The organism is Winogradskyella sp. HaHa_3_26, assembly GCF_019278425.1.
Taxonomy (GTDB): domain Bacteria; phylum Bacteroidota; class Bacteroidia; order Flavobacteriales; family Flavobacteriaceae; genus Winogradskyella; species Winogradskyella undariae.
In genome coordinates this window covers 3,901,270-3,958,940 of record NZ_CP058981.1, presented here as the reverse complement: position 1 = coordinate 3,958,940, position 57,671 = coordinate 3,901,270, and the positions used below count along the sequence as shown (strand labels likewise).

The 57,671-nt window shown below is 31.8% G+C and carries 43 protein-coding genes and 1 pseudogene (2 of these 44 only partly in view); 27 read left to right on the top strand and 17 right to left on the bottom strand.

The features are described from left to right. The 3 genes from H0I32_RS17210 to H0I32_RS17200 all read right to left on the bottom strand — a co-directional run. Positions 1-484 carry the 5' portion of a hypothetical protein gene (locus H0I32_RS17210; RefSeq protein ID WP_179313246.1) on the bottom strand. Its footprint begins 26 nt before the window's first position, so only the first 484 of its 510 coding nucleotides appear in the window; the start codon lies at positions 482-484; the stop codon falls past the left edge of the window. A 489-nt stretch (positions 485-973) separates the two neighbouring features. Continuing rightward, positions 974-2,089 carry a DUF2891 domain-containing protein gene (locus H0I32_RS17205; RefSeq protein WP_179313247.1) on the bottom strand — a complete coding sequence of 372 codons (1,116 nt, stop codon included), beginning with the start codon at positions 2,087-2,089 and terminating at the stop codon, positions 974-976. Between the two features lie 91 nt (positions 2,090-2,180). Then, complete coding sequence (locus H0I32_RS17200) at positions 2,181-3,719, bottom strand: YifB family Mg chelatase-like AAA ATPase (RefSeq protein ID WP_179313248.1); 1,539 nt, start codon at positions 3,717-3,719, stop codon at positions 2,181-2,183. A 380-nt stretch (positions 3,720-4,099) separates the two neighbouring features. On the opposite strand from H0I32_RS17200, the gene H0I32_RS17195 reads away from it, so the two are divergent. Continuing rightward, a complete protein-coding gene (locus H0I32_RS17195) occupies positions 4,100-4,357 on the top strand; it encodes a hypothetical protein (RefSeq protein ID WP_179313249.1) in 258 nt (85 codons plus the stop codon). 121 nt (positions 4,358-4,478) lie between these two features. On the opposite strand, the gene H0I32_RS17190 is transcribed toward H0I32_RS17195, so the two are convergent. From H0I32_RS17190 to tilS, 9 genes are all read right to left on the bottom strand, one after another. Further along, positions 4,479-8,267 carry a T9SS type A sorting domain-containing protein gene (locus tag H0I32_RS17190; protein WP_179313250.1) on the bottom strand — a complete coding sequence of 1,263 codons (3,789 nt, stop codon included), beginning with the start codon at positions 8,265-8,267 and terminating at the stop codon, positions 4,479-4,481. A 238-nt stretch (positions 8,268-8,505) separates the two neighbouring features. Beyond that, a complete protein-coding gene (locus H0I32_RS17185) occupies positions 8,506-16,341 on the bottom strand; it encodes a T9SS-dependent choice-of-anchor J family protein (RefSeq protein ID WP_179313251.1) in 7,836 nt (2,611 codons plus the stop codon). Between the two features lie 223 nt (positions 16,342-16,564). After that, a complete protein-coding gene (locus tag H0I32_RS17180) occupies positions 16,565-20,638 on the bottom strand; it encodes a T9SS type A sorting domain-containing protein (RefSeq protein ID WP_179313252.1) in 4,074 nt (1,357 codons plus the stop codon). 13 nt (positions 20,639-20,651) lie between these two features. Then, the gene (locus tag H0I32_RS17175; RefSeq protein ID WP_179313253.1) at positions 20,652-21,515 is read right to left on the bottom strand and encodes a hypothetical protein; all 864 of its coding nucleotides are present in this window, start codon (positions 21,513-21,515) and stop codon (positions 20,652-20,654) included. A 181-nt stretch (positions 21,516-21,696) separates the two neighbouring features. After that, positions 21,697-22,656, bottom strand: coding sequence for a YheT family hydrolase (locus H0I32_RS17170; protein WP_179313254.1), 960 nt, complete (start codon positions 22,654-22,656; stop codon positions 21,697-21,699). Between the two features lie 187 nt (positions 22,657-22,843). Further along, entirely contained in the window at positions 22,844-24,730 is a 1,887-nt protein-coding gene (locus H0I32_RS17165) for a CocE/NonD family hydrolase (protein WP_179313255.1), read from the bottom strand. Between the two features lie 97 nt (positions 24,731-24,827). Then, positions 24,828-27,275, bottom strand: coding sequence for a T9SS type A sorting domain-containing protein (locus tag H0I32_RS17160; protein WP_179313256.1), 2,448 nt, complete (start codon positions 27,273-27,275; stop codon positions 24,828-24,830). An 83-nt stretch (positions 27,276-27,358) separates the two neighbouring features. After that, positions 27,359-28,984 (bottom strand): adenine deaminase, encoded by a 1,626-nt coding sequence (ade, locus tag H0I32_RS17155; protein WP_179313257.1) that lies wholly within the window; start codon positions 28,982-28,984, stop codon positions 27,359-27,361. A 75-nt stretch (positions 28,985-29,059) separates the two neighbouring features. Further along, positions 29,060-30,379, bottom strand: coding sequence for a tRNA lysidine(34) synthetase TilS (gene tilS / locus H0I32_RS17150; protein ID WP_179313258.1), 1,320 nt, complete (start codon positions 30,377-30,379; stop codon positions 29,060-29,062). Positions 30,380-30,531: 152 nt separating this feature from the next. Between tilS and H0I32_RS17145 the strand changes: the two genes are divergently transcribed. Continuing rightward, entirely contained in the window at positions 30,532-31,221 is a 690-nt protein-coding gene (locus H0I32_RS17145) for a hypothetical protein (RefSeq protein WP_179313259.1), read from the top strand. Between the two features lie 58 nt (positions 31,222-31,279). Here H0I32_RS17145 and H0I32_RS17140 read toward each other — a convergent pair whose 3' ends face one another. Beyond that, a complete protein-coding gene (locus H0I32_RS17140) occupies positions 31,280-32,572 on the bottom strand; it encodes an anthranilate synthase component I family protein (protein ID WP_179313260.1) in 1,293 nt (430 codons plus the stop codon). Positions 32,573-32,733: 161 nt separating this feature from the next. Between H0I32_RS17140 and H0I32_RS17135 the strand changes: the two genes are divergently transcribed. The 10 genes from H0I32_RS17135 (at position 32,734) to H0I32_RS17090 (ending at position 43,958) form a co-directional block, all read left to right on the top strand. Further along, complete coding sequence (locus H0I32_RS17135) at positions 32,734-33,531, top strand: Rossmann-like and DUF2520 domain-containing protein (protein ID WP_173588852.1); 798 nt, start codon at positions 32,734-32,736, stop codon at positions 33,529-33,531. Further along, a complete protein-coding gene (locus tag H0I32_RS17130) occupies positions 33,531-34,064 on the top strand; it encodes a KdsC family phosphatase (RefSeq protein WP_173588853.1) in 534 nt (177 codons plus the stop codon). The genes H0I32_RS17135 and H0I32_RS17130 overlap by 1 nt, the downstream gene beginning before the upstream one ends. Before the next feature lie 101 nt (positions 34,065-34,165). Continuing rightward, entirely contained in the window at positions 34,166-35,092 is a 927-nt protein-coding gene (locus H0I32_RS17125) for a geranylgeranylglycerol-phosphate geranylgeranyltransferase (RefSeq protein WP_179313261.1), read from the top strand. 2 nt (positions 35,093-35,094) lie between these two features. Next, a complete protein-coding gene (locus H0I32_RS17120; RefSeq protein ID WP_173588855.1) occupies positions 35,095-35,688 on the top strand; it encodes a Maf-like protein in 594 nt (197 codons plus the stop codon). An 82-nt stretch (positions 35,689-35,770) separates the two neighbouring features. Further along, positions 35,771-36,712, top strand: a complete 942-nt coding sequence (locus tag H0I32_RS17115; RefSeq protein ID WP_179313262.1) for a septum formation inhibitor Maf — start codon at positions 35,771-35,773, stop codon at positions 36,710-36,712. Between the two features lie 46 nt (positions 36,713-36,758). Then, positions 36,759-37,292, top strand: coding sequence for a mechanosensitive ion channel family protein (locus H0I32_RS17110; RefSeq protein WP_179313263.1), 534 nt, complete (start codon positions 36,759-36,761; stop codon positions 37,290-37,292). A 2-nt stretch (positions 37,293-37,294) separates the two neighbouring features. Continuing rightward, positions 37,295-38,374, top strand: a complete 1,080-nt coding sequence (gene corA, locus H0I32_RS17105; RefSeq protein ID WP_179313264.1) for a magnesium/cobalt transporter CorA — start codon at positions 37,295-37,297, stop codon at positions 38,372-38,374. A 128-nt stretch (positions 38,375-38,502) separates the two neighbouring features. Beyond that, a complete protein-coding gene (locus tag H0I32_RS17100) occupies positions 38,503-41,022 on the top strand; it encodes a PIG-L family deacetylase (protein ID WP_179313265.1) in 2,520 nt (839 codons plus the stop codon). 154 nt (positions 41,023-41,176) lie between these two features. Next, positions 41,177-42,994, top strand: coding sequence for a sodium:solute symporter (locus H0I32_RS17095; protein ID WP_179313266.1), 1,818 nt, complete (start codon positions 41,177-41,179; stop codon positions 42,992-42,994). Next, positions 42,984-43,958 (top strand): Gfo/Idh/MocA family protein, encoded by a 975-nt coding sequence (locus tag H0I32_RS17090; RefSeq protein WP_179313267.1) that lies wholly within the window; start codon positions 42,984-42,986, stop codon positions 43,956-43,958. The genes H0I32_RS17095 and H0I32_RS17090 overlap by 11 nt, the downstream gene beginning before the upstream one ends. Before the next feature lie 61 nt (positions 43,959-44,019). Here the strand turns inward: H0I32_RS17090 and H0I32_RS17085 are convergent, their stop codons facing one another. Then, positions 44,020-44,865 carry a DUF2911 domain-containing protein gene (locus H0I32_RS17085; protein ID WP_179313268.1) on the bottom strand — a complete coding sequence of 282 codons (846 nt, stop codon included), beginning with the start codon at positions 44,863-44,865 and terminating at the stop codon, positions 44,020-44,022. Positions 44,866-45,039: 174 nt separating this feature from the next. Between H0I32_RS17085 and H0I32_RS17080 the strand changes: the two genes are divergently transcribed. From H0I32_RS17080 to H0I32_RS17005, 15 genes and pseudogenes are all read left to right on the top strand, one after another. Continuing rightward, complete coding sequence (locus H0I32_RS17080; RefSeq protein WP_173588863.1) at positions 45,040-45,372, top strand: ArsR/SmtB family transcription factor; 333 nt, start codon at positions 45,040-45,042, stop codon at positions 45,370-45,372. A gap of 27 nt (positions 45,373-45,399) precedes the next feature. Next, a complete protein-coding gene (locus H0I32_RS17075) occupies positions 45,400-45,870 on the top strand; it encodes a DUF6428 family protein (protein ID WP_179313269.1) in 471 nt (156 codons plus the stop codon). 22 nt (positions 45,871-45,892) lie between these two features. Then, positions 45,893-46,504 (top strand): low molecular weight phosphatase family protein, encoded by a 612-nt coding sequence (locus H0I32_RS17070; RefSeq protein ID WP_173588865.1) that lies wholly within the window; start codon positions 45,893-45,895, stop codon positions 46,502-46,504. A gap of 8 nt (positions 46,505-46,512) precedes the next feature. After that, positions 46,513-47,565 carry an ACR3 family arsenite efflux transporter gene (arsB, locus tag H0I32_RS17065; RefSeq protein ID WP_173588866.1) on the top strand — a complete coding sequence of 351 codons (1,053 nt, stop codon included), beginning with the start codon at positions 46,513-46,515 and terminating at the stop codon, positions 47,563-47,565. A gap of 94 nt (positions 47,566-47,659) precedes the next feature. Beyond that, positions 47,660-48,316 (top strand): TetR family transcriptional regulator C-terminal domain-containing protein, encoded by a 657-nt coding sequence (locus tag H0I32_RS17060; RefSeq protein ID WP_179313270.1) that lies wholly within the window; start codon positions 47,660-47,662, stop codon positions 48,314-48,316. A 5-nt stretch (positions 48,317-48,321) separates the two neighbouring features. Then, positions 48,322-49,632 carry an ABC1 kinase family protein gene (locus H0I32_RS17055; RefSeq protein WP_173588868.1) on the top strand — a complete coding sequence of 437 codons (1,311 nt, stop codon included), beginning with the start codon at positions 48,322-48,324 and terminating at the stop codon, positions 49,630-49,632. Further along, the gene (locus H0I32_RS17050) at positions 49,633-50,250 is read left to right on the top strand and encodes a flavin reductase family protein (RefSeq protein ID WP_179313271.1); all 618 of its coding nucleotides are present in this window, start codon (positions 49,633-49,635) and stop codon (positions 50,248-50,250) included. Positions 50,251-50,271: 21 nt separating this feature from the next. Then, positions 50,272-51,690: an SDR family oxidoreductase gene (locus H0I32_RS17045; RefSeq protein WP_179313272.1), complete on the top strand. Its 1,419-nt coding sequence runs from the start codon at positions 50,272-50,274 to the stop codon at positions 51,688-51,690. Beyond that, positions 51,687-51,836: pseudogene (locus H0I32_RS18105) on the top strand (DUF2256 domain-containing protein). Before H0I32_RS17045 ends, H0I32_RS18105 begins: the two are co-directional and overlap by 4 nt. An 80-nt stretch (positions 51,837-51,916) precedes the next feature. Continuing rightward, positions 51,917-53,392 carry a cryptochrome/photolyase family protein gene (locus tag H0I32_RS17030; RefSeq protein WP_179313273.1) on the top strand — a complete coding sequence of 492 codons (1,476 nt, stop codon included), beginning with the start codon at positions 51,917-51,919 and terminating at the stop codon, positions 53,390-53,392. A 231-nt stretch (positions 53,393-53,623) separates the two neighbouring features. Next, positions 53,624-54,055: a hypothetical protein gene (locus tag H0I32_RS17025; protein WP_179313274.1), complete on the top strand. Its 432-nt coding sequence runs from the start codon at positions 53,624-53,626 to the stop codon at positions 54,053-54,055. Then, positions 54,052-54,324 (top strand): TIGR03643 family protein, encoded by a 273-nt coding sequence (locus H0I32_RS17020; protein WP_179313275.1) that lies wholly within the window; start codon positions 54,052-54,054, stop codon positions 54,322-54,324. The genes H0I32_RS17025 and H0I32_RS17020 overlap by 4 nt, the downstream gene beginning before the upstream one ends. A 55-nt stretch (positions 54,325-54,379) precedes the next feature. Next, the gene (gene folE, locus H0I32_RS17015; protein ID WP_179313276.1) at positions 54,380-55,072 is read left to right on the top strand and encodes a GTP cyclohydrolase I FolE; all 693 of its coding nucleotides are present in this window, start codon (positions 54,380-54,382) and stop codon (positions 55,070-55,072) included. A gap of 3 nt (positions 55,073-55,075) precedes the next feature. Further along, positions 55,076-55,306, top strand: coding sequence for a hypothetical protein (locus tag H0I32_RS17010; protein WP_173588876.1), 231 nt, complete (start codon positions 55,076-55,078; stop codon positions 55,304-55,306). Positions 55,307-55,314: 8 nt separating this feature from the next. Then, a complete protein-coding gene (locus H0I32_RS17005; RefSeq protein ID WP_179313277.1) occupies positions 55,315-56,001 on the top strand; it encodes an SDR family NAD(P)-dependent oxidoreductase in 687 nt (228 codons plus the stop codon). Between the two features lie 233 nt (positions 56,002-56,234). On the opposite strand, the gene H0I32_RS17000 is transcribed toward H0I32_RS17005, so the two are convergent. The 3 genes from H0I32_RS17000 to H0I32_RS16990 form a co-directional block, all read right to left on the bottom strand. After that, positions 56,235-56,570 (bottom strand): hypothetical protein, encoded by a 336-nt coding sequence (locus tag H0I32_RS17000; protein WP_179313278.1) that lies wholly within the window; start codon positions 56,568-56,570, stop codon positions 56,235-56,237. 7 nt (positions 56,571-56,577) lie between these two features. Next, complete coding sequence (locus H0I32_RS16995; RefSeq protein ID WP_179313279.1) at positions 56,578-57,390, bottom strand: sulfurtransferase; 813 nt, start codon at positions 57,388-57,390, stop codon at positions 56,578-56,580. A 116-nt stretch (positions 57,391-57,506) separates the two neighbouring features. After that, on the bottom strand, positions 57,507-57,671 hold the end of the coding sequence (locus tag H0I32_RS16990) for a dicarboxylate/amino acid:cation symporter (RefSeq protein ID WP_179313280.1). The gene runs 1,281 nt beyond the window's last position; 165 of the gene's 1,446 nt are visible here — the last part of the coding sequence; its start codon lies beyond the right edge, outside the window — the gene reads right to left on this strand; it ends in the stop codon at positions 57,507-57,509.

Sequence of the window (57,671 nt, the reverse complement as noted above, 5' to 3'; positions counted from 1 at the left end):
GATGACCCTCAGACCCCATATCTAAACCATCACTATCCTTTAAATCTTTACTTCCGCCTTTTAAAGAGAAGATACTACTTTCTGAAGTGTTCTCATAACCTGTTGGCACAAAAAACAATGTTGTTAAACCTTCTTCTTCATTGGTATCTGGATGCGCACCTAAATACAAACGTAATCCATCTAATGTATTTCCATTTTCTATGGCCTGCTGCTTTGCATAGGCTATATAATTTTCTATATCTTCTATTTTATACCAAGATGATCTGTTATCTCCTGTTTTAGAATCTTTAAACAAGGAATCGTTAATAATTTTGTAACGTTCATTATATTCTTGACTAAGCATCTTAATTTCATCTGGTGAAATAACACCTGATGGTGGCTTACTAGCAGTGTGTTTTTCTGTCTTATGATTGTTGCTGTTGTATAGAAATACAACCAAAGCACCAACAACAAAACCTATAATAAGTAATCCAATATTCTTCATAAGAATGTTTGTTTCAATTTAAAGTCGCTGAAAAGTATTAATTTAATTTTATAAAAAAATGTATTCACTCTTTTATATTCACTCTTTACTAATTTATTAATCCCTATTTAAGTTAAGTAACTTCAATTTCTAAATTTAAAATTAATATCATTTTTATATAAATTATCAATATCAAACATTCAAATCATTAAAAAGTCAACTCTATAAATCGCCTCAACTTTAAACAAAAAAACAAATTGAAAATCTCACAATTAAAACGATTATACTCGTTTATAAAATAGGATCTAATATTAAAACAAAATACACAAATCACAGTTGAAAAACACACTATTAATAAAATCAATTGAGGTTAACTAAAATTTTAATTATCAATACATTACAACAACCATGTAAACAATAAGATTAATACTAACTGTATTTAAGTAGAACTTAAAATTGACTTCTAATATCTACAATAATACACAAAAAAAACATAGCGAAATAAAAGTGCTATTTCTCTATAGAATTTAAAGCATAGATGGAGAAACTCCCTAACCAATGACCACCTTCGTAACTATCATCAACGATGCTTGGCAGCGAATAATTGATATGTTTATTGGCTAAATTTTGAAGATGTTTGTATTCTGGTAAATCTTGTGCAATGTAATTAAGATTCCAAGCTCTTGAAAAGTTTACACCATCGAGGTGCACTAATTTTCCATCCGACCGATCAGAAACTTCACCAACAGCAATATCAAAATCAGTTTGAATTAGTTCTGGAATAAAATCACTTATCCAAACCTTAAAATCCTCATTAGATAACACACGTTTCATCAATGCAGCTTCCTCTAAACAAGGCGATAAAAAATCAAAACCGCTTGGCTCCCATTCTATCGGACAGTCTTGATCATCATCATAAAAATCCTTTGCTCTATTCTCAATTAAGATTTGTAATTCTGAATTTTCAACTACCAAAGCATAATCATAAGCAAAACTTAACCCGAATGCCGTATTAGAATGCTCACCAACTCTAATTGGGTAATTTAACTTTGGTAAAAACTCTAAATATTTAGCTACGATTAAATTTGTTAACGGCTGAAGATTCTCTTCCAACTCCTGCCCTACCTCATTATCCCAAGTGTGTAACTCTTCTGCTAATTTTAATAACCAAGCCCAACCGTAAGTTCTTTCAAAAGATGAATTAAATTCACCATCAAAGTAAAGTAACTCTTGCGCTATGTTTTCTTTAGATATATTTTGAAGTAATTTTTGTTCGATTCCTGCTCTGTTTTCTAAATCTGGAAATTGTTTTAAAAGCGAAACCAAACTCCAATGCCCATGAACCGCAGAATGCCAATCGAAACACCCGTAAAAAGCAGGATGTAATTCCTTAGGTGTTTTTAAATCGGAAGCATTACCAATCGTCTGATTCAGCTTATTTGGATATTCTATATCCATACAATGTAATGGTAATTGCGCTAATCGGTTAGCTTGCTCAAGGTTTAAAACTGGCGTATCAACAACCTCAACTTCTGCAAAACTCTCCTTAACTACTACCTGCTCTTTTTCATTATTTCCACAACTAAACGCTAGCACTATAGCTATTAAAATGTATTGTTTTTTCATTTATATTTTCTAATTACTGTCATAAACTATTTAATTAAGTAAAATTACTTATAATTTTAAAAATCAACTAATTAAGTGTTATTATTTAAAATTAACCTAACCAACCTTCGCGATCTAAACTACGATATTGAATAGCTTCACTAATGTGTGCTCCTAAAACATTTTCAGAGCCTTCTAAATCTGCTATTGTCCTAGAAACCTTCAAGATTCTATCGTAAGCTCTAGCGGATAAATTTAAGCGTTCCATGGCAGATTTCAAAAGTAACATTGAAGCTTCGTCCAATTTACAATATTTTCGGATTTGCTTTGTGTTCATTTGCGCATTGTAATGGATGTTTTCTAATTCCTTAAAACGCTCCGTTTGGTTTTCTCTAGCTTTGGTGACACGCTTACGGATATCTACCGAAGACTCTCCATTTCTTTCATCAGCTAATTTTTCAAATGGTACAGGAGTCACCTCAATATGAATATCAATCCGATCTAAAAGCGGACCAGAAACCTTTCCTAAATAACGTTGCATTTCTGCGGGTGATGATGTTACAGGTGCATCAGGATCATTAAAATAACCACTCGGGCTTGGATTCATACTCGCTACTAACATAAAAGATGATGGATAAGTTACCGTGAACTTTGCTCTAGAGATCGTCACTTCTCGATCTTCTAAAGGCTGACGCATTACCTCTAAAACTTCACGTTTAAATTCGGGCAATTCATCTAAAAACAAAACTCCGTTATGCGATAATGATATTTCACCAGGTTGAGGGTAACTTCCGCCGCCGACGAGCGCTACATTTGATATCGTGTGATGGGGACTTCTAAAAGGACGCTGAGCCATTAATCCGGCATGTGACTTAACACGACCAACAACCGAATGTATTTTAGTTGTTTCTAAAGCTTCATGCAAAGTCATTGGTGGCAAAATACTAGGCAATCGTTTTGCTAGCATGGTTTTACCAGAACCTGGCGGACCAATTAAAATAATATTATGACCTCCTGCTGCTGCAATTTCCATACAGCGCTTTATAGATTCTTGTCCTTTTACATCTGCAAAATCAAATTCTGGAAAATCGAGATTTTTATAAAACTCTTCTCGTGTGTTAATTATAGTTTGCTCTAGCGGCTCACCTTTATCAAAGTAATTAATCACCTGAGTGATATTCTCAACACCGTAAACTTTAATATTGTCTACTATAGCAGCTTCTTTGCAATTTTGAATTGGTAATATAATTCCTTTAAATCCTTCCTCTCGTGCCTTAACCGCGATTGGCAGCGCACCTTTGAAAGGCTGTAAGCTTCCATCTAAGGATAGTTCTCCCATAATGATGTAATCCTCTAAGTTTTCCGCCTTAATTTGATTAGATGCTGCTAAAATTCCGATAGCTAAGGTTAAATCGTAAGCAGAACCTTCTTTACGCAAATCAGCAGGTGCCATATTAATGGTGATCTTTTTACCCGGAATTCGGTAACCATTATTCTGAAACGCAGCCGCAATACGATAATTACTTTCTTTAATCGCATTATCTGGAAGTCCTACTAAATGATAACCAACTCCTTTATCAATATTAACCTCAACTGTTATTGTAGAAGCCTCTACTCCAAAAACAGCACTTGCAAAAACTTTTTTAAGCATAAACGACTCATTTTATTAAAATTAAGAAAATCAATGAAATAAAAAAGCTTTTCAAAATTTAAATTAGAAAGCACTAATTTATTCTATTGAAGTTTTTTTTATTCAATTTTTCAAATTAAGCATCAAAATCATCATTATTTCTCTCCTAACTCCCTTAGAAATCATAAAATTAGGTGTTATTTTCAGATGAAATAATTAAAAAATAAAAATAAATTGTTTAAAAAGCAGAGTTATCAACATTAAGTGTAAGAAAAAACACTCATAAACAAACTATTTTATGTATTTCATCGAATTTTTAATACGTTTCATAGGAAAATATTAAATATCATATACTTTTGTAATCCCAAATTTACTGAACGATGAAAAAAAAATTAAAAACAATGTTAACTATCTGTATTACATCAGGTTTTGCACTCTTTTTAGGATGCTCAACTGAGTCTGATTTAGATGAAGAAGTCTGTGGATGTGAACGAGTCACTTACATTGAAGCTAAGTACCAACAGGAGAACACAGGAACCTGGTTGCTCAATTACACAGAAACTGAACGAGAGTCAGTTGATTGCCAAGAAGAGACTAATTATTCAGTACCTCTTGTAGGTATTGAAGCAAGAGAAGTCTATAGAGTAGAATGTAATTAATTTTACAAACTGAGGAAAACAGAAAAACCTTTCAAAACTGAATCTTGAAAGGTTTTTTATTTTTTATAAATGAGCTTTTTACACTCTAATAAGTATCACTACACACACACTACATCACATCTTAATTCTTAATAAATTTTTTGATTGATTTTGATTCGCCAGATTGTATTTCCAAGAAATAAACACCTTTAACTAAAGTTGTAACATCTAAGCTATAATCTATATTTAAAATATTAATATCACTCAACACTCTACCATTAACATCAACAATAGATAATCTATCAATAATTTGATTAGATTTAATTTCTAATTTATTGTTAGCAGGATTAGGAAACAAAAGAATAGATTGAGCATTATACTCATTAACACTTAAAGATTCTACAATTTCTGTATTTACTGTATTTGTTATTATTGCAGGATTAAAATCGAAAAATATATCTGCAGTTCCACTGATAACGTCTCCAATCTCAACACTATTTATTGGCTTTATTTTATAAGCAATATAGCCATGAGAATTAGGTTCATCATTAGTGCTATCTGCTAAGTTAATATTATCAAATATAAAACTCACATCTGTTTCGTTAGATATATCTACGCGACCAGAATGACTTAAACTTTCTAACTGCATAGTTGTCCAATCTAATTTATTATCTAAAACATTATCTACTCTTACATTAATAGCGCTTGCTGTACCTGTATTTTGAAAACGAATTAAATAATGTAAATATTTATCTGATTCTTCAATCGTAATTTCTTCTCCTTCTAAAACTGTAATGTCGTTTGGATCGTAAGATCCTATAACGGTTTGCTCTAAAGTGAACACATTATCTTCTTCTGTTTCGTCTCCTGAAACTGGGTTTATGACTGCTATCGCTTCAAGCACATCATCTATGTTTGTGGTTGGTGGAGCAAAAACGTTGAACTCTAAATCTATGGTTCTTGTTTCAAAAGGATTTAGGTCTGTAAAATCGAATGTTAATGTGTTTGTTGTTTGTGATGCTATAGTTTCACTTGCGCTAAGAAAATTTAATTTTGAATTATTAAACTCAAACGATACAGAACCACTTAATTGTGTTGAGCCAATGTTGTTGTAAACTAATTGGTACTTGGTGTTAAAACCTGGTCTTGGGTCGTCAAATGATGGGTATATAGCAACAGAAAGGTTATTTAATAGCGCTATAGGTGCTATACATAAGTTTTGTTCTATTTGATTTCCCAAATTATTAAACTCAAAAATTTGATTCGAAGGTGAAGTTGAAAACATTTCAGAATTCACCTCAGCATTTAATGTAAACTCTCCTTCTGAAACATATAGCAAATACGCTCCGTCTTGGTCAGTAAAGGTTCCAAATAAACTATCACTACTTTCTGCATTGACCTGAATAGATTGTAAGTTTACATCTCCAGCATCACAGCCATCACTATCATCGTCATAAGTTATTATTCCACTTATTTGATTCGTATCTGTAGCACACAGATTCAAAATTTGTTCTTCATTTTGACATCCAACACCATTAAACACATTAATACTTGAAGACACATTATCTAAACTCAAATAATTACAAATACTAGCTATATTACAAGCCGATAATTGAGGATTACCTTGAATATAAAGATCTGTCAGATTTAAGTAATCAATATTAGATAAACTAGAAATATCTACAAGATTATCATTGCCTCCTAAAGAAATACGGTCTACTTGGTCTAAGTTTTCCAATCCATTTAAAGTTGTAACAGCATTATTACTAATAGCCAAATAATTGCCAACACTAGTTAAACTCTCTAAACCAGAGAAATCATCACAAGCCGTATGATAAATCCTAAAATCACCACTTACAGTAGTTAAAGCATTAAGACCTTGAAGTGACGCTAAATTATAATTGGTACTAATTTCAATATCACCACCAACAGTAACAAGAGAAGATAAACCTTGAACATCCTGAAGAACAGAGTTTAAAACGATATCAATATCACCACCTACACTAGTTAAACTAGTTAAATGATCAATACTAATTAATCCATGATTCTCTCTAATACTTAAATTACCTGTAACAACCTCTAACCCTTCTAATCCTTCTAAACTGGCTAACATTGGGTTACCAATGGAATTATACCCAGAGTTATCATAAACACCTAATCTTAAATCACCCGTAATGGTGGTTAAATTAGAAAATCCTGTAATATCTGTAAGTACATCATTCTCATTAATATTTAAATAATTACTAATGCTTTCTAAATTTTGAAAACCTGTAACACTCTGTAATTGGGCATTAGTTAGAATTATTAGCGAATTACTTATTTCTGATAGACTATTAAAACCAGAGACAGAAGAAAGATTGGCATTATAACGTATTTCAACACTTCTATAACTACTACCTGTGTCCTGAATACTTGTTAAGGCATTAAAACCCGAAATTTCCTCCAAAGCAGAGTTAACTTCTATAATCAAAATCCCTCCTATTTGTGTAAGCGCATTAAAACCAGATAAACTTGTTAATCCTTCATTACTATTAATATTTATATTACCATCAACTAAGGTTAAACTATCAAAAGGTAAACTGGTTATAACATCCACGGAATCATTGTAAGAACTACCAATACCAATACCTCCTCCTATACTTTCTAAATTATTTAAAGCATTAACATTAGTTAATACAGTATTATTAGAAATACCTAAATATCCACCTAATGAAGTTAGGTTCTCAAGACCATCAAGGTTTTCTAAACTCAAATTACTCCCTATTCTTAGAGCATCATTAATCTGTGTTAAACTATTAAGCCCATTAAAATTTATAAGACTATCATTATATCTTACTTCAAATTCTCCATTGATTAAACTTAAATTTTGAAAACCCGAAAAATCTTGGAAATTATCATTGTAAGTTATCGCAAAATCACCTTGAATAGTTTGCAACTGATAAAAACCAGATGCTTGTGCAAGCATTATATTTTCATCAATAACAAAATTACCACCTACATTATCTAAAACATTAAATCCTGAGATTTCAGTTAACGAATCATTGTTGTCCACAGTAAAATCACCTTGCACTTCACTTAAACTATTAAAACCTGCTATATCCTGTAATTGATTATTAGATAAAACTAATACATTACCCGACACAGATAACAATTGATTAAAAGCATTATCTAACTGTAATATCGCATTTCCACTAATGGTAAGATTGCTAGAAATGTTTAACAAATTATTTGCACCAACAAACTCAGTTAAACCAGTGTTATTAGTTATTGAAACACTGCCCTGAACTCCAGCCACAGCATTAAATGCATTTACACTTAGTAATGAGTTATTATTTTTAATACTTATATCTTCGATGACATTTGACATAAAATTAAAAGCATTTATAGATGTCATAGCGTCGTTATTATCTATAAGGAATAAACCACCAACTATAATTACATCATTCAAATCATCGAGATGAACAAGGCTTGAATTATCTTTTAATTCAAAATCACCTCCAACATCTGTTATACTAGAAAAAGATGTCATATCTGTTAATGAATCACAATTATTTATTGAAAGATTACCACCAACTGTTGTAACATTTGACAAAGAAGAAAAATCTGTAGACGCATTTAAAGATTTAATATCTAGCTTACCGCTAATTGTTGTAATATTTTGCAACCCTTCTAACGATAACAAATTGTCTAAATAATAGAGTAACACGTTTCCCTGAACAGAATTTATGAAAGACAGACCTGTAATATCACTAACTCCTGAACCTTGAATGGATAAAGTAGATTGAAGATCAGAGCAATTAGGATAATTTAATATAAACGCCTCTATATCTGCCTGAGTACTTAAATTTACTTGAGTTGTTGGGCATTGCGCATTTATATTAAAACTAAAAAACAAAAGAGCAAGACTTAATAATAGTGTATATCTATTCATAATTATGTTAAGTTGAATTCAAATCTAAACTATAAGAAGTTAATAGTAAACTCCTAAGTATATTTCTCGTTATAATACACATTCATCTTTAACAATAGAACCAACAAATCCTCTATACTTTTACTTTTCTAAATAGAGATTTTGAATGTTGTTTAACCCGTTCTACAGAAAACTAATCCTATAAAAAAACCTTTCAAAATTAAATTTTGAAAGGTTTTCATATTGTAAATAATAAAATCTATTCTTTTAAAACTTTAATAGTTCTTGTTGCTTCACCCACCTTAACCTCTACAAAATACATTGCTGATGGTAAATATGACATATCTATGGTTGCATTTTCATTATTAATAACTTCTGTTTGCAAGAGTCTTCCCGTAACATCTATTATAGAGATTTGATCTATTATTGTAGAATTAGTCAAAAATAACTGATCATTTACTGGGTTTGGACGGAATGAAAATTCAGAAAACAAATAATCATTAGCGCTAAGCGTACTTTCCTCACCAAACGTAAGATTATCTAAATAAGCTTTATCATCACTATTTTTACCAAGTTGCTGTAAAGACACTCTTAAAGTGTTGCCTGCATAAGACGAAAGATCTACTTCAACATTTTCGTAGTCATTTGCATTATCCGCATTAAAACTCACAAGTTCACTACCATTAACCACAACTCTAAACACGGATTCAGTATTAGAATTTAAAAATGTTTGTCTTAAATCGAAATTCATAAATAATTCTGAAACGTTTGTGGCATCAATTTCAAAATTCACTTTAGAGATAAAGTTTTGATTTTCTAACCAATTTAGATCTGCATTTCCTGTATTATACCAGGCTGTGTTATCTGAACCACCTCTCATCATAATAACATCTGCTCCGCTATCATTCGTAATTCTACATTGGGTATTTTCAGTTTCTTCTAAAATTAAACCTTCAAGATATCCACTATCAAAATCATAACTTACAGCAGAACCACTTGGCACCTCAACGCGCTCTTCATACTCCCCTTCTAAACTAAAGGAATCAACTGAAATGGTATGAACGATAGAAGAATACCCAAAATCTAATAAAAATGAATAATCACCATTTACGATTGGTGTAAACGTCGTTTCTATGGTGTAATAATTATAGAACCCATAACTATATTCTGAAAAATAATTAATATAATTATCTAAAGCATCTGTTGTGTTTCCTTGACCTGTCCATATTTTAACACTTTGTGAGCTATAATCTCCAGCCTCTTTTCTCATTTTAAATGACAATGTATATGTTGTACCAGCTTGTAAATTAAACATTGGTGTTATCATGTAAGCCTCAATACCATATTCATCAAAAATAGCGTAGAGATAATCTGTATCTCCATCTCCAACTTGATAAGCACTTAAATTAGTATTACTAGACACCCAAACATCATCATTCTGAAAACAGTCTGGTAATATTCCTTGACCATAAGCATCCATAGTATCAAAGTTCTCTACCCATGGTACAGATTCTACATTACAAGCTGTGGTGGCATTAATTGGACCAACCCACTCACTATTTCCTGATGAACCACAATTTGTTCTGACATAAAACTCATAAGTTGTTTCAATATCCAAACCACTAATCTCTATTTGGCTGATTGTTGAGCTAACTATTGTTCCGGTTCCTTGTGTGAATCCTTGTATACCATATTCTACATCAAAAGCTTCACCTGACCCTAAATTCTCCCAAGAGATCGTTACACTTGTATCTGAAACCGATAAGAAATCGACATTTATAGGTTCTAAACACATTGGTCTTTCTTTATACTCTATATCATCAAACATTACTCTAGAATAATCATTTTCTTCATTATGCATAATAGCAATATGATGCGCATCCCCTGTATATGTCGCAAAATCGATTAAAAACTCTTTCCCGAATAATGGAATCTCTTCTGCCCAAATGGTTTTAAATGGTATAAATGTTTCACTGTCTAAAGGATTTGTCATGGTACCGATTATGATTCCGGATTGATTATAAGTAGAGCCCGTAGATTCATTTCTCACCCAAATCTTAAGAATTTTATTTGCATCTAAATCGGATAGAAATGGAGAAATTAAAACACCTGCTAAAGGTGAAGTATCTGAACCATAATAATTAACAAAACCTACATTTGGTGATGAACTAGGGCTAACCACAAGTCCTTCTGAATTGTAAATCCCTGAAACCGAACGATCGTTTCTTGTCCAGCAGAAATTTGGAATACCACTATTTGAATTTTGATAATATGCATTATAACTATCAAAATCCTCATAAAAAGGTGCAGATTCTACACAAGTTATAGTAAAAGCATAAGGCACACTCCAATCGCTATAACCACTCTCGACATTACAATATGCTCTCACGCGATATTCATAATTAGAAAACGTATTTAAACCATCTAAAACAAACGGGTTTGAATTGGCTTGCACCACTGTACCTTCACCGATATTAAAATCTATAGGTCCATATTCAATTTCCCAATTTTGAGGGGCTTGTTGTGTATTATTATCTTGCCATGTCAGCGTTATTTCACCAGAATCACTTTGTGTCGCTTCTAAATCTGTTGGTATAATGCATGAATTTTCAGAATACTCAAAATCATCAAAAAGAATTACTTGACGCTCATTTATACTTGCTTGTCTTATTCCTATATACTCATCTTCTAAATAATAATTAGATAAATCTACCTCATATTGTGTCCAAGTATCTTCATTTTCAGCAGCATTTGTAATTGTAAAATATGGTGTAAATGTGGTATAATCATCTGGATCTGTCATGGTACCAATAACAATCTCGGTTGGTGAGGCATACACGCTAGAAATTGGATACATCCAAAAGGACACTCTTTTATAGTTATCTAAATCTATGAGCCTAGGTGATACCAAAATGCTTTGTTCTGAAACCTCATCGTGCAATGGATGGTTTGTTTCATTCATAAACCAAATTGCTTGCTCACCAGTATGAGCATCTGGCGTATTATAAGCACTATTATTATACACTCTTATCTGCCCTATTTGATCCCAATAAGACGATCCAACTTGTGGCAATAACCCTGTCCAACAATGCTCTAAAAAGCCAGTTGGATGATTTTCGAAACCTTCTTGGTAGCCGACCTCGAATCCTGCACATTTTGTTGTAAACACTTGCTTAACTGACCAATCACTATAACCTGATCCACAATTTGCTCTTATATAATAGTCATAGTCTGTATCTTCCACTAGATTAGAAATCGTAGTAAAAGAACTATCATTTGCCGTCATAACGGTTCCTGTTCCAATTTCAAAACCTGAAAACCCATATTCAATCTCCCATGATGTAGGGTTAGAATTTTCGTAAGACTCCCAACTTACGTCTACAGCATCATAACGCTCATTTAACACTATTGGATAAAGCGGTTCTGTACATTCTGGAATACTTTCATAGGTAAAATCATCTACGAAAAATTCACTTCCAACAAATTCGTCACCATGCTTAATGGCAATATAATGATCAGTACCCGTATAATTATTGAAATAAATGGTATGCTCTTTCCATGCCACCACATCTTCTTCATAGCTTTTATACTCATTCATTTCTTCTGGTGTAATGGTTTGCACCAAACTAAAGGTGCTACTATCATTGGGATCGGACATTGTACCGATATGTAAGCTAGACCTATTGTAATCTGAACCTGAAGACCCTTGACGAGAAATTAACTGAAGTCGGATTCTTTTTTCATTATCAATATCTAAAATTTCTCTCGAAACCAACATTAGATTATCGGCTCCGCCTCCTGCATTATCAAAACTATTAGAAAATTTAATAAACTGATTACCGGTATGTGGATATACTGTCCTGCCCACTCCATTATAGTTAACCGTAAAATCCTCAACGGCATTAATATTTATAAAAGTATTCTCAGTCTCTACTATTTTGGTCCAACACGGACTCAATGCATCTTCAAATTCAAAAGACTCAAAGTAATAGGCTTCAACTGGCATACACGTTGTAAAAAACGTGATGACTTCTGACCAATCTGAATACAATCCGTCTTCATCACATTTAGCTCTAACTTTTATGCCGTATTCAGTACCTTCTAGTAAATTATCGAGGGTGAAATTATTTGAGGTAACTATAACCGTTTCTTCAGAATTATAGGTATCAAGCTTCTCAAACTCAAGCTCCCATTCTATATCAGATTCGCCAACACCCCAACTTAAGTTTACACTATTATCATATACTTGCTCTAAAGTTAAATCCGAAGGCACTTCACACAACACTGATTGTAGATAGGAAAAATCATCAATAACCACTTGGCTGCCATTATTAGAGCTCGCTCTTTGATATTTAAAGGCTATATATTTATCCGTTCCATTATAATTATTTAAGAATACGGTGTACTTTTCCCAAGCATTGCCTTCTACACTTCCATCAATAGTTTCTAAAGTTTCAAAAGTTGAATAATCTTCTGGATCCGTGATTGTTCCTACTTTTAATCCTCCATCGTAATTACTGATGTAAAATTCAATTTTTTTATCGTTAGACAAATCGGTAAGTAATGGTGACACCATCATAACACCATAACTGGAATACGAACTGGTATCTTCCATATATGCCGAATAACCATCGTCACCAAAATTATTATCGATAACCATCTCAAAACTAGTCGTGTAACTGTTAGACGAATATTCATAAGCCATCCAACAGACATCTAATGTAGAGCTATTAAAATCATACGTATAACCTGCAGCATACGATTGTCCACACCCAATATCTACCGTAATTTTTTCTGACCAGTCGCTACTATTGTTAGCATCACAAACAGCTCTGACGTAAAAATCGTATACGATTTCCGTTGGTAAACCTGAAACACTAAAAGGATTAGAATCTGCCTGAATAACCGTACCATCATCAAACCAAAAGCCTTCTTCACCATATAGAATTTCCCATTGTGAGGCATTATTGTTAACGTTCCAAGACAATTCAATTTCACCATTTGAAATTGAGGTATTTGAAAAATCGGTTGGTGTTTGACAGGTTGGAATATCTGAATACTCAAAACGATCTAAGTAAATAATTGACGTCCCTCCTATTGGATTTTCTTCAATTTGCATATTGAATGCGATATAGGTATCCGACCCTGAATAATCATCGAAGTTGATTGTAAACTGTTTCCAGTCCCTATAAATCATATCCTCATAGGCTATTGTTTCTTTAACTGTGAACGTATTTGTATCAGTTGGGTCGGTCATTGTACCAACCACCATGTTTGCATTATTATACCTAGGATGTAGCCAAAACTTTATACGCTTACTGCCATTACTTAAATCACTAAATTCTGGTGACACTAAAAAGAGCTCCCCATTTTGCTGGTAATCATTAAATTTAATGGTATTTCCACTACCTCCAAGTGGATATGAATAAGACACATCTACAATATTTGTATTGTATACCTCTGGATCTACACCAGGTAATCTCGACCAACAATTAGCAAACTCAATATCATCAAAATTCTGAGTATAAGATCCCGAAAACGGACCACAAATAGTATGTATATTCTGAAGCTTAAACCAATCGCTATAACTACCTCCGCCACAATTTGATCGGATATAAATATCGTAAGATGAATCTGGGTAAAGGTTATTTATCGTAGTACTATCTCCTATTCCACTGATTATAGTACCAGAACCCAATTCAAAATTAAGTGCACCGTATTGTATTTCCCAATCGGTTACGCCATTTGTGTTTGTCCAAAGTAAATCTGCTGAACTATCTGATAGTGCTGTGACATGGAAGTTCTGGGGTTCTAAACAATCTGGCGTGTTTTGGTATACAAATTCATCTATAAAGAAATCTGCATAATTATCTATTTGTACTTGATTAAATGCCACAAAACGATCATTACCAGTGTAATTTTCAAAATTTATAATGATTTGTTCCCATATTCCTTCTTCCATATTTGAAGAAGAAATCGTTTGATATGGTGTAAACGTTGACAAATCATTTTGAACCGCAAGTGTTCCAACGATAAGGTCAGAATCCCCTTCTTCATTTTTTAACCAAAATTTTATACGCTTAGAACTATTTAGCTCAAATAATTCAGGGGTAACAACAGCTCCTTCATTGTAATTTGAAATTTTAATAGCACCTGTTGATGCCGTCGTATTACCATCTTGTGTAATAAAACCACTACCTAAAGCTTCCCAACAACTATAAAATTCTCCACCGTATCCATCTTCAAAATCATAAGAATAATCTGCAACAATTGCAGGACATGCGGTTGTGAATTTATTTGAATGAGACCAATCACTGGTTTCACTTCCACCACAATTAGATCGTATGTAGAAATCATATTCAGTATCACTCTCTAAGCCCTCTAGTATAAATGGTTTTGAAGTTGCATTCACTAATACACCTGTACCAAGCGTAAAATCTTCTAGACCATATTCAATATCCCAACTTGTAGCACTACCCAAACTTGTCCAATCTATTGACGCTTCTGTAGCATACGTTATAGTTTCAACATCTATAGGAGTTATACAATTTGGTGAATCTTCATAAATAAAATCATCTATATAAGCAATAGTATAAGAACCACTTAACTTAAAAGCCACATGATTTGCATCGCCTGTATAATTTGCAAAATCAACATGAATTTCCCTCCATTGATTCCCGCCTCCATCACTAAATGAAATATTCCTGTAAGGTTCAAAGGTTGTAATATAGTCAGGATCTAAAATTGTCCCAACATTTAGAGACGTTACTTCTGGTGAGTATAACCAAAATGATACGCGTTTATAACTGTCAAAATTTGATAATTCTGGAGTAATTAGTAAAGCATCGTCGTTAGATGCCACGCGCATACCAACAGAATTAGCACCAGAATAAGCTGCTCCAATAGTTTTTACATAGTAATAATTAGATATTGTATGTGGATATTTTCTCCAACATCCATCTATATTAGGTTGTGTTGTTGTTTCAAAACCTTGTGTATAATTAACTGCTACAGCACTACAATCTTCCGGACTACATATTTCTGTAAAATAACTATTATATGGTATTGTAAAATTTGAAGTGGCATAAGCAACATCATCTACACAAATACTACTTAAAGAGGAGGCATTATCTATATTGAAATAAGTAAAAATTGTATTATTTCCATTTTTAGCATTGACAGTTTCTAACAAAAACCCACTAAGATCTAACCACTCTAAATTAGGGTTGTTAGAAACATCTACTGTTGACACATATAGTCCATCAAGTGATAAATACGCTAAACTGCTATTAAAACTGACATCTAGCTCTGAAATATTATTATCAGTGACATATAAATTATATAAGTTAGGATTGTTTGAAACATCTAAACTCGTTAAATTTAAATTACGCAGATATAAACTACTTAAATTAGGCATATTAGACACATTAATCTCATTTTGATTAGAATGCCATAAAGAAATTTGTTCTAATAAATTGTTATTTGAAAAATCTACATTTTCTAAACTATAGCAATACGTTGCACTAAATGCTTCTAAGTTAATATTAGCACTAATATCGAGATTTACGATAGGATTAAAATTTAATTTGAGGTCTTTCAGTGCTGTGTTAGCAGACAAATCTAAATCGTAAATTGAATTTGCTGAAAGATTTAAAATTTCAAGATTTAAATTTGTGTTTGTGTAGAGCTCTGTAAGATTACTACCATTACAAGCTAACTCTTGTAGATTGATATTCTGAGAGATATCTAGAACACTCAAATCATTAGCGGCAAGATTAATAATTTGTAAATTTATATTATTGGATAAATCAATTGATGTTAACCCATTATTATTACAGTGCAATTCTGTAATAGAAACAAAATACTCTATTCCTGTAAGATCAGAAATATCTAACAAACTTAAATTTAAACTTCCCGTGTAAGCTTCTGCTTCTGTAACCTGAATTTCACCATCTCCATTGGTATCAATAATAGGATTGTGAGTCAATAGAGCGGTTTTAAAATTTACATCAGTGATATTTACATCCTGAGAAAAAGATAATTGTGTAACTAAAATACATAAAAGTATTGTAGTAGATAGTTTAAGAAGATTCATTTGGGGCTGGTTTAAAAAGGGTAAGTTCAATTAACTAGGCGGTAATTCTAGAATTCTCAGATTTATAATTTTTGATAATGCTCTTTATACATGTCATGTATTATGATTAGTATTCTATTTTGAATGATTTCAACAGGTACAATGTTAAATAAATGCTAAAAATACAAAAAAAACCTTTCAAAAATTAATTTGAAAGGTTTTAGTTATAAAATATTAAAATTGTTTAGTTTTTAACAAACCTTCTAATCGTTTTATTAATACCAGATTGAATTTCTAAAAAGTAAACTCCATTTGATAAATCACCAACATTGATTGATGAATCATTATTCTTTTTTAGGGTATTGATACGTCTACCATTTACATCGTAAATAGTGATTTGATCAATAACAACAGTAGATTCAATATTTAATACATCAGCAACTGGGTTAGGGTATATTCTTATAGCATCTTCTAAGCTTTCATCCTTTACTGATAAACTAGAAAGTGCATATTCAATGACTAATTGAGGTCCTGCAGTACCATCAAAAGCTTCTGCTTCACGCTCTCCACTTCCATTGATTACAAAAGTCATAGCACTAAACATTGTCCAATCTTCTTGCGCTAAAACTTCCTCTACTAATGAAGCAATATTTGGTGTTTGCTGATTGACGCCTGCATCTCCTATATTTTCAGTTTCCCAGGCAGGTATATCGTTCCAGCTTACCACATTATTTCCAAGTGTTCTAGATGAAATATCAAAATCTGTATTTGAGAATTCTAATGAATATGCATTAGCTTCTGCTCTAATTTCTACACTTGTAGCACCAGAATTATCATCATCTACAGTAAATTGAATATAAGCATTTGTAATTGTAGCATCTGCAGGTAATTGTATATCTGTAAACCTTACACCAACCAATTGATTAGTAGAACCACTTTCGTCTACAAGTTCTAAATCTGAACTCCCTAAAGACATGTCACCACTAGCAACTTCTTCTTCCGCATCGTTATTAGATCTATTAACGGTATACGTTAAAGTACCCGTTTCAGCGATACCTTCACAATTACAATTTCCATCTTCAACATCAAAAAACGTAGTAGCATCACCATCATCACAAGCAGTTCCTTCTGGTTCACAAGGTGTTTGATAATACAATTTTAAAATAGGAGCTGCTGACCCATCAAAAGATTCCGCAACACGTTGACCAGAACCTGATATTATAAAAGTAACTGCATTTCCATTTACCCATTCTGTTTGAGTAATCACCTCCTGCACAATACCTGTAACATAAGGTGAACGTTGATTAATATCTGCTTCACCTACAGTTTCCCATTGTGAAACATCATTCCAGTTTACTGAAGTTAAAGTTAAAGGACGTAAAGAAACATTATTAAGATCTGAAGAGAACGTAGCACTCGCAGGAGACAATTCTCCATTTATAACTAAGTTAGTTGGATCATCTTCAGAACTTGTTTCGTCAGTTTGAAACTGTAAATAAGCTCTATGTAAAGTTGCCCCTTCTGGTATCACTACATTATCAAAACGCACACCAATGACTTGATCAATACCATCATAAACCAACTCTAAATCTGAGCTTTCCGTATAAACTAATCCTGTTCCTATTTCTTCTTCAGCATCATCACTAGAGTTAAGCACCTCATTAATAGCTTCTACAACATCATCAGGAATTCCATTACAATTACAAAAACCATCTTCTTCATCATTAATTGTACTCGCATCGCCATCATCACATGGTGTACCGTAAGTAGGACAGTCATTAGACTCTAATGAATATGTTATAATTAGCTGAGGTGCTGCACCAGAATCACCATTAAATGACTCTGCTGTTCTTTCACCAGAACCTGATATAAAAAAGGACATAGAACTATATGATAACCAATCTGGTTGATCTACAATTTCTTGAACAATAGTTCTTAAACTTGGTGTTTTCTGATTTTCTCCAGCCTCTCCTACAGTTTCCCATGCAGGAACATCACTCCAAGTAACTGCGGCGTCTGTTTTTTCTCTAGATGTAATATTGTAAGCCTCTGTAGTAAAACGTAAACTATTAATAGCTTTCTCACCTTTGATAACTAAGTTAGTTGCTACTGAATTAGATTCATCTGTTGTAAATTGAATAGCTGCATCTAAAATAACAGCACCTTGTGGTAAGGTAACGCCATTAAAGCGCATACCAACAGTTTGGTTGAATTGATCTTGGTAAGCATCATAAACCATTTCTAAATCAGAACTATCTGTATACATCGCTCCACCTGTTTCTGCTTCTTCAGCATCATCATCTTCATGATTTATTTGGTAAGTTAACGTCCCCGACTCTTCTACTCCAATACAATTACAGTTACCATCTTCAAAATCTAAAACCGTATTAGGATTTCCGTCATCACAAGTCGTACCTTCTGGATTACATGGCAATTGATAGAATAATTTCAATTCTGGTGCTGCCGAACCATCAAAAGATTCTGCGATTCTTACTCCTGAACCTGATAAAATAAATGTCATTGCATTACCGACTTCCCAACCTGTTTGAGAAATAAGTTCATATACAACATTATTTAAATATGGTGTACGCTGATTAACACCAGCTTCTCCTACTGTTTCCCATTGTGCAACATCGTTCCAGTTTACAGCGCTAACCGTTAATGGTCTTGCTGAAATATCATTATTATTAGAAGTGAATGTTTCACTAGCTAATGATAATTCTCCATTAATGATTAAATTAGTTACATCACTTTCAGTACTTGTTTCATCAGTTTGAAACTGGATATAAGATCTATATAATGTAGCGCCTTGTGGGATTTGAACATTTTCAAAACGAATACCCACCAATTGATCGATATCATCATAGATTAACTCTAAATCTGTACTTTCCGTATAAACTAAACCTGTTCCAATTTCCTCTTCAGCATCATCACTACTGTTTTGTACTGCAATAGTTTCTTCTACTAATTCAAAATCTGGCACACCTTCACAATTACAAAAACCATCTTCTTCATCATATAAAGTCGTTGCATTTTCATCATCACAAGTTATACCTACAACAGGACAAGGATTATCATCTATATTAGAATTAGAGATAGTAACAACACTTCCTGTTTCTGGTGAAAAGATATTTAATGCTTCAGGCAATGTAAAAGGATCTGTATTACTTCCTTCTGCAACCTCATCTGCATTATTAACATCTATGGTACGTAACTCAATTTTTTCGTTATCAACAAAAACTAGTTTAAATTGATTGAAAGACCCTGAGTTTCTTGTCCAACTCTTATCGTCATCATTATCTCTTAATGGTGCTCCCCAACATCCTTCACCTGTGTAAACAGTTCCGGCTTGTTCTTCAATAACAAAACCTTCATCATTTCCTGGATCTGATGATGGTTTTATTGGCCATGTTGTTTTAGCCATGTGCGAATCACAATCTACAACCAATCTTACTTGTTGGTCATAAAATAATTGTGCCCATGCTCCATATTGTGCATTTCCTTCAGATTTACCTGAAGTATGTGGACGCATTGGCTTATGATATTGTGCCATTTTCCATGTTAAATCAGAAGACGTATTTAAATCATCTTCTAACCAAGTTAACTGATCACCAAGCACTGAAATTTCAGAATTTAACGTGTAAGTTCTAATCATATTATTTCCCCACGTCATTGCGTAATAAGAATCTGCGTTTGGCGTATCAAAAAGGTCATATATAGAAGATGTGTTTTCATGATTACCTCTAGCTGGTACAATTGGAAACATTCTTCCATCTGCAGCTGTAGTTAGTTGCCAATCCTCAAACCAATCTTGCCACTCTGAATCACTATCAGCATTGGTCATATCTCCACCAAATAAAACGGCATGTGGTTTTAACTTACTTACCAATTTATTAGCATTTTGTCTTGGTGTTCTGTTATTTCTAGAATCTCCTCCCGCAATGAAAAACAATCTACTATCGTCATCTGGTGCTGTTCTAAACCAAAATTGTTGACTTACACCTTCGCTATCATTTATTAAAAAATAATAATTTGTATTTGGTAATAAACCAGATAATCTTGCAAACTGATTGGTCATTCCTTTTGCTGACGTCTCTCTATCTATCGTTTTATTAAAAGCATATGCACTAAAGTCAGTACCATGATCTATAGTATCATAATAAACAGAAGCATTAGAACCAGAAATTTGATTCCAAGCTACTGTAATTGTTGTTGCAGGATCATCTAAAAGAATGAGCCTGTACTTGTCATTATTTGCATAACCTAAGCGAACTAGGCCAAGCAGAATAAGAAACATTAGAGGTAATTTTAACTTCATAGCATTTTTTGTTTTAGTGTTTAGTTTTAAGGGTTTTATCGTAAATTCCGTATAACATTAAAGTCGCCAGAGGCAATAGACCATGCGGCAATCTGTAAACTGTTAAATAAGTGAAGTGATGAATTGAGTTCAGGAAAAAATCATAGTTAAAACCAGCAACTATTCTTGCTAGCGCCGTTAAAATTCCCCAAATAATGATGTAAATAAAAGCAGGCTTCACCAATTTGGGAATGAATAGAAAAGCAGCTGCTATTACATCTAAAAGTCCAACCACAAATAATAATTGTCTAGCAAGAGTTTCTGTTACACCTAATATTTTAATGGTCATATCTATAAAATGACCTGGTACATATATTAATCCCATTGCAAAAAGTCCATGTGGAATAAACGTCAATGCGATAGATACTTTTAACCAAAAAATAAGTTTCTGCTTATTAAGTGTTTCAAAATCTTTAGTAAAGAAGAGTACTAAAGGTGCCGCAAATTGCATGGTAAGCTCAAAGAATTGTAAGAAGTCATAGTTCTTATCTTTCACCATACACACACCAAGTATAAATAAGATGAATAAACTAAATCCTATAATGCTCTTTTTAAGTCTTACATAAGGAATCTGTTTCCAAAAGAGACTTACAAATGCAGACACAAATAATGTGATACTAAAAAACAAGGTAAGATTAGCTATGCCTTTGTTTGTTTTAGAACTCGTAGCATAATCATACCACGATGTGTTAAAAACATTCTCGACAATAGGACTCATTAAGCTTTCATCCCAAAGGATAGCTCTAAAAGGTGCTCCGAAAAAATAAAATTGGTAGGCTCTTGCTATAAAGATTAGAAAAGCACAAATCTGGATTATAAAAAAAGGTTTCAGTTTCATTTAGCAAAAAAATGAAATTAAAACCCTTAAACTATTATGTAAATGTTATTCGATAATTATAATATCTACATGATAATGTTACCTATATTATTAAATTATTATCTGAATCTAATTTTAATACTAAAATGATAGCTGTTACATATTTTTCAATTATAAAATTAAATGCTTTTGTTTAAAAAACTTAGTTTTCTTTCACAAACTCTAAAGCACGTTTTTCATTATAATACACATTTCCCTTATCTATAAACGCAACATGACCACCATATTTTGGCATTTCTAAATACACATTTGCACTCTCTTTTGCTTCTTTTACAGGATAGCATCCCGATGATAAAAAGGAATCATTAAGGGCATTAATGATTAAAGCTGGAATTTTAATATTAGGTAAAAACTGTGAACAACTTGATTTTTCATAATAATCAAAAGCATCTTTAAAACCATGTGCTTTTGCCGTATAAACATCATCAAAATCTTTCAAAGTTTTAATGGCATTAAAATCGGCTATAGATATATCATTAGGAAATTGCTCTAACTTAGGCTTCAATTTATCTTTTAGATGTCCTAAAAATCGAATCGCATAATGTTTATTCTTCAAGCTTAGTAATTCACCACAAGAACCTTTTAAATCACAAGGTGAGGATACAGCGATAACAGATTTTAATTCCGTAGGAAGTGTTCTACCCTCTCCCACGTATTTTAATACCATATTGGCACCTAAACTAATTCCTTTAATATAGACTTCATTATATTGTCCTTTAGACAAAACATGCTGTACAACGGCATCTAAATCTTCAGTAGCACCAGAATGGTAACTTCTAAATAACAGATTTGGTTCTCCACTACAGCTTCTAAAATTTACAGCACAAGCATCTATATTGTTTTCATTAAATAGTTTTGCTGCTCCCGTAATATAAGGGCGTTGTGCACGACCTTCTAAACCGTGAAGTAAAATAATAACTTTATTAGACCTTTGCTTGGCATAGCTCCAATCTAAATCTAAAAAATCGGTATCTTCTAAAATGATACGTTCTCTTGTTTGCTCTACGCCTTTTACCTTTCTTACTAAACCTGAAAACACGGTTGATACAAAACTTTTTCTTGCCCAAAATGGCGGTTTGTAGGTAGATTCTATTACTGGCATCTTTCTTTATTATCTGTATTTGAGTTTATTCTATTAACCTTGCTTATCGTCAGTTCGAGTGAAATTGCTTTTTTGCAATTTTGTATCGAGAATATTTAAACGTAAATATTACCTAAAGCTTCTCTATACAATTTTTTCGTTCCTCAAAAATCACTCGAAGTGACGACTCTGATGTGATTGTTATATATTATTTAAGTACAGTAAACTCAATTGCTGAGTCATTATACACTTTATGTGTTTGTTTCTTAAAATCTGATTCCTTAGCTTCAAAAATATTATCTACATAAGTCTGTGGATTTACATCTATATAAGGAAAGAATGTACTCTGTATTTGTACCTGAATTTTATGTCCCTTTTTAAACGTATGAAACACATCTTGTAACTTTATGTTAACTGCTGTTTTCTCATTTGGAATAAATGGCTCTGGTTCTGACATACTATTTCTAAAACGACCACGTAACACTTCACTTCGCACCATCATGTGGTAATTACTAAGCTTTAGATGATCTTGAACATCTTCTGTGTTTTTAGTATCTGCCGGATATACATCAATCACTTTTACAATCCAATCTGCTGCTGTTCCTGTGGTAGAAACCTTTAATTTTGCTAAAATATCACCTGCTAATGTAACATCATCTCCTAAAACTTCTGTTTCAAAAGTTAACACATCTGGACGTCTCGAAGCAAAACGTTGATCGTCTGTCATAAATTTACGTGGTGTAAATCCAACACCTATATCTTCCGTATATGGCACGGGCTTCATTGGGTCACTAACAAAATCAGATGTTGCTATCATACGATTTTCTTGTTGTATTAAACGTTCGTAAGGTTGCATAAAGTAATCTTCTTTAGTTGTGTTTTCTGGTGGCCAAGTTTCAAAAGATTGCCATTCTTTTGTCCCCGTATTAAACATTTGCGCTTCAGCTAAACTAGTATCTCCATTAGCTTCACCTTTTAAGAAATGATTAAAGAACTTCGTTTCAATATTCTTCTGAAAGTAATCAGATATACCATCTCCAAAATGAATATTCCCGACCACTTGTCTTTCACTATTTCTAGCCCAATCACCATGACTCCATGGTCCAAAAACTACCGTATTGTAATTATCGCTATTCTTTTCTATAGCTTTATAAGTATTAAATGGCCCGTATAAATCTTCGGCATCAAATAAACCACCAACAATCATTGTAGCGGGTTTTATATCTTTTAAATGTTGAATAATTCCTCTAGACTTCCAGAAGTCATCATAAGTAACATGTGTTTTCAGTTGCTCCATAAACACATTGGTACTATCGTAGAATGTATCTAATTTACTTAACGGCATATGATCTAAGAAAAACTGATGCTGGTCTTCTGTTTGTAAATCTGGTAATGTATACCAAGATTCAGTTGTGGGTTGATCTTTCATATAACCAAATAAACCTGTTGCTCTCCAATAACTTAACATATAAGCGCCATTATGAATAAAATCATCAAAGAAAAAATCACCAATACACGCTTGTGGTGACACCGCTTTTAATGCAGGGTGTGAATCTAAAAGCGAATAAGTGGCATAGAATCCTGGGTACGAAATTCCGTAAGTCCCAACATTACCATTATTATGCGCTACATTATTTACTAACCATTCAATAGTATCGTAGGTATCACTAGCCTCATCAAATTGTTTTCCTGTTTTATTAGGAATGTAAGCACGCATATTATCGTAAACACCTTCACTATTCCAACGTCCTCTAACATCTTGATAAACCATAATATTACCTTCTTCCATGAGGTATTTATTAGGACCAATTTTGCTTTTAAACTGATCTTCACCATAAGGTTTACAACTGTATGGTGTACGCATCATTAACATCGGATACGTCTTAGAAGTATCTTTTGGGCTATAGATTGTAGTGTGTAATTTTATACCATCTCGCATGGTAATCATTACTTCTTTCTTGGTGTAATTATCTTTAGCAAACGTGTTTTCAACCTTTTGTACCGTTGAGGTTTCTAAAGCCTGATGTGATTCTTCTTTACAATTTAAAAAAACTAAAAATGTAAAGAGAATGAGAAAAATTCTATTGTATAGCATGAAATTGGGTTTTGAAGGTTGAAAGATAATTATTCTGAAATAAAAAACCTTTCGATTTAATTCAAAAGGTCTTTTATTACAAATTTAGCTGATTTGTTTAACGTTTTATAAACTTAAGCATCTGTTTTAAATTATTGTTTTTAATCTCAATAAAATAAAGTCCGGTGCTAAATTGAGACACATCAATTGTAGTACTGTCATTTTCAGACCATGTAGTGTTTATCACTTTTCCATTAACATCTAAAACTTTAATATTACTGTAAGTTTTCAAATTATTAATAGTTACATAAGATTCTGCAGGATTGGGGTATAAAATTGCTGAACTTGTTTCAAATTGGTCTACCGATAATATTTCACCTGTAAAATTTAAATTATTTAAAATTGTACCATCTCCACTTATTGCAGACAATTCAAAATCGCCTTTATATCGCCCTGCTTGTTGCAATTCGAATTCAATAACATCGCCTAGATAAGGTTCTAAATCAATACTTACAGTAGTTAAAGCATCTGAATTTTTAGTTTCAGGATTGTAACTTGGTCCAACCTGAGTGCCGTTGACCAAAATTCTAAACCATGAGTCTTGAGGTATTGAAACAGCATGATGCTGTAATTTAAAACTTAAACCTACTGTACCTTCGGAAATCGTAGTTCCATCAATTCTAAATTTTAATCCTGTTATAAAATCCTTATTATCATTCCAAACTTGTGCTTCAGTTACCGTTTCTCCTCCTACCCATTCTGCATCAGAATCTCTTTGAAACATTGCAAAAGCTTCTGATAAATAATAGGTTATAATATCTACAGAAGAAGATTCTCTATTTATGATTGAGAATTTTCCGTTTGTTAACGAAGACTCATCAAAATATTCATTAAATCCGACTTCTAAGAATTCTGGATCTGTTGAAGCATAAATTTTCTGCCATGGTGATTCACTATCTAAACATGAATTTCTTACAAATAACTTATAGGCTGTGGCAGGTTCTAAATCATTAAATGTAAATGTATTTGTAGTTGCTTCATTATAATCTACACTAATATTATCTGCAAATTCGGCACTTACGGTTTCATAACTATTATCAGTTGTAGCATCCCAATTTAAGCTGATACTATTTAAAGTAGATTCGGATGAAATATTAGTGATTTTTTCACAATCATTTTCTATAAGTTTTACATTATCAATGTATGTTTTTCTAGAAAAAGAACTACTCATGTGTTCTAGCTTAATCGTGGCCATTTCACCAACATAATCTGATAAATCTATAGTTATAGTTTTAAAACCATCATCGTTTGAAGATCCACTATAAATAAATTCTTCTGGCAAATCTGTATAATACGAATCATCACCAAAATCCTTAATTTTTATGCGTAAAAAAGTACCATAAGTTTGTTTTAAATCGAATTTTAATACGGGACTAATTGCATTTTCTGTTAAGTCTACATCTAACGATAAAGTTCTAGAAAAACTTTTATTACTATATTGATACGGATCACCAGAATCATTAAAGCCTAAATATTCCGGATAGCCAAGACCGTAAAACACCAATCCAGAAGTATTATTAACTCCTTCCTCTAAAAGTTCCGCTCCGTAACTAGGAATAATATAATCTCTATTAAAATCACCTTCAAAATTTATGGTATGTGGTACTGTGAGTGCTATTGGTCGTGTTGTAAACAATCGACTATTAAAACTAGAGCTTACTTCGTCACAATCTGATTTTACATTGGTATTATAATTTTGAGCAGGTAACAAATTCGTAAATAAAATTGACGCCTCAGTTGTTGTTTCATAGATTTCAGGAATATCCTCACCTGATTCTGTAATATTATAACGAACTCCTTCTACATTATCATTATAACTAAGTATAGCTTCCGCAGAATTAGCTGTAACATTCTCATGATCGGAAACATAAACTAAAGCACAGCGTTCTAAATCACCATAAAATTTTGTTTGTGGATAAGAATTAATTTTCAAGATGCTCGTTTGCGAAGTACCGTCATCAAAATTACTAGTTAACGAAATCATACTTCTTTTTGGAGGATTTCCAAAATTCTCAACACCTCGATAACCATCTGTAGCACTTTGAGAAGCTCCAGAATTAAGATCTTCAACATCTACAACTAAATGCTGTGCTCCATCATAATAAAAAGGAGTTTCAAAAGTATAACGAATTTCATAAACAGATGTTGATCGTAAAACCCCTGTCATTTCTGTTAATTCAGAATTTGCAACAAAAGACGTTGTGCTATCAAACTCTTCTAAATTTGTAACACCTAATTTAATCGTTAGGTTCGCAGGATCTACAGGAACATTAGTCTGTGTGTAATTTGAAAAAACTGTAAAATAACTAATTTCAGAGATATAACCTCTAAACTCTAACTGCTCTTTATAATAGATGGTTTGAGAATGAGACAAATTAGATTGTGGGCTTAACGGTACAATTGTATGATCTACATAAGCACCAACACTTACATTATCTATCTGTTCTACCTGTGCATTTATGGTAAGCATAAAGGCAAGGAAAATAAAGAGTAACGTTCTTTTCATAGCATTAATTTTGGTAAATATACTAAAATTGAATGCGGTAGATATTTCACAAAATTCCTATTACTCTAAACGATAAGAGACTATTAATTATTAACTTCAACAGAAGTAAACTCAAATTTACCACCATTAAATAAACCTTTATCACTCAGTTTTAAAGCAGGAATAACAAGCAATGCCATAAATGATAAACTCATATAAGGTGCATGAAGTTTACTCCCTAATTGTTTAGCCTTTTTGTCTAATTCGGCATATTGCTCACCAATAATTTCGGCATTTTTATCACTCATAATTCCAGCAACAGGAAGCGCAACTACTTTCTGTTCCGTATCGCTCACCGCACAAATTCCGCCTTCATTTTCCACTAATAAATTCACGGCTTTACAAATCGCTTCGTCCGAAACACCAATAGCAATTATATTATGAGAATCGTGACCTACAGAACTTGCAATAGCTCCTTCTTTCAGTCCATAATTTTTAATAAATGCAATAGCAGGTTTATCATTTTTATAACGATTAACAACGGTCATTTTTAGAACATCTGTTTCTGTATTAGAAACTAAATTACCGTCTTTAATTGTAGATGCCGTAACGATTTCATTAGTAACTAATTCGCCATCTAAACACTCAATAACCCTAATTTCTTTAGCTTCAGATTCATATTTAAAATCAGAAACTTCTTTTTTATCCGTGTTGAAGTTATTCAAATTTTGAAATTCAACATGCTTTATTTTTGAAATGCCATCAGCATAAACCACTTCCCCATTAATATAGGTCTCAAGCGTTTTAAAATCTTTTAAATCTTCCACAACAATACAATCTGCGGTATCGCCTTTCTTCAATAAACCAACATCTAAGCCGTAATGTTTTACCGGATTAACACAAGCCGCTTGCAACACTTTAAAAACGTCATTTCCTTTAGCTACAGCTCTTGCACAAACCTGATTAATATGCCCTAATAATAAATCATCGGGATGTTTGTCATCACTACAAAACATCATATTTTGGTAATGTTCATCGAGTAAAGTAATTAAAGCTTCAAAATTCTTAGCCGCACTACCCTCGCGGATAATCACTTTCATACCCTTTTGTAGTTTTTCTAAACCTTCTTCAAATGTAAAACACTCGTGATCTGTAGAAATTCCTGCAGAAATATATTTTGTTAAATCATCTCCTCGCAATCCTGGCGCATGGCCATCTACAGGTTTATTATAGTGTTTTGCCCATTCTATTTTTTTCAATACTTCAGCATCGTCATAAATAACGCCTGGGTAATTCATCATTTCTGCCAAATACTTAATATCCGGATTTGCCATTAAAGCTTTAATGTCATCAGAATCGATAACCGCTCCCGCCGACTCAAAACTTGTAGCTGGCACACAAGATGGCGCACCGAAATTAAATTTGAATGGTGTTTTTTTACCGTTTTCAATCATAAATTCTACACCTGCAACACCCAAAACATTGGCAATCTCATGCGGATCAGAAACTGTAGAAACAGTTCCGTGTTTTACAGCAATTTTAGCAAACTCTGAAGGCACCAACATAGAACTTTCAATATGAATATGTGCATCTACAAAACCAGGCAAAATGTAATGGTTTTCACTACAATTCTTTTCTTCAATACTTTTAATTTTTCCGTTTTCAATGGTGACTTCACCTTTAAAAATTCTACGGTTTTGTATGTCTACGATGTTTCCTTTTAATTTCATAAGTTCTATGTCGTTTCTGCATTACATACAGAATGATAATTAATTTTATTAGGCTTTAACTGTGTGCGCCAGATATTAAGATTTAAATTCTATTTTTAAAATAGAATGCGTTGATTTGGTTACTTTAAAACGATCATCAGTACGTTTACCAACAACCCAAACCACATTTTTATTCGAGGTTAGTAACCAGGTATTTTCTTTTTCAACTAAAGAAAACTTTTCATCTTTAAGATATTTGCTCAGCTTCTTTTTTCCATTCATCCCTAAAGGTTGAAAAAAATCACCTTCCCTCCACAGTCGCAATTCTAACGGAAAACTTACCTTTTCCTTATCTATATATAAGGCGTTATCGTTTTCACTGTCTATAGATTCTATAGGTTGAATTATTAATGTACCAGAAGGAATTTCTACTTCAGAATCTTGTTCTGTTATTAAAATCCTTACCTCACTTAATTCAGAATCCTTTAAGCCGGTAAGAATTAAAAACTCACGATGTTTTATTAACCGATGGGAATTAGATTGGATTAATTTCCCGGATTCCGCATCTAATAAGTCAACGATATCATTCCATTCTGTAAATCCGTAATCTTTAAATATTTCAAATAAATAAGCTTTAGGATTGTTAAGTTTTTTAAATTCTGAAACCCTGTATGTATTGCCATTTTCGTCTTTAGAAACTAAAGCTCTTTTTAAAACGGCTGACAAACTTTCTTCTACAATAGCTGCCGTATCACTTAAATTAGTGAGTGTATTTTGAAAACTATCTAACAAATTTGGGTTAATCTGTTTTAAAACGGGTACCACTTCGTGACGTAATTTGTTTCTTAAATATTTACGAGAGGCATTACTCGCATCTTCTCGCCATGTAATATTTTCTTTTTGGGTAAAAGCTTCAATCTGATGTCTAGAAAACGGCAATAATGGTCTTACAATATTTCGGTTAATCATCGGGATTCCGGTTAAACCATTTAATCCTGTACCACGCGTAAAATTAATAAGGAAAGTCTCTAAATTATCGTCAGCATGATGCGCTGTAAGTATATAATCGTAGTTTAATTGTTGCGCTAATTCTGCAAACCAATCGTAACGAAGCTCACGCGCAGCCATCTGAATAGAACATTTATTTTGATCTGCATAGGCTAACGTATCAAAATTCTGAACAAAAACCTCGACTTCTAACTCCTCTGCAAGAGCAACTACAAAAGCTTCGTCTTTATCACTTTCTTTTGCTCTTAAATTAAAATTACAATGCGCCAAAGCGAAATTTAACTCTAAAGATTGACATAATTTGGCCAATACAACACTATCTATTCCGCCTGAAATGGCAATAATAAGCTTGCTTTCTTTTAGAATAGAAAGCTTATTTTCTATATGATTTTTGAAGTCTTTATACACCTTTCAAAGGTATTGAATTTTATTGTTTCTGAAATTGAAGTCTTATTAAAAATAATATAAAATATGATTTTAAGCTCACTAACAAATGATAATTATCATATCTCAAAAATTTGATTATCGTTATCTTTAAATGAATTTAAAATTTAGAAGTTATGGCAACTATAAATAATATAAAACCAAAATATACACAAACTAATTTTGACAAAAAGGTACTTTCCGCTCTTCCTCATTTACATCCTTATGTAAAACATAGAATTTATATTGCTGAAACCACGGGTATTTTACCTAAAAACATGTTTTCTTCTAATGGGCTTATAGACGAGAGTATTATTATTCTTTATAGTGAAGAATTTGATAGAAATGCTGATGCAACGGCTATTAGGTTAGCGTTATTTAAGATTGTAGATAATTACATGAATGGGTTATTTAAAGAAGAAGCACATCATAAAAACACCATAAGTACAGATACTTTTTTGAATAAGGAATTGTCTAAATTGAGTCAAGATTATACCATTGATGCCGATTTCGATTTTATTCTTAACACAGAATTAAATGACATTTCTTATAATCAAAACGAAAATGAACCTTTGCATTTATATGCTGATAAAGAAACCTCTATATTAAATGCTTTTGAAGTTGAAGATTTATCTTCTACTCCAACTGATCAAGTCTTCGGACAACTTTACAACTGGCTACCTTTTAATGTTTCTAATATTGTGGATTTACATGTTATTGGTAAATTAGATTTTGAATCTATTGCTAAAATTAAAAATATAGAAACTAAACGTATTATTTCAATTTTTGATAAAGTGAAGCGTACTTTTAGAAGACATATAGGTTAAGTTTTCCATATAGCCTATTTAAATTAGCCTCTTTATTTACCTTAAATTAAGAGGCTTTTTAATTCTCTAAAGCCTCACGCATAGCTTTAGCTTTCGTTAAACATTCTTCATATTCTTTAATAGGATCACTTTTAGCAGTAATAGCACCACCTACAGCATAAGAAATATATTTATTAGCTGCATTATAAAGAATACTTCTAATAATAACGTTGAAGTCAAAATCGCCACTTGGTGTAAAATAGCCTACGGAACCAGAATACAAACCTCGTTTGGTTTCTTCTAAATCTTCAATAATAGTCATTGCTGAAATCTTAGGAACTCCCGTCATGCTTCCCATCGGGTAACTTGTTTTTATAATATCTACAGGATGTGTTTCTTCTGTTACTTTTGAAGATACCGTAGATATCATTTGATGCACTTGCATAAAAGAATGTACTTTGCAAAGTTCCTCAACCTTTACGCTGCCTTTAATTGCGGTATGCGACAAATCATTACGCACCAAATCTACAATCATAATGTTTTCGCTACGTTCCTTTTCATCTTTCGCTAATTCAGTTTTTAATCTTTCATCTTCAACGGTATCTAAAGATCGTTTTGCGGTTCCTTTTATCGGCTGAGAAATAATTGAATATCCTGTTTTCTGAATATAACGTTCTGGCGAAGCAGATAATAAGTATTTGTCATTATATTTTAGAAAAGTTGCAAACGGTGGTTTAGAAATTGCGTTTAATTTATTAAAAGTTTCAAGTGGATTAATTACACTGTCTTCTGCATAAAATTCTTGACAAAAATTAGCTTCATATATATCTCCACGGTGAATATGCGCTAACATTTTATCTAACTTTTCAAAATAAGAATCTTTATGAATTCTTAGTTTTATTTTAATTTCATTCTGAAGCTTTTCAGTACATTTATTTGATAAATTTTGAATCTCTAGTAAATCACTTTCAATTTCATCATCTACCATTTTTAGATACTGAACTTCAACTTTATTCCCTTTAATTAAAAACAACTTTTGAGGCTGAAAAAAATACAAATCAGGAAATTCTAAACCATCAAAATTATTCGACTTTAAACGTTCTGTTGTGTTTTTTAAATCGTAAGTGAGGTAACCGAAAATCCAATCTTTTGTTGTGGTTTGGTATTCTTTTAGACGTTCAAAAGCATCATAATAATCTGTATGAATTGCCGTAAAGCCTTCTACAGCCAAAACCGCATCGTAATTACTATATTTATCTTGGTGGTGGTTGGAATCTAACCATACAACATCTATAAATTGCTGACTCCAAAGCAATGCGTTTTGCTTAAAGTTTTCAATGTCTTCTATTTGGTGAATTTCTGTTGTTCTCAATGTTAAAATAATTGCTGCAATTTACCTAAATTAAAAGAAAATCATTTGGCTAATTTGTAAGAGTTTTTAATTATGAAGTATTGTTAACAAAACAAAAAATATTATTCTATTAATTCCTATTCTTGTAGTACTAAAAAAAGAAATCTTAGTACTTTTACGGCATGATATCAGTTGTATTACTTGGTGCTGGCAATGTAGCCACACACTTATATAAAGCATTTATGAATGCTGAAAATGTTTCGATTACACAATGGTATAATCGAACACGTGCTTCAATTTCTTCGTATGCAAATGAAGTTGACATTACAGATTCTTTAGAGGAATTAAAAGAAGCAGACCTTTATATTATTGCTATTAGTGATGATAATATTGCAGAATTCTCTACCGAATTACCTTTTACAAATCGGTTTGTGGTGCATACCTCAGGAAGTGTTGCCATGCATGATATTGATAAAAAAAATAAGATAGGTGTTTTTTATCCGCTTCAGACGTTTTCTAAAGATGCAGATATCAATTTTTCTGAAGTTCCTATTTGTATTGAAGTATATGACAAAGAAGATCTTCAATTATTAAAAGATTTAGTAAAAGCCGTTGGATGCAAACCTCATAAAATAACAACAGAACAAAGGCAAACGCTTCATTTAGCAGCTGTTTTTGTAAATAATTTTACAAACCAATTGTATAGAATTGGACACGAAATCTGTGAAACCAAAAATATAGAGTTTAACATCTTACACCCTTTAATTGAAGAAACGGCTAAAAAAATTCAAGGAATGTCTCCTTTTATGGCACAAACAGGTCCTGCAAAACGGAATGATAAAAAAACCATTAAGCGACAGTTAAAACTGATTGAAAAAGAAGAACACGAATCGATTTATAAATTACTTACGTCTTCTATAAAAAGAACACATGGATTTAATTCTACAAGAATCAATAAAACAACAAAAAACAGCAAATAATGAGCGACGATAAAAGTTATAAAGAATACTTAGCAGACATAACCACCTTTATTTTTGATGTTGATGGTGTACTAACTGATGGTACAATAACCGTTACAACAGAAGGTGAAATGTTAAGAACCATGAATATTAAAGACGGATTTGCTCTAAAAACAGCTATTGATACAGGGTTTAACCTTTGTATAATTTCTGGCGGTTCTAATGAAGGCGTAAGAAAACGTTTAGCTGGTTTAGGTATTAAAGACATCTTTTTAGGCGCACATAATAAAATTGAACAGCTTGATACTTACTTGAGTGAAAATAATATTTCAAAATCTCAAGTCTTATATATGGGAGATGATATTCCTGATTATCCTGTAATGGAATTGGTAGGTATGCCATGTTGTCCTCAAGATGCTGTGCCAGAAATTAAGGCTATTTCAAAATATATTTCACATAAAAATGGTGGAAAAGGTGCTGTTAGAGATGTTATTGAGCAAGTTCTTAAAGTTCAAAACAAATGGAATAAGAATTTTAGCGCTAAATACGATTAATAAAAAATTAAAGACAAAATAAGACCGTTATAATTGGTAACGTTACCTTTATTAACTTCTTATTATTTATATATCACAATATAATCTTACTAAAATTTCAAATGATTCATATACTTAAATTAATTCGTTGGAAAAACCTATTAATGATTGCTATAATGCAATACTTAATTAAATATGCGCTTTTAATCCCTTTTAAAGAAAGTCACGGTGTATTAACAACCTTAAGTGATTTTAATTTTTTCTTATTAGTTTTCGCAACGATATGCATTGCTGCTGGTGGTTATATTATTAATGATATATATGATGTAGAAACAGATAAAATAAATAAACCTGAAGAAGTTATTGTAACTAAATATATTACCGAAAATAATGCATCAACATTATTTATAATTCTTAATATTATTGGTGTTGGTATTGGGTTTTATTTGGCTAATGGCATTGGAAAACCTACTTTTTTTGCTGCATTTTTTATTGCTTCTGCCTTACTTTATATTTATTCTACGTCATTAAAACAGATTGCTGTAGTTGGTAATATTGTGGTGTCTTTAGTTGTGGCATTAAGTATTTTGTTAGTTGGTATTTACGAAATAATTCCGGCAATGAACTTCAGTAATAAAGCTACACAAATGACATTTCTAAATATTATAAAAGACTATGCTATTTTTGCTTTTATGATTAACTTTTTAAGAGAATTAGTTAAGGACATTGAAGATATGGATGGTGATTATAAAGCAGGAATAGAAACACTTCCTATTTTAATTGGTAAAGATCGTGCTAATAAGTTGATAATAGCATTGTCTCTAATTCCTATTTTTTCTATTACTTATTATGTTATTACCTATTTATTTAAACAACAAATTGTAGTCGCTTACTTCTTAATATTAGTAATTGCACCATTAATTTATGTCACCATAAAATTATTTAATGCAAAACAAAAATCGCAATACAAACATATAAGCTTAATATTAAAACTTGTAATGTTAACAGGGATGTTCTCATTACTTCTTTATAATTTTATATTGAAATAATTATGATTAACGATACACTTAAAGATTTCAATATTATTCTCGCTTCAGGTTCACCACGTCGTCATGCTTTTTTAAAAGAAATGAATCTCGATTTTGAAATTAGGCTTAAACCTGTTGAAGAAATTTTTCCTGAGCATTTAAAAGGTGAAGCAATAACCGATTTTTTAGCTAAACTAAAAGCTGAACCTTTCCTCGAAAACCTTCAAAATAAAGATATTCTTATTACAAGCGATACTATTGTTTGGTCAGAAAATAAAGCACTTGGTAAACCTAAAGACGAAACAGATGCTTTTAATATGATTAAATCTCTAAGCCATAAAACGCACGACGTTGTTACGTCAATTTGTTTTACTTTAAAAACCGAACAACACATTGTTAACACCACAACAAAAGTAACTTTTAAGGCTCTAACTGATGAAGAAATTTGGTATTACGTTAACACCTATAAACCCTTAGATAAAGCTGGTGCTTATGGTATACAAGAGTGGATTGGTGCTATAGGAATTACAAATATTGAGGGTTCTTATAATAATGTTGTTGGCTTACCAACACATTTACTTTACAAAACGTTAAATAGCATTGCTAAAGCAGTTTAGAAGCTTATCTTTATTAGACTATTATTATTTATCATTCTGTGATAAAACCTTGTGTTTAAGAGAATTTAAAATACTGAATATCATGATAAAGATTACAAAAAACAAAGCACCATACGTTTTACTTATTGGAACTTTTTTAAGCCTTACGTCTTGTAACGAAAATAAGACTACAACTTCAGAGTCAATTGCAATTACTGAAGCTAAAACTGAAATATTAAAACCTAAAGCTAAATTATCTAAAGACTTTAAAGATTATTGGTACAATGGTGATGCAGAAATAACATCTTATAAATTAGAGCAAGCTCGCTATGGTGAAATTAGAGAAGGTTCTGCTATTTTAGTTTTTGTAACCGAAGATTTTTTACCCGAAAAACAAGTCAAAGCAGATAATTATAGCGAGAACAACATACCTGTTTTAAAAGTGAATGCAACAAAGAATTTTAACACAGGTATTTACCCCTACTCTATTATGCAAAGCACGTTTTATCCTGTTGTAGATAACCAACATGCTATAAAAATCACGACTTCGGTTCAAGAATGGTGTGGGCAAACTTATATGCAACTCAACAATCGTGATAATTTTGAAATACAGTCGCATTCTTATTTTCAAAACCAAGCTGATCAATCTTTTAAGATAGAAAAAGCACTCACAGAAAATGAATTATGGGCTAAGCTAAGAATTAACCCTAAAAGTCTTCCTGTCGGGCAAATAGATATAATTCCGGCTATGGAATATATCAGATTAAATAATATAGCCTTTAAACCTCATAAAGCACTTGCTAGTTTAAAAAATGACAGTTACACAATATCTTATGATGAATTAGGTAGAACTTTAAAAATAAATTTCAATCAAAATTTCCCTTATGAAATTGAAGGTTGGGAAGAAACTACAATTCATGGTTTAGGTGCAAATGCTAAATCACAAACCACAAAAGCTTCAAAATTAAAGACTATAAAATCTGATTATTGGAATAAGAAAAGCAATACAGATTCAAACTTAAGAGAAATTTTAAAATTGCAATAAATTATCTAAATTCTAAATTATCTTTCATCGACTAACAATACTTTACATGAACTCTATTTTTAACAATTATCAAGATGAAATTATTTCTACAACAATTTTATTAATTGTACTTTTTATAATTAGAGCCATCATTGTAATTTCTGTAAAAAGAATAGGAAGAAAAAGTGGTACAACAGAAGCACGTGCTGGTTTAATAGGTCGTTATGCAACGGTAACACTCGTTCTGATAGCAATATTAATTGAGGCTTTTATTCTTGGTGCGCAAACTAGAGATGTTACTCTTGTTTTTTCTTCAGTTTTTGCGGTCATTGGTATTGCTCTTTTTGCTATTTGGTCTATATTAAGTAATATTACTTCAGGCGTTATTATGTTTTTTTCGTTTCCATATAAGGTCGGCGATAAAATAAAAATCCACGATAAAGATTGTCCTGTAGAAGCTATTATTGAAGACATTAGAGCCTTTCAACTTATTCTAAGAGAAGACAATGGAAACTTAATGACTTACCCTAATAATCTTATTCTTCAAAAAGCAGTAACTTTATTGCAAAAAGACGCTCTAGACGATTCTACTATTTTATAACAATGAGGAAAAAGACGATCAAAAAACGTACAGAAAACCATAAAAAGCATACAGGAAAAGCCCCTGGGACTTTAGTTTATACAGGTGTAAAAACAGATAAACTACTTCAAATAGAATCTTTCGATTATACTAAAGAAACACTAAACGAACGTGTATTAACCAATATTGAAGAAGCTAAGTCTTTTAAAAATAGTAATTCAGTAACATGGGTTAATATTGATGGCTTAAATGCTATTAATGAAATTGAAAATATTGGTAAACAGTACGAATTACATCCACTTGTTTTAGAAGATATTGTAAACACAACTCAACGTCCTAAAATTGATGAATACGATGATTATCTATTCATTGTCCTTAAAATGCTTTATTATGATACTGATGAAAACATTGTTATTGAACAAGTTAGTTTTGTTTTAGGAGAAAATTACGTCTTGTCTTTTCAAGAATCTGAAGGTGATGTTTTTGATAATGTGAGAGACCGCCTACGTATAGGAAATGGAAGAATTAGAAGCTTAAAATCTGACTATTTACTCTATGCTTTAATAGATGCCGTTGTAGATAATTACTTTAGTATTATTGAGACTTTAGGTAATAAAATAGAAGATTTAGAAACTGATTTATTTGCTGGGAATTCTAGAGAAAACATAAATATTGAAGTACAACAATTAAAACGAGAAATCTTAAAAGTTCGTCGTGCTATTTTTCCGCTGAGAGAGATTATAAATCGCGTAGAAAAAGGAGAGCACACATTAATTTATCCAAAGACAATTACCTACTATAGAGATATTTATGATCACCTTATTCAAGTCTCAGAAAACATTGACATCTATCGTGAAATGATCTGGAGTTTAATGGATATGTATATGACCACCATTAGTAATAAGATGAATGAAGTCATGAAAGTGCTGACTATTATGTCATCTATTTTCATCCCTTTAACTTTTCTTGCAGGTATCTACGGAATGAATTTTGAGTACATTCCTGAGCTACAATATCGCAATGGTTATTTTGTACTTTTAGCAGTCATGTTAGTGATCTTTATTGCACTGCTAATTTACTTTAAAAGAAAGAAGTGGTTATAGGTAAAATACTTATTGAATACTTAGAATATAAGGATTTCTTAAAATTAACGCAACGTTAAAAAAATCTAAAACAAAGTCTAAAAGTATCAAACTTGGCTATATTTGGAATCCAACTAACTAATAGCCTCATGTTCCAAATTAGACTCTGTCTACTGCTTTTTATAAGTACAATTGTATCCTTACAAGCGCAACAACCCAAAAAACTTAAGTCCTCAGAAATTTACGAAGCCGTTCAAAAACTGAATGTTTTAGGCTCTGTACTTTATATTGCCGCACATCCCGATGATGAGAATACACGTCTTATTTCTTACATGTCTAATGAAGTTAAGGCACGTACAGCGTATTTATCATTAACACGAGGAGATGGAGGTCAAAATCTTATTGGTCCAGAAATTAGAGAACTTTTAGGAGTAATAAGAACTCAAGAATTATTAGCCGCTAGACGTGTTGATGGAGGCGAACAACGCTTTACTAGAGCTAATGATTTTGGGTATTCAAAACATCCCGATGAAACCTTAGAAATTTGGAATAAAGATGAAGTTTTAGCAGATGTTGTTTGGGCTATTAGAGAGTTTAAACCCGATGTTATTATCAATCGTTTCGATCACAGAACACCAGGTACAACACATGGTCATCATACTACTTCTGCCATGTTAAGCGTAGAAGCTTTTGATTTGGCTAATGATCCTTCTAAATACAAATCACAATTAACGGATACAGAAATTTGGCAACCAAAGCGTTTGTTTTACAACACCTCTTGGTGGCGTTATGGAAGTCAAGAAAAATTTGATAAACTAGATAAAAGTAACATGCTTAATTTTGATGTTGGGGTTTATTACCCTAGCAAAGGCATGTCTAACAATGAGGTCGCAGCTTTAGCGAGCAGTCAACACCTTTGCCAAGGTTTTGGTCGTTTAACACAGCGCGGTACACAAGAAGAATATATAGAATTTTTAAAAGGAGATGACTTAAACGGAAGTGAAAATATTTTTGAAGGTATCGATACATCATGGAATCGTGTTGAAGGCGGACAAGCCATTGAAACGTTATTAAAATCTGTTGAAACTAATTTCAATTTTAAAAATCCAGCATCACATTTACCACAGTTATTAGAAGCTTACAAGCTGGTTCAAAATTTAAAAGACGAACATTGGAAAACGGTTAAATCTAAAGAATTAAAAGAAATCATAGAACCTTGTGCAGGTTTATATTTAGAAGTTTCAGCTAAAAGTCCAAATGCAGCACCAAACTCTGAGGTAACTTTAGACATGGAAGTTATAAACCGAAGTACTTCAAAAATCGAATTGCTATCTTATCATTTATCAACATTACAAAACGGGACTTCTAAAAAAATAACTCTAAAAAATAATCAAAAATTAAATTTTGAAGAACGTATCACTATTCCTCAAAATAGTGATTATACAACGCCTTATTGGTTAAACAAAGAGGCTTCATTAGGAATGTACCACGTTGAAGATCAAAAATTAATAGGTTTACCAGAAACACCAAGAGCTATTTTTGTAGATTTCAACTTATTAATTGAAGGTACACCTATCAGTTTTAAAAAGCCTGTTGTTTATCGCTATTCTAAACCAGATAAGGGCGAATTATACCGACCGTTCGAAATCATACCAATCGTATCTGCAAGTATTAGTGATAAGGTATTTATTTTTGAAAATGATCAACAAAAAGAAATTGAAGTTACTGTAAAAGCTGGTAAAAATAATCTTAGTGGTTACGTACAAATGGCTTACCCTAAAGGCTGGAGTATTTTTCCTGAAAAGCAAAAGATTGAAATTGCAAACAAAGGAGATATCCAAAAGGTTGTTTTCACCGTTATTCCACCTAAAAATCAGAGTGAAGGTTTAATCTCACCAATGGTTAATATTGATGGGCAATTTTATACCGATGAATTAATAGAGATCGATTATGCACATATACCTTTTCAAACGGTATTAATACCTAGCGAAAGTAAAGTGGTAAGACTAAATATTGAAAAACGCGGTAATAATATTGGTTATATTGAAGGTGCAGGAGATGTTGTACCAGAAAGTTTAAGACAAATCGGTTACAACGTTACCATTATTAAGCCCGAACAAATATCACCAGAAAACCTTGCTATTTTTGATGCTATTGTTGTTGGTATTAGAGCGTATAATATTATTGAAGATTTAAAATTCAAACAAAAATTCTTATTAGAATATGTTAAAGAAGGTGGAAATTTAGTGGTGCAATACAATACAAGCAGAGGTATTAAAATTGATAATTTAGCACCTTATAATTTAAAATTATCTAGAGATCGTGTTACTGACGAAAACGCAGAAGTTAAAATTTTAGAACCAAATCATCCTATTCTTAATTATCCAAACAAAATAACATCTCAAGATTTTGAAGGTTGGGTACAAGAACGTGGTTTATATTTTCCAAATGAATGGTCTAAAGAATTTACCCCCCTACTCGCTGCACATGATAAAGGTGAAAAATCTAAAAAAGGATCACTATTAGTCGCAAAATATGGCAAAGGAAACTATATCTATACAGGTTTAAGTTTCTTTAGAGAATTTCCTGCAGGAGTTTCTGGTGCTTACCGTCTTTTTGCTAACTTACTTTCTGCTGAAAAAGAAGACACTATCAGTCTTAAAAAATAAAACAAAACTAAAACCGCTTAAACAGAACTGAATGGATAACCAAAACCGACCAGAGCCTAAACAAAAATGGAGCCATATGTACACAGCTGTACTATTAGCTAATGTACTTTATATTATAATATTCTACTTTATAACAGCTTCATTCTCTTAATTTATGACACAGACTTTAGATTGGATTGATTGGACGGTTTTAATAGCGACACTTGCTACTATTGTTGGTTATGGAACATGGAAAACAAGAGGACGAAAAAATGCTCAAGATTATATAAAAGGTGGTAATACCTCACAATGGTGGACTATCGGTTTATCCGTGATGGCAACCCAAGCGAGTGCAATTACATTTCTATCTACAACAGGGCAGGCGTTTTCTGATGGAATGGGATTTGTACAATTTTATTTTGGACTGCCTATTGCCATGGTAATTATTTGTTTGGTTTTTATCCCGCTTTATCATCGTCTTAAAGTTTACACTGCTTACGAGTTTTTAGAAAATCGTTTCGATTTAAAAACTCGAAGTCTTACAGCGATTCTATTTTTAATTCAACGTGGATTAGCTGCTGGAATTACCATTTTTGCACCTGCAATTATTCTTTCTGTAGTTTTAGGATGGAATATTGTAACGCTTAATATTATTATTGGTGTGTTAGTAATTATTTATACCGTTTCTGGTGGAACTAAAGCCGTTACTGTCACTCAAAAACAGCAAATGTTTGTCATTTTTGGTGGTATGATTGCGGCCTTATTTATCATTGTAAATTTAATTCCTGAAGAAGTTTCATTTAAAGATGCTATTGATATTGCTGGCGCTTCTGGTAAAATGGAAATCTTAGATTTTTCATTCGATTTAGAGAATAGATATACCGTTTGGACAGGTTTAATTGGTGGTACATTTTTAATGCTTTCTTATTTCGGAACTGACCAAAGTCAAGTACAGCGCTATCTTTCGGGTAAATCAATGAAAGAAATGCAAATGGGCTTACTCTTCAACGGCTTATTTAAGGTACCAATGCAGTTTTTTATCTTATTAGTTGGTGTTATGGTATTTGTCTTTTATCAATTTAGTCCTTCTCCTTTAAACTTTATAGACAAATCTACAGAAACCGTTTTGGCTTCCCAATACGGTGATGACTACAGAGCACTTCAAGATAAACAAACCATTTTATTTAATAAAAAACAGGAATTAAGTTTAGCCCTATCCAAGACAAAAGATTCAAGTATTAAAAAAGACTTATTTCAGTTAGATAGTATTGAAAAAACATACCGTTTAGAGTCTAAGTTTTTAATAAAAAAAGCAATTGACCCAGAATATACTTCGGCATATAATTCTCTTAATTCTGAAGTTAAAGCTTTAGAAAAGAATCCTAAAAGTGAAGTTTACCTAGCAAAATCAGCAGCTCTAACTTCACTTTATAAAGATGCTGCAAAGGATACGCAGACCAATGATAGAGATTATATGTTTATTCGCTTTATATTAAATCAATTGCCTACGGGATTAATTGGTTTGTTATTAGCTGTTATTTTATCGGCAGCGATGTCTTCTACGGCCTCAGAAATTAATGCTTTAGCAACCATTACCTCTATTGATTTGTATGGTAGAAATACAAAAGAAGAAAAGGACGATGACCATATGGTAAAAATGACCAAGTGGTTTACTTTAGGTTGGGGAATCGTAGCCATTATTATTGCATGTTTTGCTGATTTGGCTGAAAACTTAATTCAGCTTGTAAATATTATAGGTTCTATATTCTATGGTAATGTTTTAGGTATCTTTTTACTAGCTTTCTTCTTTAAATACATTAAAGGAAATGCTGTATTTGTTGGTGCATTAATAACTCAAGCTATCGTTGTTATTGGTTGGTATTTTGATTGGATGCCTTATCTGTGGCTCAATTTATTTGGCTGTGTTGTTGTTATTTTTATCGCTAACCTATTACAAATCATGACACCTAAAAAAACGACTATTGAAATCTAAAATCATTAATTGGGGAATAATAGGTGCAGGTAAAATTGCAACTAAATTTGCTACGGACTTAAATACAGTTTCTAATTGTAATTTTTATGCCATTGCTTCACGAAATATAGAAAAGGCTGAAGCTTTTAAAGAAAATTTTAACGCAAATATTGCTTATGGTAGTTATGAGGATTTAGTTTTAGATCCTAATATTGATGCTATTTATATAGCCACACCACACAGTTTTCATAAGGAGCATACCATATTGTGCTTAAATCAGCAAAAACCTGTGTTATGCGAAAAGCCATTCGCAATGAATTTAGAAGAAGTTGAAGCCATGATTCAGCTTTCAAAACAAAAAAAGACTTTATTAATGGAAGCCATGTGGACACATTTTCTTCCACATTATCAATATGTTTTAGAGTTAATTAAAAGTAAACATTTTGGAAATCTTACTACGCTTGAAGCTGATTTTGGTTTTCATCCTACATATAACGAAACCTCAAGAGTTTTCGATAAATCTGTAGGAGGCGGCAGTTTATTAGATATCGGCATTTATCCTGTTTTTGCGGCTTTATCAACTTTAGGAAAACCTGATTCTATTGAAGCAGAAGCACAATTTTTCGATTCAGGAGCAGATTCAGAATGTGAGGTTGTATTCAATTATTCAGATGCAAAAGCGAATTTAAAAAGTACATTATTAGCGCAAACAAATACCGAAGCTTTATTTCACTGTGAACGCGGAACGATTAAAATTAATGGTCGTTTTCATCAACCTTCAACTGTTGTATTAACAGACAAAGAAGGGAATTCGGTAACAAAAACTTTTGATTGTAAAACAATTGGGTACAGCTATGAAATAGAGCATTTTAATCAACTTATTAGAACTGGCAAGACTGAAAGTGACATTATGACTTTTGATAAAAGTAAACAGCTCATTAGCACTTTAGATACTATTCGACAGCTAATTGGTTTAAATTATTAAAAACAAAAAGCGCAACTGATACAGTTGCGCTTTTATTATATATTCTGAAATCTAAAAATAATTACTTAGCTCCCCATTCTTTTAAAGAATCTTTATTCATTTTTACGTAATCCGCATTTCCTGCAGCTTCCGATTTAGCTAAAGATTTTTTTGCTGCAGCAATAGCATTCTTTTTATCCCCTAAAGCAGCATATAATAAAGATTGTTTTCTTAATTGATAAAATTTAGGATCTTTAGTCATAGACATTGCTTTATCCATCCATTCTTTTGCTTTTTCCAAATCTTTACCTTCACCTAAATTATACACAGCAGCAGCGTAATAATCACCAGCAGATGGTCCTGACATTACTTTTTCAATAGCAGCAGTAACAGTTTTATCTGTTGGTACTTCAAATTTTAAGTTAGCCATAGTGTTTTCCCAAATAAAACCTAATTCAGCAGAACCACTAGTAAGGTTATCAAAAGTAATTGTAAAAGTCTCAACATTCATTGGTAATTCCATTGTCTCTATAGTCACTTTAGCAGCAACTTTAGAAGCTTCAATTGTTTTTGGTGTTCCCCAATTATTAGTGTCGCTGTAAAAAACAACATCCCAAGATGTTTTAGAAGGTGTAATAAAAATGGCGTAAGCACCTGCTTTTAATTCTTGACCTCCAACAACTACAGCATCACTAAATGTAATTATTGTATTCTTATTTGCTCCAACTCTCCAAACTTTACCGTAAGGTACTAAATCGCCAAAAATGGTTCTTCCATTCATGCTTGGACGCGAATATTCTAACGTAATGTCTGTTAAACCTACCTTCTGCTCTATTTTAGTAAAAGGACTCGGTTGTGGAGTTTCAATTTGTGCATTCACTGAAAACATCAAAGTTAAAGCAAATGTAAAAAGTACTAATTTCTTCATTTTTAATTGTGTTATAGTTGTTTTATGAATCGTAAAATTACAACTTCATAAAAATGTATATGTTAAGGATTCCTTAAAATCAATTAACAATTATTTAATACAAGTTTTTAATCATTAATAATTGTAATATCACTCATTAATCGTAATATTGCAATATAATAATACATTAAAATTATGGGAGTTACTAAATCCGAAATTTTTTCACCAGATCAAAATGAAATTTCTAGCATTGCTAAAGTCTTTGGTCATCCAGCAAGAATTGCAATTCTTCAATATTTATTTAAAACAGATTCTTGTATCTGCGGAGATCTTGTTAATGAAATTGGTCTAGCACAACCCACAATTTCTCAACATTTAAAGGAATTAAAAAAAACAGGCCTTATTAAAGGAAATATTGAAGGCACAAGTGTTTGTTATTGTATAAATAAAGAAAATTGGACTAAAATGAAAAGCATATTGCATGTTTTTCTGGATCAAGATTTAAACGATAATGGCAATTGTTGCTAAATAATAATTAAAAAAGTAAATATAAATATGAAACTTTCAGAAATTAAATCAAAATTAAGATCGTTAGAAACTATCGCGTTTGAATTACCAAACGGAACTTTAGTTCCAAATCATTTTCATGTTACTGAAGTCGGTAAAATAACCAAAAACTTTATTGATTGTGGTGGAACTGTAAGGTCTGAAAACGTCGCTAACTTTCAATTATGGGAAGCAGATGATTATGATCACCGCTTACATCCTGAAAAATTATTAAGCATTATTGAGCTTTCTGAGAAGGTCTTAAACATTGAAGACTTAGAAATCGAAGTAGAATACCAAAGTGATACTATTGGAAAATACGGTTTAGATTTTGACGGTACAAACTTTTTATTAACTAGCAAGCTTACAGATTGTTTAGCAAAAGATAAATGTGGCATTCCTGAGCAAAAACCAAAACTTAAATTTTCAAATTTACAAAATGATGCTTCGTCTTGTGAACCAGGCTCTGGATGTTGTTAATTCTTAAATTTTAGAAAATATCATGCTATACCAAAATATAAAGAATCAAATAGAAGCCTTAGATATGGATTCTATTTCAGCTGAACGTAAAACTATTTTGCAACCACTTGTAGACTTTATTCAAAGTAAAGTAGCAGCAAAAAAGTCAGTTAATTTAGATTTTATTTGCACGCACAATTCACGCAGAAGTCATTTGTCTCAAGTATGGGCACAAGTTGCTGCTAAATATTACGAAATCAATAATGTATTCTGTTATTCTGCAGGTACAGAGGCTACAGCTTTATTTCCTGTTGCTGCTAAAACTTTAGAAAACACAGGTTTTGAAGTGCATACACTTTCAACAGGAAACAATCCTGTTTACAGTATTAAATACGCAGAAAATTCACATCCGGTGATATGTTTTTCAAAAACGATTACTTCAGAATTTAACCCAACTTCAGAGTTTGCTGCTATTATGACCTGTTCTAGTGCAGATAAAGGTTGCCCGTTTATTTCTGGTGCTGAAAAACGTATTCCTATTACATATGAAGACCCAAAAGCCTTTGATAATACACCACAACAATTAGAGAAATATAATGAACGTAGTCTTCAAATTGCTACTGAAATGAAATATGTCTTTTCTAATATTAAATAATAATTATTATGAGTGCAATTAAAAAAAAATTAAGCTTTTTAGATAGTTACCTTACGTTATGGATATTTATCGCCATGTTAGTTGGTGTTGGTATCGGCAATTTTATTCCCGAATTCCCTGCGTATATTGAATCTTACAGCAGTGGATCTACAAATATCCCTATTGCCATAGGACTTATTTTAATGATGTATCCGCCTTTAGCAAAAGTGAATTACGCTTTGTTACCAAAGGTTTTTAAAGACGTAAAAGTCTTATCCATTTCTTTAGTTTTAAACTGGATTGTTGGTCCCGTTTTAATGTTCTTTTTAGCGATTATCTTTTTACAAGATTATCCTGAATATATGGTAGGTTTAATCTTAATTGGTTTAGCCCGTTGTATTGCCATGGTTTTAGTTTGGAATGATTTAGCTGAAGGAAGTAGCGAATACGGTGCTGGTTTAGTTGCTCTAAACAGTATTTTTCAGGTATTTGCTTATAGTTTTTATGCCTACCTATTTATTACCGTACTTCCACCCTATTTTGGTTTTGAAGGTGCTATAGTTGATATTTCGATAGGAACAATTGCTGAGAGCGTGGCTATTTATTTAGGTATTCCATTTTTATTAGGAATTCTTTCTCGTGTTATTTTAGTAAAACTTAAAGGTGAAGAATGGTATACTAAGAAATTTATTCCGACAATTTCACCAATGACATTAATTGCCTTACTATTTACAATTGTTGTAATGTTCTCTCTTAAAGGTGAAATGATTGTAGAAATCCCAATGGATGTTTTAATTATTGCCGTACCAATGCTTATTTATTTCTCTTTAATGTTTCTTATTGGCTTTTTTGTCAGTAAAGCTATGGGAGCAACTTATGACAAAAATGCAGCAATTGCATTTACAGCAGCGGGTAATAACTTTGAATTAGCTATTGCTGTTGCCATTGCAGTATTTGGTTTAAACTCTGGTCAGGCCTTTACTGGCGTGGTTGGTCCATTAGTAGAAGTACCAGCACTTATACTTTTAGTTCGTGTTTCCTTTTGGTTACGTAAAAAGTATTATTTACCTAAAAAGGCTTAGTTTAAAAATGTTCTTTTTCAATATGTTAAACTTTGTTTAACTTTAATCAAAAATAGTTAAACATTATTTATCTTTACATTGTAAATAAAGTACAATGGCAAAAAAGAAGAACATTAAGCAAGCTGATTTAATATCATTTTATATGGATTACGTGTTAACTCACAATCATAATCCAAAAACAGTATACGCATTTGCTAAAGACAATAATTTTGAAGAGCAGACATTCTACGAATTCTTTAGTTCGTTTGAAGCTTTAGAGCAATCTATATTCGAAATTTTCTTTAGCAATGCAATACATGTTTTAGAACAAAGCGAAGAGTATCAATCTTTCGATGCCCGCAATAAATTACTAAGTTTTTATTTTACTTTTTTCGAAGTTTTAACCGCTAACAGAAGTTATGTGGTTTACGCTTTAAATAAAGAAAAACAGCCGTTTAAGTCTTTAAAACAACTTACACATTTAAGACATAGCTTTAACAAATACATTACGTCTTTAGATATTAAGACGTTAGATCTTAAACAAGAAAAATTAGAGAAAATTAAGGACAAAACACTTAAAGAATCTGCATGGTTTCAATTGTTGATAACTATTAAATTCTGGTTAGACGACACCTCTACTTCTTTTGAAAAAACAGACATTTTTATAGAAAAATCGGTAACCGCTAGTTTCGATTTAATAGATACTACACCTATTAAAAGCCTAATTGATTTTGGTAAATTTTTATACAAAGAAAAAATCCACAAAAACTAATTAGGATGAAAACATTAGACAGTATTCCGATTTCAAAAATATCAAGAGCCTCTAAACTTGTTTCTACAGGAGCAAAAGTTGGAGTTAACTACTTGAAATATTATGGAGATAAAATGGTAAATTCTGAAGAAGATGCTAAAAATCGCCTCAATAAAAATAATGCAGAAGACATCTATGATAGTCTTAAAACATTAAAAGGAAGTGCACTTAAAGTTGCACAGATGCTAAGCATGGAGAAAAGCATATTGCCACAGGCCTATGTAGAAAAATTTTCTTTATCTCAGTTTTCTGTGCCACCATTATCACCACCATTAGTTATAAAAACATTTAAAAAATATTTCGGAAAACATCCCGAAGATATATTTGATACTTTTAACGCAACTTCAGTAAACGCTGCCAGTATCGGACAAGTCCATATGGCAGAAAAGGATGGGAAAAAACTTGCTGTGAAAATTCAATATCCTGGAGTTGCAGAAAGTATTGCTTCTGATTTGGCTTTAGTAAAACCTATTGCTATTAAAATGTTTAATATTAAAGGAAAAGATTCTGATAAGTACTTCAAAGAAGTTGAAAATAAACTTACAGAAGAAACTAATTACATCTTAGAAATTGCCCAGAGTAAAGAAATTGCTGAGGCTTGTAAACACATTCCGAATTTAAAATTTCCTGAGTATTACGAAGAATTTTCGTCTGAGCGCATTATAACTATGGATTATATGAAAGGGGAACATCTTTCAGAATTTGTAGCACATAATACAGACCAAGAAAAGTCTAACAAATTAGGACAAGCTTTATGGGATTTTTACATGTTTCAAATTCACAATCTAAGAAAAGTACATGCAGATCCGCATCCTGGTAATTTTTTAATTTCAGATAGCGCAGACTTAATTGCTTTAGATTTTGGTTGTATGAAAACCATTCCGGAAGACTTCTATATTCCTTATTTTGAATTAGCGGAACCAGAATGTATTCAGAATCCTAAATTGTTTACAGAAAAACTTTATGAACTTGAAATATTACGAAAAGATGATTCTGAAGAAGAAATCACCTTCTTTACCGCGATGTTTCATGAGTTATTAAGTTTATTTACTAAACCATTTCATGTTGAAGAATTTGATTTTTCAAGTTCGGATTTCTTTAATCAGATTTCAGAAATGGGACAACGCTATTCAAAAAGTACTGAGCTTAAAAATATGAATGGAAATAGAGGTTCTACCCACTTTATTTATATCAATAGAACCTTTTTCGGACTTTATAATTTAATGTTTGATCTTAAAGCTGAAAACGTAAAAATCAATAACTTCAAAAATCTATAAGTGGCAGAATTTTCTAAAGAAGACATTGACAAACTAGAACATTTATATAAAATAAACCTTATAAACAGTTGTTCTGGATACAAGTCTGCCAATCTAATTGGAACTAAAAGTGAAGATGAAATTTCCAATGTTGCTGTATTTAGTTCCGTAACCCATGTGGGGTCAGATCCTGCGTTGTTAGGCTTCTTTATGAGACCAACAACAGTGACGCGCAATACGTATCATAACTTAAAAACAACAGGTTGTTATACAATCAACCCAATTTTTGAAGCTATTTTAGAAGACGCACACCATACTTCTACTAAATATGATGGTGAAATTTCAGAATTTGATGTTACCAATTTAGAAGAAGAATATAAAGGTGATTTTTTTGCCCCTTTTGTTAAAGGTGCACCACTGCAATTAGCCATGGAATATGTTGAAGAGTATCCTATTAAAGCAAATAATACAATTTTGATTATTGGTGCCATTAAAAAAATATATGTTACTGATAATCTGATAGAAAACGATGGTTTTATTAACTTAGCCAAAGCTAAAATAGCAGCTATAAATGGTTTAGACGGTTACAGCATACCAAAGTTAAAAACGCGATTAGACTATCAACGTCCTAAAAGCTAGATTTAAAAACATCGATGGTTTATGAAAATTCTTATTACAGGTACAACAGGTTATATTGCTAAACGACTTGCCTTACAATTATTAGAGCAAAATCACGAATTAGTTTGTTGCGTTCGCGACCTTAATCGAATTCCGGATGAACTAGAAGAGCATTCTAATTGTTCCTTTGTAAAAGTAGATTTTTTGAAACCAGAAAATGCTCAAATTCCTAAAGATATCGATGCTGCCTACTATCTTATTCATTCAATGGCAACATCTTCTAACGATTTTGAAAGTTTAGAAGAGCGTTGTGCTTCTAATTTTAAAGATTTAGTTTCAAAAACAGAATGCGAACAAGTCATTTATTTAAGCGGAATCGTCAATGCAGAAACACTTTCTAAACATTTAAAATCAAGACTTTTAGTTGAAGAAACTCTAAAGTCTAATCATTATGCTTTAACAACATTTAGAGCAGGAATTATTGTGGGTAGCGGAAGTGCTTCTTTCGAAATTATAAGAGATATTGTAGAAAAATTACCATTTATGATTACCCCAAAATGGTTAAACACAAAGACACAACCCCTAGCCGTTAGAGACGTGCTTGCTTTTTTATCTGGTGGTTTAGGTAAAAAAGAATTGTACAACAATGCTTATGATATTTTTGGACCAGAAATTCTAACTTACAAAGAAATGTTACTTCAATTTGCTGAAGTAAGGGATTTAAAACGCTACATCGTAACGCTTCCTGTGTTAACACCAAAGCTATCGTCCTACTGGTTATATTTTGTAACCTCTACTTCGTTTCAATTAGCAGCCGCATTAGTTGATAGTATGAAGGTTGAAGTCATAGGAAGACCTAGTAACATTAATGACGTTATTGGTATTGAACCTATGGATTATAAAACCGCTGTAGATTTAGCATTTCAAAAAACAGAACAAAATGCCGTTATTTCTAGCTGGAAAGATGCCGTAAGTAGCGGAAGGTTTAAAGACCAACTTTCTAAACATATAGAGTTACCACAATTCGGTTGTTTTAAAGACACAAGACAAAGAGCTGTTATAGATGAAGCCTATACATTAGAGAAAATTTGGAGCATTGGCGGTAAAAATGGTTGGTATAGTTTTAATAAATTATGGAAACTGAGAGGCTATATGGATAAGCTTTTTGGAGGTGTTGGTTTAAGACGTGGTAGAACGCACGATACTGATTTAGAAGCAGGTGATCCCTTAGATTTTTGGCGTGTTTTACTCGCTGACAAAAAAGAAAAACGTTTGTTATTATTTGCTGAAATGCGATTACCAGGTGAAGCTTGGTTAGAGTTTAAAATTGAAAAAGGTCAGCTGTACCAGCGTGCTGTATTTAGACCAAAAGGAGTTTGGGGCAGATTATATTGGTATTCTGTGTTACCTTTTCATGCCTTTGTTTTTAAAGGAATGATTAACGCTTTGGTTGAAAAATGAAAACGGTAAAGAAAGTAAATCTTCCCATTAAAATCTGTCCTGTTTGTGAACGTCCTTTTACATGGCGAAAAAAATAGGAAAAGAGCTGGGAAACTGTAAAGTATTGCAGTGATAAATGTCGAAAACAAAAAACTAAATCTCTTTGATATTATCTGAACTTATAATCTTTGAGACTCTCATTTCATAGAAATTTATTAGATGTAATTAGAAACTAAAACTTATAAAATTGAAGAATAAAGAAGCTACAATTATCTTTCCTCATCAACTATTTAAGTCTTCAGAGATTCTAGATTTAGATTATGAAATTTATCTTGTTGAAGAATTTCTATTCTTTAAACACTATAAGTTCCATAAGCAGAAAATTGCTTTTCATCGTGCTACAATGAAAGCCTATGCTTCCTATTTAAAATCTAAGGGGAAAACTGTAAATTATATCGAAGCCATTTCCTATTTATGTGATATTAGAAAACTAATTCCAGAATTGATTAAGGAAGGCATTACAAAACTTCATATTATTGATCCTACAGATAATTGGCTTCAAAAACGAATTGATTCTGCTACAATTAATATAAACGTTATATGGTATACTAATCCGTTATTTATAAATTCAAAAGAAGACTTAAACACTTTTTTTAAAGCTTCAAAAAAGAAACTCTTTCAAACCTCTTTTTATAAGCAACAACGTAAAAAACATCACGTTCTAATGGTTTCTGATGAACCTGAAGGCGGAAAATGGTCTTACGATGCTGACAACAGAAAGAAATACCCAAAGGACAAAACACCTCCGAGTATTCAGTTTGCGGATACATCAGATTTTCATGCCGAAGCAACAAACTATGTTAATTCAAATTTTAGTGATCATTATGGTAAATTCACCGATTTTTCTATTTATCCAATCGATTTTGAAACTTCAGAAGCTTGGTTTCAACAATTTTTAGAACAACGATTTCATGAATTTGGCATCTATGAAGATGCTATTGTAAAAGAAGAACATTTTTTAAATCACAGTTTACTTTCCCCTTTAATTAATGTTGGTCTATTAAATCCTAAACAAGTTATTGATGAAGCTATTGCATATGCTAAATCGAATAACACCCCCTTGAATTCTACAGAAGGGTTTGTGAGACAAATATTAGGATGGCGAGAATTTATTAGAGGCGTTTATGAGGTAAAAGGCACTGAAGAGCGCAATAAAAACTTCTGGAAATTCAATAAAAAAATTCCAAAATCTTTCTATGATGGTACAACAGGAATTCCACCAATTGATGACGTAATTAAAAAAATATTAAAAACAGGCTATGCACACCATATAGAGCGTTTAATGCTTCTTGGAAATTTTATGGTACTCTGTGAATTCGATCCAGATGAGGTTTACAAATGGTTTATGGAACTCTTTATAGATGCTTATGATTGGGTGATGGTACCAAATGTGTATGGTATGAGTCTTTTTGCTGATGGAGGCTTAATGTCTACAAAACCATATATAAGCAGTAGTAATTACATCTTAAAAATGAGTAATTATTCTAAAGGAGATTGGCAACCTATATGGGATGGTTTATTCTGGACATTTATGGATAAACACAGAGATTTCTTTTTAAGTAATCCTAGATTAGAGATGCTTATTGGAACTTTTGATAAAATGAAGCAAAACAAAAAAGAAGAACACTTTAAAAATGCAGAACAGTTTTTAAACCTATTATAATCTTTGAAAAGAAAGTAAATGTAAAACTTGTGCTCTTTTAAAATAGAAATACTTATAATAATATATGAAAGCATAAGAAAGTTAAAACGACTAATAAAACTTAAAGAACAGTTTAAAAAAATTAAACAAATTATTTCAAATTTATTGCATCTATCATTATTCATAATTAAGTGTTAATTTTTGTTTAGCCTTTTAAAACATAAGTTAAACATTTTGTATATTTGAGTAGATATGATATTAAACACAACACATTATAACGCAGAGCACAAAACTATAATATCTGACTTAATTGGCAGACCTTTTAGTTTGGTACAGAAGTTGAGATTAAGGGGTATAGGCTCTAAACGCATGATTATTGACAATGTCAGTCCAAATATGATGTCGTTAATGAACAAAGTGTCAGATACTAATTATGGAAATATTGAGTTAAGACCTAAGGGAATCCTAATAATGATAAATAAAGGATTAAATAATTTTACATGGATTATTCCTTTTTATCAGTTAGTAATTTATAAAACAAATGGCTCTAGCATTCATGCACAAGGCCGTTTTGTACATTTTAGAAACAATATTACATTTAAAGAAAACAAAACGTTTTTTAAAAAATTAATGGATCTAAAAATTGATTATGATTCAGAATATGAAATGCCCAACGGAATATGAATTTAGACCTTAGAGCTGTAGACCGAATTATAGAAATGGCATGGGAAGACAGAACCCCTTTTGAAGCCATTACCTTTCAATTTAATTTGAAAGAACAAGAAGTCATTAACTTAATGAGAAAAGAGTTAAAACCAAGTAGTTTTAGAATGTGGCGAAAACGCGTGCAAGGAAGATCTACTAAACATATTAAAAAAAGAACGTTTGACAAAGGCAGATTTAAGTGTTCGCGTCAAAAAACAATAACAAATAACTCTATTTCAAAACGATAATTCGTGCTTTGATTTAAGTCTGGAGTACTTAAAGACAGCACATTAAAAAGATTTTATGAATACAAATACAACTTCAAAAACACAGGAAAGTCCTTTTAATGGTTTCTCTACGGAAGCTATTGGAGACGATCATATGTTCACCAATTTAGACACACCAATGAAGCCTAATGCTTTTGAAATGTCTAAAGAAGAAAAGAAAAACCGTATCTCTATATTATTTTCAGAAATAATGGACGTTTTAGGTTTAGATCTTAAAGATGATTCACTAAAAGGAACACCAGACCGTGTTGCAAAAATGTATGTTGAGGAAATATTTTCAGGATTAGACCCTAAAAATAAGCCAGAAGTAACCCTTTTTGAAAATAAATATCAATATAATCAAATGGTAATAGAAAAAAATATTACCTTATACTCTAATTGTGAGCATCATTTTGTTCCAATTATAGGAAAAGCACATATTGCTTATAAATCTTCGGGGAAAGTTATTGGACTTTCTAAATTAAACCGAATCGTACAATATTATGCTGAACGTCCTCAAGTTCAAGAACGTTTAACAAACCAGATTGCAAATGAACTAAAAACGGTTTTAGAAACCGAAAATGTTGCTGTTATAATAGATGCTAAACACTTGTGTGTTTCTTCTAGAGGAGTTAAAGATGATGCTTCTACCACAGTAACTACTTATTATGGAGGCGAATTTAATACCGCTTCAAAAATCGTCGAATTACAAAACTATTTAAAAAATTAAGCTATGGAAACAGTAGAAAAGGCTTTAGAATTTGAAAACAGAAAATTTTCATTTAAAACAACAAGTGACAGAATATTAGCAGCTAGAGAAGCTAAAGATTTAATATTAGAAGTCAACGAATTATATAAAAAAGAAAAGGACGCTAAACTTATGGATATCATGAAGCGTTTGACCGTTATTAAACAAAAAATAGAAAAAAGATTAAAAGGTAGACCTTTAACAGCTACATCTTAATATACAAGATGAAGAGATTAATAGTTATTGGAGGAAGCAAAGGTATAGGCAAAGCAATTGTTACATCTTTGCTTTCTTTTTATGATGAAATTGTAAACATCAGTAGAACAGAACCCGAAGAGTCTCATCCTAATTTAAAACATTACAATTGTAATATTTTAACAGATGAATTACTCGATATTGAAGAAGCAGATGGTTTAGTATACTGCCCAGGCAGCATCAATCTTAAACCAATTAATAGACTAAGTATAGATGATTTTAGAGATGACTTTGAAATCAATGTTATAGGCGCTGTAAAAGCAATTCAAAAATATATACCTGCTTTAAAGAAAGGAACCAAACCGTCTATTGTACTTTTTAGTACGGTAGCCACAAAATTAGGAATGCCTTTTCACGCTAGTGTAGCAGCATCAAAATCAGCCGTTGAAGGTCTAACAAAATCCTTAGGAGCAGAATTAGCACCAACGATAAGAGTTAATGCCATTGCTCCTACTGTAACGAATACAGAATTAGCTTCTAAACTTTTAAGGAATGAGCGCATGATTGAAAACATGAACGAACGCCATCCTTTAAAAAAGTATTTACAACCAGAAGAAGTTGCAGATATGGCAGCATTTTTATTATCCGATAAATCAGCTTCTCAGTCTGGTCAGATATTTGAAATGGATTGTGGTATTGTAAGTTTTAAATTGTAATTTCTATTTTAGAAATAAAAAACACAATCAATTACTATTAGGTTTTTGATTATAATTAAGCAGAGCGTACCGTAAAATGTTTTACGATACGCTCTGTTATTTTATATAGAATTGGTTTCACAATAAAGTAATAAAGCTTCTTTATAATGAAATCATATATTACAATATTTGCATATAACTTATAAAGATTACCCTTCTAAATTATACATAACTACATTTTATGACTTGAGGCTTTATGCCTTTTTAAATAAATGTGTAAGACACATAAGCATATTTTGCTCTGTAATATCAAAATCACCATCGGCAAAGAAAATTGCCTTTATATCTTCTAAAAGTAAGTCGATATCTTCTTTAGTATAGAGGTGTTGTTCTAAACTAGCTGTAATTTTCTTAATACTTTGATAATCATTATCATCTTCAAACTCTTCGTGAATTTCTTTAAATGATTCCTTATCAACTTTAGAGATAATTAATTTACGCTCTACTTCAGACTCTTTAAAGTCTGCATTCGCAGCGAAAAGCAAAATGTAAGCGACGAGTTCGTCTCTTGTCCAATCTATTCTGTTCATTTTATATTTATGTTAAACTTCCATATTCGGTCCATGATCCATCATAGACAATTAATTGTTTATAATCACAAATTGTGGCTGCTAATGCTAAAATACAAGCGGTAATACCAGATCCACAACTAAAGACTAAAGGACTTTGTTCTTCGACTAAAATATTAAATATTTTTGAGAGTTCTTCCTTTGGTCGTAATTTATAACCATTTAATAATAGTGTGTAAGGTATATTTTTTGAATTAGGAATCGTTCCACGCCTTAATCCTTCCTTAGGTTCGTCTACCTCACAATTAAAACGCGCTTCCGATCTCGCATCAACAATTAATGCATCAGAATCTTTTTGAAAGGCTTTAATACCTTCAAAATTAGTCATTAAATCACCATGAAAAACAGCTTTAAAATTACCTAGTTTATAATTTTGATTGTTATAATTCTCAATTTGAAAATCTTGAAGTTGCCATTCTGGTAATCCACCATTTAAAACAGCAATATTTTCAAAGCCAAAAACTTTAAATAGCCACCAAACTCTTGCACTTGAATATATCCCTTTGTCATCGTAAACAACAATAGCAGATTCAGAATTTATACCTAATAACTGGGCTTCTTTTTCAAATTGTTCTTTTGAAGGTAATGTGCTTGGAAAAGGTGCCGAAATATCGCTAAATTTCTTTTTGATATCAAAAAATCTAGCATTTTGTATACGGGTTGAATTAGTATCGATCACTTTATTAATTGTAGCATCTAACACAATTAAGTTAGAAGAATTAATGTGATTATTAAGCCACTCTACAGAAACTACGTTAGAACTTATATCGATTGTTTTCAATGTCTTATTTATTAAAAATATTAGATTGAATACTACGTACTAAATCAAGTTTCATTTATGCTTTTTATTTGATTGTTATAAATTTAAAAATAATTTTTAATTTAACGTCATGTAAATTAAGAATCTAAGTCAAAAGTTTCAGAAGGGTTTTCGTGTTCCTTATAGTCTAACATATCTTCTCCATCAGCAATGATAGAACAAACAGCAGCATCTCCGGTAACATTTACAACAGTTCTAAACATGTCTAAGATTCTATCTACAGGAAAAATTATAGCAATCCA

Excerpts from the sequence above, each read along its gene's own strand:
- H0I32_RS17075 (WP_179313269.1), top strand. The coding sequence starts at position 45,400 with ATGAAACTTTCAGAAATTAAATCAAAATTAAGATCGTTAGAAACTATC.
- H0I32_RS17200 (WP_179313248.1), bottom strand. The coding sequence starts at position 3,719 with ATGCTTAAAAAAGTTTTTGCAAGTGCTGTTTTTGGAGTAGAGGCTTCT.
- H0I32_RS17160 (WP_179313256.1), bottom strand. The coding sequence starts at position 27,275 with ATGAAAAGAACGTTACTCTTTATTTTCCTTGCCTTTATGCTTACCATA.
- H0I32_RS17070 (WP_173588865.1), top strand. The coding sequence starts at position 45,893 with ATGCTATACCAAAATATAAAGAATCAAATAGAAGCCTTAGATATGGAT.
- H0I32_RS17085 (WP_179313268.1), bottom strand. The coding sequence starts at position 44,865 with ATGAAGAAATTAGTACTTTTTACATTTGCTTTAACTTTGATGTTTTCA.
- folE (WP_179313276.1), top strand. The coding sequence starts at position 54,380 with ATGAATACAAATACAACTTCAAAAACACAGGAAAGTCCTTTTAATGGT.
- H0I32_RS17130 (WP_173588853.1), top strand. The coding sequence starts at position 33,531 with ATGAGCGACGATAAAAGTTATAAAGAATACTTAGCAGACATAACCACC.
- H0I32_RS17020 (WP_179313275.1), top strand. The coding sequence starts at position 54,052 with ATGAATTTAGACCTTAGAGCTGTAGACCGAATTATAGAAATGGCATGG.
- H0I32_RS17110 (WP_179313263.1), top strand. The coding sequence starts at position 36,759 with ATGAACTCTATTTTTAACAATTATCAAGATGAAATTATTTCTACAACA.
- H0I32_RS17080 (WP_173588863.1), top strand. The coding sequence starts at position 45,040 with ATGGGAGTTACTAAATCCGAAATTTTTTCACCAGATCAAAATGAAATT.
- H0I32_RS17180 (WP_179313252.1), bottom strand. The coding sequence starts at position 20,638 with ATGAAGTTAAAATTACCTCTAATGTTTCTTATTCTGCTTGGCCTAGTT.
- H0I32_RS17100 (WP_179313265.1), top strand. The coding sequence starts at position 38,503 with ATGTTCCAAATTAGACTCTGTCTACTGCTTTTTATAAGTACAATTGTA.
- H0I32_RS17195 (WP_179313249.1), top strand. The coding sequence starts at position 4,100 with ATGTTAACTATCTGTATTACATCAGGTTTTGCACTCTTTTTAGGATGC.
- H0I32_RS17000 (WP_179313278.1), bottom strand. The coding sequence starts at position 56,570 with ATGAACAGAATAGATTGGACAAGAGACGAACTCGTCGCTTACATTTTG.
- H0I32_RS17120 (WP_173588855.1), top strand. The coding sequence starts at position 35,095 with ATGATTAACGATACACTTAAAGATTTCAATATTATTCTCGCTTCAGGT.
- H0I32_RS17205 (WP_179313247.1), bottom strand. The coding sequence starts at position 2,089 with ATGAAAAAACAATACATTTTAATAGCTATAGTGCTAGCGTTTAGTTGT.
- arsB (WP_173588866.1), top strand. The coding sequence starts at position 46,513 with ATGAGTGCAATTAAAAAAAAATTAAGCTTTTTAGATAGTTACCTTACG.
- H0I32_RS17060 (WP_179313270.1), top strand. The coding sequence starts at position 47,660 with ATGGCAAAAAAGAAGAACATTAAGCAAGCTGATTTAATATCATTTTAT.
- H0I32_RS17045 (WP_179313272.1), top strand. The coding sequence starts at position 50,272 with ATGAAAATTCTTATTACAGGTACAACAGGTTATATTGCTAAACGACTT.
- H0I32_RS17190 (WP_179313250.1), bottom strand. The coding sequence starts at position 8,267 with ATGAATAGATATACACTATTATTAAGTCTTGCTCTTTTGTTTTTTAGT.
- H0I32_RS17095 (WP_179313266.1), top strand. The coding sequence starts at position 41,177 with ATGACACAGACTTTAGATTGGATTGATTGGACGGTTTTAATAGCGACA.
- H0I32_RS17135 (WP_173588852.1), top strand. The coding sequence starts at position 32,734 with ATGATATCAGTTGTATTACTTGGTGCTGGCAATGTAGCCACACACTTA.
- H0I32_RS17170 (WP_179313254.1), bottom strand. The coding sequence starts at position 22,656 with ATGCCAGTAATAGAATCTACCTACAAACCGCCATTTTGGGCAAGAAAA.
- ade (WP_179313257.1), bottom strand. The coding sequence starts at position 28,984 with ATGAAATTAAAAGGAAACATCGTAGACATACAAAACCGTAGAATTTTT.
- H0I32_RS17025 (WP_179313274.1), top strand. The coding sequence starts at position 53,624 with ATGATATTAAACACAACACATTATAACGCAGAGCACAAAACTATAATA.
- H0I32_RS17125 (WP_179313261.1), top strand. The coding sequence starts at position 34,166 with ATGATTCATATACTTAAATTAATTCGTTGGAAAAACCTATTAATGATT.
- H0I32_RS17005 (WP_179313277.1), top strand. The coding sequence starts at position 55,315 with ATGAAGAGATTAATAGTTATTGGAGGAAGCAAAGGTATAGGCAAAGCA.
- corA (WP_179313264.1), top strand. The coding sequence starts at position 37,295 with ATGAGGAAAAAGACGATCAAAAAACGTACAGAAAACCATAAAAAGCAT.
- H0I32_RS17185 (WP_179313251.1), bottom strand. The coding sequence starts at position 16,341 with ATGAATCTTCTTAAACTATCTACTACAATACTTTTATGTATTTTAGTT.
- H0I32_RS17165 (WP_179313255.1), bottom strand. The coding sequence starts at position 24,730 with ATGCTATACAATAGAATTTTTCTCATTCTCTTTACATTTTTAGTTTTT.
- H0I32_RS17175 (WP_179313253.1), bottom strand. The coding sequence starts at position 21,515 with ATGAAACTGAAACCTTTTTTTATAATCCAGATTTGTGCTTTTCTAATC.
- H0I32_RS17010 (WP_173588876.1), top strand. The coding sequence starts at position 55,076 with ATGGAAACAGTAGAAAAGGCTTTAGAATTTGAAAACAGAAAATTTTCA.
- H0I32_RS17055 (WP_173588868.1), top strand. The coding sequence starts at position 48,322 with ATGAAAACATTAGACAGTATTCCGATTTCAAAAATATCAAGAGCCTCT.
- H0I32_RS17115 (WP_179313262.1), top strand. The coding sequence starts at position 35,771 with ATGATAAAGATTACAAAAAACAAAGCACCATACGTTTTACTTATTGGA.
- H0I32_RS17145 (WP_179313259.1), top strand. The coding sequence starts at position 30,532 with ATGGCAACTATAAATAATATAAAACCAAAATATACACAAACTAATTTT.